Source organism: Mesorhizobium sp. M1088 (genome assembly GCF_040318575.1).
Taxonomy (GTDB): Bacteria; Pseudomonadota; Alphaproteobacteria; order Rhizobiales; family Rhizobiaceae; genus Mesorhizobium.
In genome coordinates this window covers 1-53,874 of sequence record NZ_JAMYMO010000010.1, presented here as the reverse complement: position 1 = coordinate 53,874, position 53,874 = coordinate 1, and the positions used below count along the sequence as shown (strand labels likewise).

At 62.3% G+C, this 53,874-nt stretch carries 61 protein-coding genes and 2 pseudogenes (1 of these 63 only partly in view); 29 read left to right on the top strand and 34 right to left on the bottom strand.

Annotated features, from left to right (window positions below):
• Both NKH49_RS34920 and NKH49_RS15080 read right to left on the bottom strand, forming a co-directional pair.
• Positions 1 to 67, bottom strand: a pseudogene (locus NKH49_RS34920) (AAA family ATPase); its annotated part reaches 30 nt to the left of the window's first position; the annotation flags it as partial.
• A 33-nt stretch (positions 68 to 100) separates the two neighbouring features.
• Complete coding sequence (locus NKH49_RS15080; protein ID WP_352457772.1) at positions 101 to 595, bottom strand: flavin reductase; 495 nt, start codon at positions 593 to 595, stop codon at positions 101 to 103.
• A gap of 180 nt (positions 596 to 775) precedes the next feature.
• On the opposite strand from NKH49_RS15080, the gene NKH49_RS15075 reads away from it, so the two are divergent.
• Both NKH49_RS15075 and NKH49_RS15070 read left to right on the top strand, forming a co-directional pair.
• Positions 776 to 1,849, top strand: a complete 1,074-nt coding sequence (locus tag NKH49_RS15075; RefSeq protein ID WP_352818130.1) for a branched-chain amino acid ABC transporter substrate-binding protein — start codon at positions 776 to 778, stop codon at positions 1,847 to 1,849.
• A 14-nt stretch (positions 1,850 to 1,863) separates the two neighbouring features.
• On the top strand, positions 1,864 to 2,883 hold the full coding sequence (locus NKH49_RS15070) for a P1 family peptidase (RefSeq protein WP_352501680.1): 1,020 nt from the start codon (positions 1,864 to 1,866) through the stop codon (positions 2,881 to 2,883).
• 46 nt (positions 2,884 to 2,929) lie between these two features.
• Here NKH49_RS15070 and NKH49_RS15065 read toward each other — a convergent pair whose 3' ends face one another.
• A complete protein-coding gene (locus NKH49_RS15065; protein ID WP_023674734.1) occupies positions 2,930 to 3,184 on the bottom strand; it encodes a DUF2171 domain-containing protein in 255 nt (84 codons plus the stop codon).
• Between the two features lie 249 nt (positions 3,185 to 3,433).
• On the opposite strand from NKH49_RS15065, the gene NKH49_RS15060 reads away from it, so the two are divergent.
• The 4 genes from NKH49_RS15060 to NKH49_RS15045 are packed head-to-tail and all read left to right on the top strand — an operon-like array spanning position 3,434 to position 6,610.
• Entirely contained in the window at positions 3,434 to 4,159 is a 726-nt protein-coding gene (locus NKH49_RS15060) for a DUF2259 domain-containing protein (protein ID WP_352501595.1), read from the top strand.
• An 11-nt stretch (positions 4,160 to 4,170) separates the two neighbouring features.
• Positions 4,171 to 4,671 (top strand): hypothetical protein, encoded by a 501-nt coding sequence (locus tag NKH49_RS15055; protein ID WP_352818127.1) that lies wholly within the window; start codon positions 4,171 to 4,173, stop codon positions 4,669 to 4,671.
• Positions 4,672 to 4,730: 59 nt separating this feature from the next.
• The gene (gene purB / locus NKH49_RS15050) at positions 4,731 to 6,038 is read left to right on the top strand and encodes an adenylosuccinate lyase (RefSeq protein ID WP_352818124.1); all 1,308 of its coding nucleotides are present in this window, start codon (positions 4,731 to 4,733) and stop codon (positions 6,036 to 6,038) included.
• Entirely contained in the window at positions 6,038 to 6,610 is a 573-nt protein-coding gene (locus NKH49_RS15045) for an alpha/beta hydrolase (protein WP_352818121.1), read from the top strand. Before purB ends, NKH49_RS15045 begins: the two co-directional genes overlap by 1 nt.
• Position 6,611: 1 nt before the next feature.
• Here the strand turns inward: NKH49_RS15045 and NKH49_RS15040 are convergent, their stop codons facing one another.
• Complete coding sequence (locus NKH49_RS15040) at positions 6,612 to 7,424, bottom strand: VOC family protein (RefSeq protein ID WP_352766797.1); 813 nt, start codon at positions 7,422 to 7,424, stop codon at positions 6,612 to 6,614.
• A 274-nt stretch (positions 7,425 to 7,698) separates the two neighbouring features.
• Here NKH49_RS15040 and NKH49_RS15035 point away from each other — a divergent pair, with 274 nt between their 5' ends.
• Positions 7,699 to 8,247 carry an RBBP9/YdeN family alpha/beta hydrolase gene (locus tag NKH49_RS15035; protein WP_352818118.1) on the top strand — a complete coding sequence of 183 codons (549 nt, stop codon included), beginning with the start codon at positions 7,699 to 7,701 and terminating at the stop codon, positions 8,245 to 8,247.
• Here NKH49_RS15035 and NKH49_RS15030 read toward each other — a convergent pair.
• On the bottom strand, positions 8,244 to 9,017 hold the full coding sequence (locus tag NKH49_RS15030; RefSeq protein WP_352449404.1) for an HpcH/HpaI aldolase family protein: 774 nt from the start codon (positions 9,015 to 9,017) through the stop codon (positions 8,244 to 8,246). The two genes, NKH49_RS15035 and NKH49_RS15030, sit on opposite strands and share 4 nt — an antisense overlap.
• A 118-nt stretch (positions 9,018 to 9,135) precedes the next feature.
• Positions 9,136 to 9,456 carry a DUF1476 domain-containing protein gene (locus NKH49_RS15025; RefSeq protein WP_023674726.1) on the bottom strand — a complete coding sequence of 107 codons (321 nt, stop codon included), beginning with the start codon at positions 9,454 to 9,456 and terminating at the stop codon, positions 9,136 to 9,138.
• Between the two features lie 270 nt (positions 9,457 to 9,726).
• Between NKH49_RS15025 and purC the strand changes: the two genes are divergently transcribed.
• From purC to NKH49_RS14995, 6 genes and pseudogenes are all read left to right on the top strand, one after another.
• The gene (gene purC / locus NKH49_RS15020) at positions 9,727 to 10,521 is read left to right on the top strand and encodes a phosphoribosylaminoimidazolesuccinocarboxamide synthase (RefSeq protein ID WP_023674725.1); all 795 of its coding nucleotides are present in this window, start codon (positions 9,727 to 9,729) and stop codon (positions 10,519 to 10,521) included.
• Between the two features lie 40 nt (positions 10,522 to 10,561).
• Positions 10,562 to 10,804 carry a phosphoribosylformylglycinamidine synthase subunit PurS gene (gene purS / locus NKH49_RS15015; RefSeq protein ID WP_352501590.1) on the top strand — a complete coding sequence of 81 codons (243 nt, stop codon included), beginning with the start codon at positions 10,562 to 10,564 and terminating at the stop codon, positions 10,802 to 10,804.
• Between the two features lies 1 nt (position 10,805).
• A complete protein-coding gene (gene purQ, locus NKH49_RS15010) occupies positions 10,806 to 11,474 on the top strand; it encodes a phosphoribosylformylglycinamidine synthase subunit PurQ (protein ID WP_352449402.1) in 669 nt (222 codons plus the stop codon).
• Positions 11,475 to 11,505: 31 nt separating this feature from the next.
• Positions 11,506 to 12,171, top strand: coding sequence for a glutathione S-transferase family protein (locus tag NKH49_RS15005; RefSeq protein WP_352818113.1), 666 nt, complete (start codon positions 11,506 to 11,508; stop codon positions 12,169 to 12,171).
• Positions 12,172 to 12,173: 2 nt separating this feature from the next.
• Positions 12,174 to 12,584 (top strand): hypothetical protein, encoded by a 411-nt coding sequence (locus NKH49_RS15000; RefSeq protein WP_352449400.1) that lies wholly within the window; start codon positions 12,174 to 12,176, stop codon positions 12,582 to 12,584.
• Positions 12,585 to 12,588: 4 nt separating this feature from the next.
• Positions 12,589 to 13,229: pseudogene (locus NKH49_RS14995) on the top strand (Pr6Pr family membrane protein).
• Positions 13,230 to 13,255: 26 nt separating this feature from the next.
• On the opposite strand, the gene NKH49_RS14990 reads toward NKH49_RS14995, so the two are convergent.
• On the bottom strand, positions 13,256 to 13,501 hold the full coding sequence (locus tag NKH49_RS14990) for a DUF1127 domain-containing protein (RefSeq protein ID WP_352818110.1): 246 nt from the start codon (positions 13,499 to 13,501) through the stop codon (positions 13,256 to 13,258).
• A 93-nt stretch (positions 13,502 to 13,594) separates the two neighbouring features.
• Here NKH49_RS14990 and NKH49_RS14985 point away from each other — a divergent pair, with 93 nt between their 5' ends.
• The 4 genes from NKH49_RS14985 (at position 13,595) to NKH49_RS14970 (ending at position 18,467) form a co-directional block, all read left to right on the top strand.
• Positions 13,595 to 15,007, top strand: a complete 1,413-nt coding sequence (locus NKH49_RS14985; RefSeq protein WP_352818107.1) for an aminotransferase-like domain-containing protein — start codon at positions 13,595 to 13,597, stop codon at positions 15,005 to 15,007.
• A gap of 148 nt (positions 15,008 to 15,155) precedes the next feature.
• Positions 15,156 to 17,393: a phosphoribosylformylglycinamidine synthase subunit PurL gene (gene purL / locus NKH49_RS14980; protein ID WP_352818104.1), complete on the top strand. Its 2,238-nt coding sequence runs from the start codon at positions 15,156 to 15,158 to the stop codon at positions 17,391 to 17,393.
• A gap of 85 nt (positions 17,394 to 17,478) precedes the next feature.
• Positions 17,479 to 17,712, top strand: coding sequence for a BolA/IbaG family iron-sulfur metabolism protein (locus NKH49_RS14975; protein ID WP_023674714.1), 234 nt, complete (start codon positions 17,479 to 17,481; stop codon positions 17,710 to 17,712).
• A 20-nt stretch (positions 17,713 to 17,732) separates the two neighbouring features.
• A complete protein-coding gene (locus NKH49_RS14970; protein ID WP_352541435.1) occupies positions 17,733 to 18,467 on the top strand; it encodes a class I SAM-dependent methyltransferase in 735 nt (244 codons plus the stop codon).
• Positions 18,468 to 18,469: 2 nt separating this feature from the next.
• Here the strand turns inward: NKH49_RS14970 and NKH49_RS14965 are convergent, their stop codons facing one another.
• Complete coding sequence (locus tag NKH49_RS14965; RefSeq protein WP_352474643.1) at positions 18,470 to 19,264, bottom strand: phosphodiester glycosidase family protein; 795 nt, start codon at positions 19,262 to 19,264, stop codon at positions 18,470 to 18,472.
• A gap of 163 nt (positions 19,265 to 19,427) precedes the next feature.
• On the opposite strand from NKH49_RS14965, the gene grxD reads away from it, so the two are divergent.
• Entirely contained in the window at positions 19,428 to 19,763 is a 336-nt protein-coding gene (gene grxD / locus NKH49_RS14960; protein ID WP_023674712.1) for a Grx4 family monothiol glutaredoxin, read from the top strand.
• 207 nt (positions 19,764 to 19,970) lie between these two features.
• Entirely contained in the window at positions 19,971 to 21,170 is a 1,200-nt protein-coding gene (locus tag NKH49_RS14955) for a multidrug effflux MFS transporter (protein WP_502893744.1), read from the top strand.
• Positions 21,171 to 21,189: 19 nt separating this feature from the next.
• Here NKH49_RS14955 and NKH49_RS14950 read toward each other — a convergent pair whose 3' ends face one another.
• From NKH49_RS14950 to rpsD, 4 genes are all read right to left on the bottom strand, one after another.
• A complete protein-coding gene (locus NKH49_RS14950; protein ID WP_352501584.1) occupies positions 21,190 to 21,597 on the bottom strand; it encodes a UCP034077 family protein in 408 nt (135 codons plus the stop codon).
• 49 nt (positions 21,598 to 21,646) lie between these two features.
• On the bottom strand, positions 21,647 to 22,474 hold the full coding sequence (locus NKH49_RS14945; protein ID WP_352834868.1) for an inositol monophosphatase family protein: 828 nt from the start codon (positions 22,472 to 22,474) through the stop codon (positions 21,647 to 21,649).
• Positions 22,464 to 23,351, bottom strand: coding sequence for a tRNA 2-thiocytidine(32) synthetase TtcA (gene ttcA / locus NKH49_RS14940; RefSeq protein ID WP_352738028.1), 888 nt, complete (start codon positions 23,349 to 23,351; stop codon positions 22,464 to 22,466). The genes NKH49_RS14945 and ttcA overlap by 11 nt, the downstream gene beginning before the upstream one ends.
• Positions 23,352 to 23,499: 148 nt before the next feature.
• Entirely contained in the window at positions 23,500 to 24,117 is a 618-nt protein-coding gene (rpsD, locus tag NKH49_RS14935; protein ID WP_023717376.1) for a 30S ribosomal protein S4, read from the bottom strand.
• A gap of 379 nt (positions 24,118 to 24,496) precedes the next feature.
• Between rpsD and NKH49_RS14930 the strand changes: the two genes are divergently transcribed.
• On the top strand, positions 24,497 to 24,709 hold the full coding sequence (locus NKH49_RS14930; protein ID WP_023674706.1) for a hypothetical protein: 213 nt from the start codon (positions 24,497 to 24,499) through the stop codon (positions 24,707 to 24,709).
• 90 nt (positions 24,710 to 24,799) lie between these two features.
• Here the strand turns inward: NKH49_RS14930 and NKH49_RS14925 are convergent, their stop codons facing one another.
• The 5 genes from NKH49_RS14925 to NKH49_RS14905 all read right to left on the bottom strand — a co-directional run bounded on the left by NKH49_RS14925 (position 24,800) and on the right by NKH49_RS14905 (position 28,519).
• A complete protein-coding gene (locus tag NKH49_RS14925; RefSeq protein ID WP_023674705.1) occupies positions 24,800 to 24,988 on the bottom strand; it encodes a DUF3008 family protein in 189 nt (62 codons plus the stop codon).
• Positions 24,989 to 25,064: 76 nt separating this feature from the next.
• The gene (gene murI, locus NKH49_RS14920; RefSeq protein ID WP_352926448.1) at positions 25,065 to 25,877 is read right to left on the bottom strand and encodes a glutamate racemase; all 813 of its coding nucleotides are present in this window, start codon (positions 25,875 to 25,877) and stop codon (positions 25,065 to 25,067) included.
• A 157-nt stretch (positions 25,878 to 26,034) separates the two neighbouring features.
• Entirely contained in the window at positions 26,035 to 26,679 is a 645-nt protein-coding gene (locus NKH49_RS14915) for a DUF805 domain-containing protein (protein ID WP_352926445.1), read from the bottom strand.
• Positions 26,680 to 26,786: 107 nt separating this feature from the next.
• Entirely contained in the window at positions 26,787 to 27,539 is a 753-nt protein-coding gene (locus NKH49_RS14910) for a hypothetical protein (RefSeq protein WP_352818098.1), read from the bottom strand.
• Between the two features lie 113 nt (positions 27,540 to 27,652).
• Positions 27,653 to 28,519: an RNA methyltransferase gene (locus NKH49_RS14905; protein ID WP_352926442.1), complete on the bottom strand. Its 867-nt coding sequence runs from the start codon at positions 28,517 to 28,519 to the stop codon at positions 27,653 to 27,655.
• Between the two features lie 206 nt (positions 28,520 to 28,725).
• Here NKH49_RS14905 and NKH49_RS14900 point away from each other — a divergent pair, with 206 nt between their 5' ends.
• From NKH49_RS14900 to NKH49_RS14890, 3 genes are read left to right on the top strand one after another with little or no spacing between them, the layout of a single operon-like run.
• Positions 28,726 to 29,937: an NADP-dependent isocitrate dehydrogenase gene (locus tag NKH49_RS14900; protein WP_292659842.1), complete on the top strand. Its 1,212-nt coding sequence runs from the start codon at positions 28,726 to 28,728 to the stop codon at positions 29,935 to 29,937.
• An 11-nt stretch (positions 29,938 to 29,948) separates the two neighbouring features.
• Positions 29,949 to 30,569 (top strand): glutathione S-transferase family protein, encoded by a 621-nt coding sequence (locus tag NKH49_RS14895; protein ID WP_352614106.1) that lies wholly within the window; start codon positions 29,949 to 29,951, stop codon positions 30,567 to 30,569.
• 15 nt (positions 30,570 to 30,584) lie between these two features.
• A complete protein-coding gene (locus NKH49_RS14890; RefSeq protein ID WP_352926439.1) occupies positions 30,585 to 31,163 on the top strand; it encodes a demethoxyubiquinone hydroxylase family protein in 579 nt (192 codons plus the stop codon).
• A 134-nt stretch (positions 31,164 to 31,297) separates the two neighbouring features.
• On the opposite strand, the gene NKH49_RS14885 is transcribed toward NKH49_RS14890, so the two are convergent.
• The 4 genes from NKH49_RS14885 to recA form a co-directional block, all read right to left on the bottom strand.
• Positions 31,298 to 31,513: a PhzF family phenazine biosynthesis protein gene (locus tag NKH49_RS14885; RefSeq protein ID WP_352926436.1), complete on the bottom strand. Its 216-nt coding sequence runs from the start codon at positions 31,511 to 31,513 to the stop codon at positions 31,298 to 31,300.
• Positions 31,480 to 32,088 carry a PhzF family phenazine biosynthesis protein gene (locus NKH49_RS14880; protein WP_352926433.1) on the bottom strand — a complete coding sequence of 203 codons (609 nt, stop codon included), beginning with the start codon at positions 32,086 to 32,088 and terminating at the stop codon, positions 31,480 to 31,482. Before NKH49_RS14880 ends, NKH49_RS14885 begins: the two co-directional genes overlap by 34 nt.
• Positions 32,089 to 32,152: 64 nt before the next feature.
• Complete coding sequence (gene alaS, locus NKH49_RS14875) at positions 32,153 to 34,819, bottom strand: alanine--tRNA ligase (RefSeq protein ID WP_352926581.1); 2,667 nt, start codon at positions 34,817 to 34,819, stop codon at positions 32,153 to 32,155.
• Positions 34,820 to 35,078: 259 nt separating this feature from the next.
• The gene (gene recA / locus NKH49_RS14870; protein ID WP_352474726.1) at positions 35,079 to 36,176 is read right to left on the bottom strand and encodes a recombinase RecA; all 1,098 of its coding nucleotides are present in this window, start codon (positions 36,174 to 36,176) and stop codon (positions 35,079 to 35,081) included.
• A gap of 277 nt (positions 36,177 to 36,453) precedes the next feature.
• On the opposite strand from recA, the gene NKH49_RS14865 reads away from it, so the two are divergent.
• Positions 36,454 to 37,377, top strand: a complete 924-nt coding sequence (locus NKH49_RS14865) for a PfkB family carbohydrate kinase (RefSeq protein ID WP_352541444.1) — start codon at positions 36,454 to 36,456, stop codon at positions 37,375 to 37,377.
• Positions 37,378 to 37,411: 34 nt separating this feature from the next.
• Here the strand turns inward: NKH49_RS14865 and NKH49_RS14860 are convergent, their stop codons facing one another.
• Positions 37,412 to 37,735: a TfoX/Sxy family protein gene (locus tag NKH49_RS14860; protein ID WP_352926429.1), complete on the bottom strand. Its 324-nt coding sequence runs from the start codon at positions 37,733 to 37,735 to the stop codon at positions 37,412 to 37,414.
• Positions 37,736 to 37,825: 90 nt separating this feature from the next.
• On the opposite strand from NKH49_RS14860, the gene NKH49_RS14855 reads away from it, so the two are divergent.
• Positions 37,826 to 38,323 (top strand): GFA family protein, encoded by a 498-nt coding sequence (locus NKH49_RS14855; protein WP_352541446.1) that lies wholly within the window; start codon positions 37,826 to 37,828, stop codon positions 38,321 to 38,323.
• 143 nt (positions 38,324 to 38,466) lie between these two features.
• Here NKH49_RS14855 and sufA read toward each other — a convergent pair whose 3' ends face one another.
• From sufA to NKH49_RS14815, 8 genes are all read right to left on the bottom strand, one after another.
• A complete protein-coding gene (gene sufA, locus NKH49_RS14850) occupies positions 38,467 to 38,847 on the bottom strand; it encodes a Fe-S cluster assembly scaffold SufA (RefSeq protein WP_006206001.1) in 381 nt (126 codons plus the stop codon).
• Positions 38,848 to 38,957: 110 nt separating this feature from the next.
• Positions 38,958 to 39,350 carry an SUF system Fe-S cluster assembly protein gene (locus NKH49_RS14845; RefSeq protein ID WP_352474719.1) on the bottom strand — a complete coding sequence of 131 codons (393 nt, stop codon included), beginning with the start codon at positions 39,348 to 39,350 and terminating at the stop codon, positions 38,958 to 38,960.
• 5 nt (positions 39,351 to 39,355) lie between these two features.
• Positions 39,356 to 40,597, bottom strand: a complete 1,242-nt coding sequence (locus NKH49_RS14840) for a cysteine desulfurase (protein WP_352926426.1) — start codon at positions 40,595 to 40,597, stop codon at positions 39,356 to 39,358.
• Positions 40,598 to 40,776: 179 nt separating this feature from the next.
• Positions 40,777 to 42,045, bottom strand: a complete 1,269-nt coding sequence (sufD, locus tag NKH49_RS14835) for a Fe-S cluster assembly protein SufD (RefSeq protein ID WP_352926423.1) — start codon at positions 42,043 to 42,045, stop codon at positions 40,777 to 40,779.
• Positions 42,046 to 42,070: 25 nt separating this feature from the next.
• Positions 42,071 to 42,826, bottom strand: a complete 756-nt coding sequence (gene sufC / locus NKH49_RS14830; RefSeq protein WP_352746447.1) for a Fe-S cluster assembly ATPase SufC — start codon at positions 42,824 to 42,826, stop codon at positions 42,071 to 42,073.
• A complete protein-coding gene (locus NKH49_RS14825; protein ID WP_352926420.1) occupies positions 42,826 to 43,092 on the bottom strand; it encodes a hypothetical protein in 267 nt (88 codons plus the stop codon). Before NKH49_RS14825 ends, sufC begins: the two co-directional genes overlap by 1 nt.
• A 19-nt stretch (positions 43,093 to 43,111) precedes the next feature.
• Positions 43,112 to 44,629 carry a Fe-S cluster assembly protein SufB gene (gene sufB, locus NKH49_RS14820; protein WP_023674685.1) on the bottom strand — a complete coding sequence of 506 codons (1,518 nt, stop codon included), beginning with the start codon at positions 44,627 to 44,629 and terminating at the stop codon, positions 43,112 to 43,114.
• A gap of 188 nt (positions 44,630 to 44,817) precedes the next feature.
• The gene (locus NKH49_RS14815) at positions 44,818 to 45,996 is read right to left on the bottom strand and encodes a cysteine desulfurase family protein (RefSeq protein WP_352926417.1); all 1,179 of its coding nucleotides are present in this window, start codon (positions 45,994 to 45,996) and stop codon (positions 44,818 to 44,820) included.
• Between the two features lie 238 nt (positions 45,997 to 46,234).
• On the opposite strand from NKH49_RS14815, the gene NKH49_RS14810 reads away from it, so the two are divergent.
• Positions 46,235 to 46,909, top strand: coding sequence for an alpha/beta hydrolase (locus NKH49_RS14810; protein ID WP_023674683.1), 675 nt, complete (start codon positions 46,235 to 46,237; stop codon positions 46,907 to 46,909).
• A gap of 6 nt (positions 46,910 to 46,915) precedes the next feature.
• Positions 46,916 to 47,566, top strand: coding sequence for an FMN-binding negative transcriptional regulator (locus NKH49_RS14805; protein WP_352926414.1), 651 nt, complete (start codon positions 46,916 to 46,918; stop codon positions 47,564 to 47,566).
• 40 nt (positions 47,567 to 47,606) lie between these two features.
• Here the strand turns inward: NKH49_RS14805 and NKH49_RS14800 are convergent, their stop codons facing one another.
• Positions 47,607 to 47,939: a lipid-A-disaccharide synthase N-terminal domain-containing protein gene (locus NKH49_RS14800; protein ID WP_023674681.1), complete on the bottom strand. Its 333-nt coding sequence runs from the start codon at positions 47,937 to 47,939 to the stop codon at positions 47,607 to 47,609.
• Positions 47,932 to 48,660 (bottom strand): glycosyltransferase family 2 protein, encoded by a 729-nt coding sequence (locus NKH49_RS14795; RefSeq protein ID WP_352766841.1) that lies wholly within the window; start codon positions 48,658 to 48,660, stop codon positions 47,932 to 47,934. The genes NKH49_RS14800 and NKH49_RS14795 overlap by 8 nt, the downstream gene beginning before the upstream one ends.
• Positions 48,661 to 49,047: 387 nt before the next feature.
• Between NKH49_RS14795 and tyrS the strand changes: the two genes are divergently transcribed.
• The gene (gene tyrS, locus NKH49_RS14790; RefSeq protein ID WP_352501564.1) at positions 49,048 to 50,301 is read left to right on the top strand and encodes a tyrosine--tRNA ligase; all 1,254 of its coding nucleotides are present in this window, start codon (positions 49,048 to 49,050) and stop codon (positions 50,299 to 50,301) included.
• Between the two features lie 555 nt (positions 50,302 to 50,856).
• Here the strand turns inward: tyrS and NKH49_RS14785 are convergent.
• Both NKH49_RS14785 and NKH49_RS14780 read right to left on the bottom strand, forming a co-directional pair.
• The gene (locus NKH49_RS14785; protein WP_352501563.1) at positions 50,857 to 51,951 is read right to left on the bottom strand and encodes an alkene reductase; all 1,095 of its coding nucleotides are present in this window, start codon (positions 51,949 to 51,951) and stop codon (positions 50,857 to 50,859) included.
• Positions 51,952 to 52,009: 58 nt separating this feature from the next.
• Entirely contained in the window at positions 52,010 to 52,798 is a 789-nt protein-coding gene (locus NKH49_RS14780; protein ID WP_352926411.1) for an SDR family NAD(P)-dependent oxidoreductase, read from the bottom strand.
• A 110-nt stretch (positions 52,799 to 52,908) separates the two neighbouring features.
• Between NKH49_RS14780 and NKH49_RS14775 the strand changes: the two genes are divergently transcribed.
• Positions 52,909 to 53,472: a TetR/AcrR family transcriptional regulator gene (locus tag NKH49_RS14775; RefSeq protein WP_023674676.1), complete on the top strand. Its 564-nt coding sequence runs from the start codon at positions 52,909 to 52,911 to the stop codon at positions 53,470 to 53,472.
• Positions 53,473 to 53,874: the final 402 nt, after the last annotated feature.

Genomic DNA, 53,874 nt, shown 5'->3' with positions numbered 1-53,874 from the left:
CACATAGTCCGCACCGGTCAACAGATCGATCGTCCGCGGCGCCGGACGCGGTTTTCAACTCGGTCATCCTGTCTTCGCGGACGCGGCCATCTGAAAGCCTCTACAAAGCGTGGTAACCGCGGTTGTGATAGATCAGCGGCCGCAAATTATCGCCGATGCGCAAACCTGTAACCTTGCCAAAAAGCACACGGTGGGTGGCCAGATCCTTGGAGTCGATCAGTTCGCAGTCGAAGACGGCGAGCGCACCCTTCAGCGTCGGCGCACCGGTCGAGATCACATCCCATTCGGCCAATGCGAAACGCTCCTCGACCGGCAGGCCGGTAATGCCGGAAAAGCCGATCGACAGCGGCTCCTGATCCGAAGCCAGCGTGTTCAGGGCAAATTTGCCGTTTTCCACGAACGGCTCGTTCTTGGGATTTTCACGATTGAGGCAAACCAAGATAGTTGGCGGCGTGTCCGACACCGAGCAGGCCGCGATCACCGTCGCGCCGCGCCTGCCGGCAGGGCCATCGGTGGTGACTACATGCACATGGCCAGCAAAATGGGCCATCGCGTCGCGGTAGGCCTGCGGCCCGATGTCATTCTTCTTCAGCACCGATGATTTTCCACTAGTCAGAACCAACCGTTATATATGGGGGGATATTGCAGGCCACAAGCGAAGTGCTTGACCTATATCCCGAATTCGCGTGTTGCGCCAAAGCTGGCCAGCCTTTAGGTCTTGACGGCATTGGCGCCGGCAGAACACGCGATCGGCGCGGAGGAATTCTTCGCTCGCATGCGACGTTGGACAACCACAATAGCGGTGCTGGCCTGGCTCTCGGTCGCCGGTAGTGCGAGCGCCGAGACGCTGCGGGTCGGCGTCGCGGCACCTTTGTCGGGGCCGTCGGCAATCCTCGGCAAACAGATCGAGGCCGGCGCGACAATGGCGGCTGAAGCTGACGGTACCGAGATCAGGACGATCGATGACGCCTGCACGGCCGACGGTGGCGCCGCCGCCGCGCGGGAATTCACCGCGGCCAAGGTCAACGTCGTCGTCGGGTTTTTGTGCACCGACGCAATCGAGGCGGCTCTGCCGATCCTCAAGGATGCCGGCATACCGGTGATCACAGTCGGCGTTCGCACGGAAAGCCTGACCGACCGGCGCGCCAAGACCGGATGGCCGATCTATCGTCTCGGGCCGCGCGGCGACGACGAGCGCAATGCCGTCGCTGCCATCCTCACCCGCCTATGGCAGACCGAGCTGTTCGCCATAGTCGACGACGGCACGATCTATGGCCGCGAAATGGCCGAGACGTTTCGGGCAGCCGCCGAGCAAGCGGCGCTGAAGCCGGTTTTCGTCGACACGTTCCGGCCGCAGCTCGATAACCAGATCGGCCTGATCGGCCGACTTAGGAAAGCCGGCGCAACGCATGTCTTTGCCGGCGGCGACGGCGATGATGTCGCCATTATGGGCCGGGATGCTGGCCAGCTAAATACCGGCATGGTGTTTGCCGGCGGCGAAGCGTTGCGCGCGCCGCTCGGCGACGTGGCTTATGCCGCCGGCACGCTGATGATCGCGCCGCCCGAATGGGCCGATGTCGCCGACCCCAAGGTGCTGCAGAGCTTTGCCGGACAAAACATCGTGCCGGAAGGTTACACGCTGCCCGCCTATGCCGCGGTCGAGATCGCCAAGTCGGCTTCAGCATTGACGCAAAGCTCCGGCGAGAGGCTGGCCAACGTGCTGACCGCGCATGACTTCACCACGGCGATCGGACCGATCCGCTTTGACGAAAAAGGTGACCTGACGCAAAATCCTTATCGAGCCTTCCGTTTCGACGGCGGCCGTTTCGTGCCGGCGGAGAGCCAATGATGTCCAGCACAGGGATGTTCCATGCGGGTCCGCGCAATCTCATCACGGACGTCGCCGGCCTGCGTGTCGGCAATGCGGCGAATGCCAAGCTGAAATCGGGTGTGACCACCGTCATCTGCGACGAACCGGCCGTGGCCGGCGTGCAAATCCTGGGCGGTGCGCCGGGCACCCGCGAAACCGACCTGCTCGAGCCGCACAATTCGATCCACGCCATCCATGCCCTGGTGCTTTCGGGCGGGTCGGCTTTTGGCCTCGACGCCGCGTCGGGGGTGCAGGCGGCATTACGTGAAAGGGGCATCGGCGTCGAGGTCGGCGGCTTTCGCGTGCCGATCGTGCCGGCGGCGATCCTGTTCGACCTGCGCAATGGCGGCGACAAGGATTGGGGCCGGTATCCGCCTTACCGTGACCTTGGCTACGAAGCCGCGCAAGCCGCCGCGATAGACTTTGCGCTCGGCACTGCCGGCGCAGGTAGCGGGGCTTTGAGTTCCGGCCTGAAGGGCGGGCTCGGCTCGGCCTCGACAGTGCTGGACAGCGGCGTCACCATCGGCGCGCTCGCCGCCGTCAACCCGACCGGCTCGGTGACGGTCGCAGGGACCCGCCATTTCTGGGCGGCGCCGTTCGAGATCGGCGACGAGTTCGGCGGGTTAGGCTATCCCCACCCGATGCCTGACGATGCCAGAAAGGTCCTGCTGAAGTTCCGTGACAAGCATGCGGCAGAACAGGCGGAAACCGGCGCCAACACGACCATCGCCGTGATCGCCACCGATGCGGTACTCACGAAGGCCGCCGCCAAACGTCTGGCGATATCGGCGCATGACGGCTTTGTCCGTGCCATTTGGCCGACACACACGCCCGCAGACGGCGATCTGGTCTTCGCGCTGGCAACGGGCAAGAGCGGCATCGAGCTCGCACCCAACGATGCCGTCGATCTCTACGCCGCGGCCGGCGCCACGATGGCACGCGCCATCAGCCGCGGCGTCTTTGCCGCGACGCCGGCCGAGGGCGATCTGTTCCCGGTCTGGTCGTCGCGCTGAACGCGCAACGCTCATTCGGGTGAGCCGTAATCAGACTGGATTATGATCAGGTGGGTTCGGATTTTTCTTCCTCGAACGTGACCGCAACATCCGAGTTTGCCGACAGCCGCACCTTCTGGCCCTCGACCTCGGCGACAAGGCTGAGAGGAATGAAGTGGTGATGGCCCCTGTGAGCGCCCTCGCCACTGTCGCGCTTGGTCAGCTTTATGCGATCTCCGTCAACCTTGTCGACGGTACCGACATGGACGCCGTCGGCGCCGATCACTTCCATACGTTCGCGAATCTTGGCTGCATCAGTCATTGGGGGTCTCCCTTAGAGCGCCGCGCGTCCCTTTGAACGCGCAAAGGACGCTCTAAACATTTTTGAATCAATGCATCGCGCCTTCCGAAAATCGATCCTGATTTTCGGAAGGCACGATGCGGTGAAGTTGCCGACAATAACAAACGACGGCCGGATTGGATGCATCGACTTTGTGTTTCAGTCAGCACGATCTTTTGACGGCATCGTGATAGGAATTTGAGGGCGTCGACCGTCGGAATGGAAAGCCCCATGCGAAATCTTGCCCTGTTTGCAGTCTGCCTGCTTGCCCCGCTTGCAACTTTGGCCGCCGCCTTCGCAGGCGATGTCGCCGAGCTTGAGATCCTCGGCTTCAGCAGTGATGGCGGGGTCTTTGCCTTCGAGGAATACGGCGTCCAGGACGGATCGGGATTTCCCTATGCGACACGCTATTATATCGACACGGCCGACGACAGTTTCCTGAAGGGCTCGCCGATACGTGTCCGGCTCGACGACGAGAATGCCACGGTGGCCGCAGCGCGGCTGCAGGCCCGGCAAAGGGGCGAAGCGATCGTCAGTCAGGCGGAACTCACGGCAAATCGCGGCATCACCGCCGGCTTCAACCCGGTGACCGAGCTTTCTGCCGATCCCTTCCGCATGGTGGTCAATCCGCGCCCGATCTTCTCGCCGGTCGACGATCCGCTCGAGTTCCGGCTCGACCAGATCGGCATGAATGACACCGAACGCTGCCAGAGCCAGGGCGAGATCAACGGCTTTCGCCTGCTGCGCATCGAGGCGAAGGATGGCGGCCAGACGAGGATCATTCACGAGGACAAATCGATCCCGCAAAGCAGAGGCTGTCCGAATGGCTACCAGATCGGCGCGGTTCAGACATTTTCGCTGGATAGCCTCAGCGCCTATGCCGTGCTGATCGCGGTGCGCCAATACGGCTTCGAAGGGCCGGACTATCGCTGGATCGCGGTAACCGGTCGCCTGTGAAGTTCCCCGCCATGCGCTATCGCGCCCTGCATCGTCTCCGCCGCTCCTTGCCGCCGCTGCGCACGGCATTTGCCGGTGCCTTGTTGTGGGCCATGGCGATGGGCGCCAGCGCGCTGCTCAATCTGCTGTTGTACGATTGGGAGACCCCGGCGAAGGTCCGCTTCGTCTCGCTGCTTTATGCTGCCGGCGGCGCGCTGGCCTTCCCGGTTGGGCTGTTTCTGGCGCGGCTCGTCTCGCTCGGACGCCACTGGGAAATCGCCCTCGCCGCCGCCTTCGTCTGCCTTCTCGCCGCGACAATTACCTTCACCGGCGGCCTCTTTGGGCTGCAATACCGCTCCTACTATGTCCAATGGCATGCACCCGCGCTCACCATCACCTGGGTTTTCCAGTTCGTGTTCACGATGTTGACGGCGCTTTACCAGTTCGTCGTCCTCGGCATCCGGCTGTATTTTCCGCTCGGTTTCGTTGCACTCGCTGTCGCCAGTGTCTGGTTTGCGCGCCAGCAACGTTGAGCATTTTGCCTGCCTCTGTTAGGACGCGGGCAAATGCTCTCGCAAGTCAGGACCGACTGATGATCCCTCGCTACTCCCGGCCGGAAATGGTGGCCATCTGGTCGCCCGAAACCCGGTTCCGCATCTGGTTCGAGATCGAGGCCTACGCCTGCGACGCATTGGCCGAGCTCGGCGTCATCCCGAAGGAGGCCGCCGAGACCATCTGGGAGAAAGGCGGGGCGGCAAAATTCGATGTCGAAGCCATCGACGAGATCGAGCGGGTCACCAAGCATGACGTCATCGCCTTTCTCACCCATCTCGCCGAATTCGTCGGGCCGGATGCCCGCTTCATCCACCAGGGCATGACATCCTCCGACGTTCTCGACACCTGTTTTGCCGTGCAGCTCACCCGCGCCAGCGACATCCTGCTGGCCGACATTGACGAGCTGCTTGCGGCGCTCAAGCGCCGCGCCTTCGAGCACAAGGACACTGTCACCATCGGCCGCAGCCACGGCATCCATGCCGAGCCGACCACCTTCGGCGTCAAGCTGGCGCAGGCCTATGCCGAATTCTCGCGTTGCCGCGAGCGGCTGGTGCACGCACGCGAGGACATCGCCACCTGCGCCATCTCGGGTGCGGTCGGCACCTTCGCCAATATCGACCCCTACGTCGAAGAATACGTGGCCAAGAAACTCGGACTGAAGCCCGAGCCGGTGTCGACGCAGGTGATTCCGCGCGACCGCCATGCGATGTTCTTCGCCACGCTCGGCGTCATCGCCTCGTCGATCGAGCGGCTGGCGATCGAGGTGCGCCATCTGCAGCGCACCGAGGTACTCGAAGCAGAAGAGTACTTTTCACCCGGCCAGAAGGGCTCGTCGGCGATGCCGCACAAGCGCAACCCGGTGCTGACCGAGAACCTCACCGGCCTTGCCCGCATGGTGCGCTCCTTCGCATTGCCGGCAATGGAGAATGTGGCGCTCTGGCACGAACGCGACATCTCGCATTCCTCGGTCGAGCGCATGATCGGGCCCGACGCGACGGTGACGCTCGATTTCGCGCTCTCACGCCTGACCAGCGTCGTCGACAAACTGCTAGTCTACCCCGACAACATGCTGAAGAACATGAACAAATTCCGCGGCCTCGTGCATTCGCAGCGCGTGCTGCTGGCGCTGACGCAAGCCGGCGTTTCGCGCGAGGACGCCTACCGGCTGGTGCAGCGCAACGCCATGAAGGTGTGGGAGCAAGGCGCTGATTTTCTTGAGGAACTTCTGGCCGACAAGGACGTTGTCGCAGCCTTGCCCGAGGCCGAGATCCGCGAGAAATTCGACTTGGGCTATCATACCAAGCACGTCGATACGATCTTTAGCCGAGTGTTTGGAGAAGCCTGATGATTTCGTCGGCCGGAGATTTCGATTTCCTTGCCCTGCCCGGGCGCGGCAATTCCGGGCCGGATCATTGGATGTCGCATTGGTGCCGGGTGTTCCCCAATTCGAGCCGCGTGCTGCAGGCCGAGTGGGACCGGCCAAAGCCTGAAGACTGGATCGGCCAGGTGGATGCCGCGGTGGCCGCCGCACCGCGCCGCGTCGTGCTGCTTGCGCATTCGCTGGCGGTGGCGACGGCGGTGAAGTGGGCTGCCGGCGCCAGTCAAAGCCAACTCGACAAGGTCGCGGCGGCATTCCTGGTTGCCGCGACCAATGTCGAGGATGCCGATCCCTCATTCGACGCGGTGCGCCCGTTCGCGCCGATGCCGCTGAAGCGCCTGCCCTTCCCGACATTGGTGGTGGCGAGCCGCAGCGACCCACGCGTCACCTTCGACAAGGCGACCGCCTTCGCCGCAGCCTGGGGTGCCGAACTCGCCGATGCGGGCGATCTCGGCCATATGGGAAACGAGGCCCGCCTCGGCCTGTGGCCGGCGGGCCTGCTCATGCTTGGCCGCTTGCTCGAAAAAGCAGACCTCTAACCTACGCCTTACCGGGAACCGTCCTTATCACCGTGCCCCACGGATCCTCGCGGGTGGTCTCGCTTGCGGCATTGTCCGAGCGCATCTCGACCCAGGCCAAGCCGGAGCGGGCGGGATCGCGGCGACCGGCGCCCGCGCTCTGCCACGCATTTGCGCCAATGTGGTGATGATAGCCGCCGGACGACAGGAACACCGCCGCGCCACCGTACTTTGCCACTGTGTCGAAACCGAACTCCTGATGCCACCATGCTTCGGCTTCTTCCGGCCTGCCGACCCGCAAATGGACGTGGCCGATAATGCTGTTTTCCGGCGCGCCCTGCCAGCCGGTGTCGCCGGCCGGCACCTCGGCAACAACCGACGGAATGTTCAGCCGCTCCGTCGCCATCGCTATCTTGTCACCGTTCCATTTCCAGTCCTGCGGACGGCGGTCGGCATAGATCTCGATGCCGTTGCCTTCCGGATCGGTTAGGTAAAGAGCCTCGCTGACCAGATGATCGGATGCGCCCTCGATGCCGATCTTGCCGGCGATGGCGTGATTGATCCAGCGGCCGAGATCGGCCCGGCTGGGTAGCAGGAAGGCGGTGTGGAAAAGACCGGCGCTGCGCGGGTCATCGGGTTTCGCGGCCGGATCCGCTTCGATGTCGAGCAAAGGGCGATGGACTGCGCCGAGCGTAATCGTGCCGCCGGCGCGGCTCAGTTCCTGCAAACCGACGACTTTGCGATAGTAGGCAGCGAGATTGTCTGCATCGCGCGCCCGCAAGCCGACGCGGGCAACGCTGACCGGGGTCGTCGCGGCAAAAGGCAGTTCGCTCATCAAAGTGCTCCGTTCAGGCGGCGCTCGACAAGCTTCCAACACAGCAATCCGGCGCCATCAATCATTCTACGCCATGTCCGTGCCAAAATCTCGGAACAGCCATTCTTCTTTCCTGGCGACAGATCGTTGATCGCGATCGTTCACACAAGAGCGCAAGAAGCGAACAGGGTGTTCACAATAGCGAGCAGAACCGGGCTCATGAGCGGCCGTTTGCGTGTCGCTGTTTAGTTCATACCCGGTTGCACCCGACAGCGCCTCTCGCTACATGCGCGCCATGAAAGTCAGGGAAGCAGATATTCTCATCGTGCCGGGCTACACCAATTCCGGCCCTGATCATTGGCAGAGCCGCTGGCAGTCGAAACTATCGACAGCGCGCCGCGTCGAACAGGCGGAATGGTCGAAGCCGGTGCGCGAGGATTGGACGGCCGGTGTCGCCAAGGCGGTTAACGAGGCCGAGCGGCCGGTCGTCATCGTCGCCCATTCGCTTGGCGTCGCGGCGGTCATTCAAGCATTGCCTCGGTTCGAGAGGCCGGTCGCCGGCGCTTTCTTCGTGGCGCCGCCCGATGTCGCCAATCCAGAGATAAAGCCGAGGCACCTGATGACCTTCGGCCCCTATCCGCGCGACCCGCTGCCGTTTCCGTCGGTGGTGATCGCCAGCCGCAACGACCCGTTCTGCGCCTTCGGCGTCGCCGAGGACATTGCCGCGGCGTGGGGCTCGCTGTTCATCGACGCCGGGGATGCCGGTCATCTCAACACGAATTCCGGCTTCGGCCCCTGGCCTGAAGGCTCGATGACGTTCGCGAAATTCCTCACGGATCTCTAGGAAGCGATCGAATCCCTGACGCTGTTCAGCAGGGTCTTTGCCCCAAGCGAAATCAGCGAATGCTCGGAACCCATCGCCAGCAGCCGGTAACCCATCGACACCACGCGACCGGCGATGGCCGGTTCCATCACATAGATCGCCGCATGCTTGCCGGCTTTGCGGGTGCGGTCGGCGATCGAGGCGACGGTCCCCATCATGCTCTCCAGCGTCGAACTGACGGTGGTGCCCTTCGACCAGGCGATCGAGAAATCCGACGGGCCAAGGAATATCCCGTCGATGCCCGGCGTGTCGAGGATGCCGTCGAGTGAATCAAGCGCGGCCCGCGTTTCGACCATGGCGAACGCCATGGTGCGCTGGTTGCTGTCGCGCAGCCAGTCGGCATAGTCGCCCTTGCCATGGCGCGGAAAAGCATAGGTCGGGCCCCAGGAGCGCTCGCCGAGTGGCGGGTATTTCATTGCGGCAGCAAACAGCTTTGCGTCCGCCACCGAATTCACCATCGGGGCGATCACCGCCTCGGCGCCGAAGTCGAGCGCACGGCTGGCCATGTCGAAGCGGCCGACCGGGATGCGTACCAAAGCCGGCTTGTTGGCGGCCAGCACCGGCACAAGCCCGCGCAGCACGCTGTCCTCGTGATGGCCACCATGCTGCATATCGAGCGTAACCGCGTCGAATCCTTGCCTGGCCAGTATCTCGACCGTCAAGGCATCCGGCACGCCGGACCATGCGGTGAACAGCGTCTCGTCGGCCGCAAGGCGTGACTTCAGGGACATTGGCGATTTCCTCTTTGCTTGCAGCAATTCAGCCGGAAATGACCGCAAAGGCAAAGAAAAACCGCCCGGTGAGGCCGGGCGGTCGATTGGTCCAGCATTCGAAGAGTATCGATGGGGATCAGGTGTTCTTGATCTGCTCGATCGCCTGCGCCATCAATTCATCCATGGTGCGGCGGATCTGATGGTCCGACTGGTCGATGCCGGCCGCATCGAAATCCTTGCGTATCTTGCGGAAAACGTCGTGATCGCCGGCTTCCTCGATGTCGCTGACGACCACTTCCCTGGCATAAGCGTCGGCATCGGCGCCGGACTTGCCGAGCTTTTCGGCAGCCCACAGGCCGAGCGCTCTGTTGCGGCGTGCCGCAGCCTTGAACCGAAGTTCCTCGTCGAATGCGAATTTGCGCTCAAAGCCCTCTTCGCGGTCTTTCATGCTGCTCATGGCATCCCTCCGTGAAATCCGATTCGTTGTGCCAATATGTGTTGCCGGAGCACAAACCAAAAGGGCGCCGGCCGGTCAATATGCTACATTGCTTGCTGCGCTGCGGCATTTCGGTGCCCGAAAGCGGTTGATTGAAAGGATTTGCCGATTGAGCAAACAGTGCGATTGGGATAGACACCGGCATTGAACCCCACCGTCGCCATCTTATTTTAGGCAGACGGACAGGAACTGGTCGCTTGCCGCCTGCCCGCAAATCCAGAGAAAAATCAGATGAAAAATCGCCGCCGCATTTATGAAGGCAAGGCCAAGATCCTTTATGAGGGACCGGAGCCTGGCACGCTGATCCAGTTCTTCAAGGACGACGCTACCGCTTTCAACAAGAAGAAGCATGAAATCGTCGATGGCAAAGGCGTGCTCAACAACCGCATTTCCGAGCACATCTTCAATCATCTCAACCGGATGGGCATTCCGACCCACTTCATCCGCCGGCTCAACATGCGCGAGCAGTTGATCAAGGAAGTCGAGATCATCCCGCTCGAAGTGGTGGTGCGCAACGTCGCCGCCGGCTCGCTGGCCAAGCGCCTGGGCATCGAGGAAGGCACCGTGCTGCCGCGCTCGATCATCGAATTCTATTACAAGGCCGATGCGCTCGACGATCCGATGGTCTCGGAAGAGCACATCACCGCCTTCGGCTGGGCGAGCCCACAGGAGATCGACGATGTCATGGCGCTGGCCATTCGCGTCAACGACTTCCTTTCCGGCCTGTTCATGGGCGTCGGCATCCAGTTGGTCGATTTCAAAATTGAATGCGGCCGCCTGTTCGAAGGCGATATGATGCGCATCGTCGTTGCCGATGAGATCTCGCCGGATTCCTGCCGGCTGTGGGACGTGGCGACGCAGGACAAGCTCGACAAGGACCGCTTCCGCCGCGACATGGGCGGGCTGGTCGAGGCTTATCAGGAAGTTGCCCGCCGTCTCGGCATCATGAACGAGAACGAGCCACCGCGTCCGGCCGGGCCGGTGCTCGTCGCATCGACCGACGGCGTCAAAGGCAAGCCGCACTGACGGCTTGCCCGCTCAACAGATGAACAGGAACATGTCCAGCGTGATCAAGGCCCGCATTACCGTAACCCTCAAGAACGGCGTGCTAGACCCACAAGGCAAGGCAATCGAGCATGCGCTGTCCGCAATGGGTTTCGGCGGCATCGGCCAGGTGCGGCAAGGCAAGGTTTTTGATATCGAACTTGCCGAGAGCGACAAGTCCAAGGCCGAAGCGGATCTGAATGCCATGTGCGACAAGCTTCTGGCGAATATGGTGATTGAGAATTACGCGGTGGAGATCGCCTGAGGTGAAATCAGCCGTCGTCCTGCTCCCCGGCCTCAATCGCGACCGCGACATGATCGCGGCGCTGACCAAGATTTCCGGCACGCCGCCGGTCACCGTCTGGCAGACCGACACCGAAATTCCCGATGTCGACCTGATCGCCATTCCCGGCGGCTTTTCGTTCGGCGATTATCTGCGCTGCGGCGCGATTGCCGCGCGCATGCCAGTAATGCGGGCGGTGGCCGAAAAGGCGGCCATGGGCGTTACGGTCATCGGCGTCTGCAACGGCTTCCAAATCCTGGTCGAGGCCGGCCTGCTGCCGGGCGCATTGATGCGCAATACCTCGCTGAAATTCGTCTGCCGTCAGGTGAAGCTGCAGATCGCCAACGCCAACACGATGTTTACCCGCCGCTATCAGCCGGGCCAGATCATCCGCGCGCCGGTGGCGCACCATGACGGCAATTATTTTGCCGATGCCGAAACGCTGGCCCGCCTCGAAGGCGAAGGCCAGGTGGTGTTCCGCTATGCCGTAGGCACCAATCCCAACGGCTCGATCAACGACATTGCCGGTATCGTCAACGGCCGCGGCAATGTGCTCGGCCTGATGCCGCATCCCGAGAACCTGATCGAAGCGGCGCATGGCGGCAGCGACGGCCGGGCGCTGTTCGAAAGCGCGCTGGGCATCGCCGCTTGATGCCTTCAATTTTCCTCCTGGAGCGACGGTCATGAAACTCTATTCGCGGCCGTTGTCGCCCTATTCGTCGATCGTGCGGGCGTTGGCCTACATCAAGAACGTGCCGCTCAAGCTCATTGCACCGCCGCCGGGGTTTCCCATCCCCGAGGCATTTCGTGCCATCTCGCCGCTCAACAGGATTCCGGTGCTGATCACCGGTTCCGGCGAAACGATCGTCGAATCGGTAGTCATTGCCGAATATCTGGAGGAGCGTTTCCCCGAGCCGGCGCTGCTGCCCAAGGATACGAAAGACCGGGCGTTGGTGCGCATGTTCGCCCGCATTACCGACCTCGACGTGCTCGCCCCGACCATGAAGCTGTTCGAACTCTATTTCGTGCCGCAGCGCAATGAGGCGGAGATCAAGGCACAGTTCGCCCGATTGCATCACGGGCTTGCGGTAATCGAGGCCCGCATGGCGCATGGCCCGTTCGCGCTCGGCGACGACATCTCCTTTGCCGATGCGTGGTTGACGCCGACCCGGTTCGTCTTCAACAATTTCAGGACAACGATCGGCCGCCCCGATTTGCTTGACGCCTATCCGAAATTCGATGCCTACGAGCAAATCGCCTTGCAGCATCCGGCGCTGTCGCGCGTCTGGGGTGAGATGACAGACGGTCTGAAGATCTTTCTGTCCGAACTCGAGATGGGCGCCGCTTGAACATGACACCGACGACCACGCGCCTCGCCGTCGCTACTGCCGCCGGGCTTGTACTCGCCTCATGCCAGTCAGGCCCGAAGAGCACGCCGGCGCCAGCGGGCAAGAGCGCGTCACTGCTTGCCATGGAACAGGTGGCAATCGCTGCCCACAAATGCTGGATCGCCAGCAAGGACCCTGCCTTCAAATCTTACCAGATGGCCAACGAACTGAATTCGTTTAGCGGCACGCCCCGTTTCCTGCTGGTGCCGGCCAAACATTATGGTGGAAAGCCGTTGCTGGTCGTGCAAGCGCAAGGCAATTCGAGCCGCGTCGACGTGTTCGGCCCATTGATGGCGGAACCGCTCGGCGCGCGCATCGGCTCGGACATTGCCCGCTGGCAGGCGGGCAATCCGGCCTGCGGCGCTGCTGCCTAGCCCAATGGGTCGCGTGCTGCAGATCACCGGTCTGGTCGTCGGCCTGGCCGGGCTCGTCCTGCAGATCTGCATCACCGTCCCGGCATCAATGGAAGCCGGCCGCGGCTTTGGCGGCTCGCTGGTCTTCTATTTCAGCTTCTTCACCATCCTGACCAACATCGGCGCAGTGCTCGTCCATGCCTCGTTGCTGTCGTCGACGGGTTATGCCTGGTTTCCGGCCTTTGCCGCGCCACGGATGCGGGCGGGCGTAGCCGTCGCCATAACGCTGGTCCTCATCGTTTATGCAACGGTCCTGGCGCAGCTTTGGCAGCCGCAAGGGCTGTTCCTGCTCTGCGATGTGCTCCTGCACTATGTGACGCCGGTGTTGTTCGTGCTGTGGTGGCTTGTGGCAGGCGCCGACGGCTCGACGCGGTGGCGCGACATCTCCTGGTGGATGATCTATCCGATCGCCTATCTGGCCTACGCGCTGCTGCGGGCGCCGATTGCCGGTGAAGTGCCTACCCGTTCCTCGATCTCGCTAAGAACGGCGCGACCAGCGTCGCCGTCTCGGCTCTGGCCATCACCGGGCTCTTTCTGATGCTGTGCATTGTGGCGGTGCTTGTGGACCATGGTGTCACGCGGATCAGGGCGGCGGACATCCGCTAAAGTGCGATAGCGCCCCGTCGAACTCCTCAGTCCCAGAACGGCCTCAGACCTTCACGATGGGCATCGCAGCGCGAAATGCCGATATCCTTGAGCTGGGCTTCGGTCATCTCGAGCAGGACCAGCCGACTGCGGCGGCGATCCAGCAGGCTGTCGATCCATCGGACGAATGACGTGACCACTTGCACGAGCCGGCGAACATAGGATCTCCGGCCCGACGAGCGGCTTCCGGTCAATTCAACTGCCGCGTAGCGGATTGTCTCTATTGTACCCATTTTCTTTCTGCCAAGATTGCAATTGTGCCTTTTCGTACGGCCCGCTCCATATGTATTGACTCTCATTTCGGTGCAATGTAAAAAATTGTCACCATGACAACTTGGCTTCCAGACCTGACCGCCCGCACCGGCCCGCTCTATCAGCGGCTTGCCGATTCCATCGAGACGGACATCGACCGCGGCTTGATCCGTGCAGGGGCAAAGCTGCCGCCGCAGCGCGATCTGGCATACGACATCGGCACGACCGTCGGCACGGTCGGCAGGGCCTATCAATTGCTGCGCGAGCGGGGATTGGTCAGCGGCGAGGTCGGCCGCGGAACCTATGTTATCGCTCAACAGTCGGAGAGCGCAAAGCCGGATTTCCTGGGGCCGGTCGAACAAGGCACGCGCTGTATGGATGCGCCCGGCGACAAGCTGCGCTTCGATAGCACCGCCGCACCGGATGTCGGCCAGGGTGCCATCGTCGCCGATGTGTTGACACGCACGGCGCAAGACCATCCGCATGAGATTTCAAGCTATACTCGTGATTTCCCGGACCGCTGGTTCGAAGCGGGCAGGCGCTGGCTGTCGCGCAATTCCTATCGCCCGGCGGCGGATGCAATCGTTCCCACGCTCGGCACCCACGCCGCGGTGATGGCAACCATTGCGGGGCTCACCGCCCCCGGCGACTATGTCGTCTTCGAGCACCTCACCTATTCGCAGATCTCGCGCAGTGCCGGCCTGATCGGTCGCCGGACCGCACTGGTGGCGACTGACGACGAGGGCATCGATCCCCAGGATTTCGAGCGCGTCTGCGCACAAAAGCACCCGAAGATGATGTTTTTGATGCCGACGGCCAAGAACCCGACGCTGACAACGCTGTCGGCATCGCGCCGCGAGGCAATCGCGCATGTCGCCCGTCAATATAACGTCGTCCTGATCGAGGACGATCTCTATGGCGGACTGACCGATGACCCAACGCCTTTAATGGCCGAATATGCTCCCGAACGGACCATCGTTGCCGGCGGCCTGTCGAAATCGGTTGCGGCGGGTGTTCGCGGCGGCTGGCTCGCTTGCCCGCCGGCCTATCGTCACCGCATCCGGGTTGCCCACAAGATGATGACGGGCGGCCTGCCCTTTCTGCTGGCGGAGGTGGGCAGCCGGCTGGTGCTGTCCGGTCAGGCCGCTGAGGTGCGCAAGCGCAGCATTGCCGAGATCGGTGCGCGCATCGCGATCGTGCGCGAGACACTCGACGGCTTCGATTTCAAGGCGCTGGATAACGTGCCGTTCGTCTGGCTCACTTTGCCGGACCCATGGCTTTCCGGCACTTTCAAGCAGGCCTGCCTTGAACATGGCGTGCTCATCGACGACGAGGACGAGTTCAAGGCAGGGCGTTCCGAACAGGCCTTTCACGGCGTGCGGTTTGGCATCTCGCAACCGCGACAGCGGGACGATATCGCGCACGGCGTCGCGGTAATCCGGCGGCTTCTGGACGAAGGCCGCGCCGGCTACGACAGCTTTTCCTGAACCGGCTTGAAACCGGCGGGTCGAGTGGCGATCTTTCGCAACTTGCGGTCAGCTGTTGCTTTCCATCGTTTTAGTCATCCAACGGGGTGTATCGGCTGCAACGCTTGCGATAAGACGGGACTCGATCTCAAGGACACAATTGCCGATCATGACCATTTCCAATTCCGTGCCGATCACTCCTGAACTCATTGCCGCGCACGGGCTGAAGCCCGACGAGTACCAGCGCATCCTCGACCTGGTCGGGCGCGAACCGAGCTTTACCGAACTTGGTATTTTTTCGGCGATGTGGAACGAGCATTGTTCCTACAAATCCTCGAAGAAGTGGCTGCGCACGCTGCCGACCACCGGGCCGCAAGTCATCCAGGGCCCGGGCGAGAATGCCGGCGTGGTCGACATTGGCGACGGCGACTGCGTCGTCTTCAAGATGGAGAGCCATAACCACCCCTCCTATATCGAGCCCTATCAGGGGGCTGCGACCGGCGTCGGCGGCATCCTGCGCGATGTCTTCACAATGGGCGCGCGGCCGATCGCGGCGATGAACGCGCTGCGCTTCGGCGCGCCGGACCATCCCAAAACCAGGCACCTCGTTGCCGGTGTCGTTTCCGGCGTCGGCGGCTATGGCAATTCCTTCGGCGTGCCGACGGTCGGCGGCGAGGTCAATTTTGACGCCCGCTACAATGGCAACATCCTGGTCAATGCCTTTGCGGCGGGGCTTGCCAAGACTGATGCGATCTTCCTGTCGGAAGCCAAGGGTGTTGGCCTGCCGGTGGTCTATCTCGGCGCCAAGACCGGGCGCGACGGTGTCGGCGGCGCCACCATGGCCTCGGCCGAGTTCGACGACAAGATCGACGAGAAGCGGCCCACCGTGCAGGTTGGCGATCCGTTCACCGAAAAATGCCTGCTCGAAGCCTGCCTCGAACTGATGGCGTCCGGCGCCGTTATCGCCATCCAGGACATGGGTGCCGCCGGCCTCACCTGCTCGGCGGTCGAGATGGGCGCCAAGGGCGACCTCGGCATCGAGCTCGATCTCGACAAGGTGCCGGTGCGTGAAGAGCGCATGAGCGCCTATGAGATGATGCTTTCGGAGAGCCAGGAGCGCATGCTGATGGTGCTGCGCCCCGAAAAGGAAAAACAGGCCGAGGCGATCTTCCACAAATGGGGCCTCGACTTTGCCATCGTCGGCAAGACTACCGACGATCTGCGCTTTCGCGTGCTGCACCAGGGCGACGAGGTCGCCAACCTGCCGATCAAGGATCTCGGCGATCAAGCGCCGGAATATGACCGTCCCTGGGTCGAGCCGAAGAAGCCGGCGCCGCTGGCCGGCGATGCACCGCAAGCCGATGTGGCTGACGCACTGCTCAAGCTGCTGAGCGGACCGGACCTTTCCTCGCGCCGCTGGGTCTGGGAGCAGTACGACACGCTGATCCAGGGTAATTCCCTGCAGCTTCCCGGCGGCGACGCCGGTGTCGTGCGCGTCGATGGCCACCCGACCAAGGCGCTCGCCTTCTCCTCCGACGTGACGCCGCGCTATTGCGAGGCCGACCCTTACGAGGGCGGCAAGCAGGCGGTTGCCGAATGCTGGCGCAATCTTACCGCCACCGGCGCTCTGCCGCTCGCGGCCACCGACAACCTCAATTTCGGCAATCCGGAACGGCCGGAGATCATGGGCCAGCTGGTTGGTGCTGTGAAAGGCATCGGCGATGCCTGCCGGGCGCTTGGCTTTCCGATCGTCTCCGGCAACGTCTCCCTCTATAATGAGACCAACGGACAGGGCATCCTGCCGACACCAACCATCGGCGGCGTCGGTCTGATTGCCGACTGGTCGAAAATGGTGCGCATCGGCTTTGCCGCCGAAGGCCAGATGATCGTGCTGGTCGGCGCGCCGACGATATGGGGCTCGCATCTTGGCCAGTCGGTCTATATGCGCGACATCTTTGGCCGCGCCGACGGCCCGCCGCCGCCGGTCGATCTCGGCCACGAGAAGCGGGTCGGCGACCATGTGCGGGCACTGATCGCCTCCGGTGTCGTTACCGCGGCGCATGACGTTTCCGATGGCGGCATCGCGGTAGCGCTGGCCGAGATGGCGATGGCCTCCGGCATCGGCGCGACCATCCCCGGCCTGATCGGCACAGATCCAATCCCCGTCTGGTTCGGCGAGGACCAGGGCCGCTATCTCTTGACGCTGTCGATCGACCCGCAGAGCGAGCAATGGGACGCCATTCGCGAACAACAAAACAAGCTCGGCGTTTTTGCGCCGTGGATCGGCTCGACCGGCGGCAGCGACCTGAAGCTGGGCGAGGCGCGTGCGATACCGGTCAGCGAATTGACCGCCGCCCACGAATCCTGGTTCCCTCGCTTCATGGCAAATGAGGTCGTGGACCCGTGATGTGATCGAGTGGGCCCTTTCCCTGTGGTTCATCCGCCATTTCGACCATATCTATGAGATCACGACCTGAACAAGGAATCCTCATATGGCAATGGACGCCCACGACATCGAACGGCTGATCAAGGAAGGCATTCCCGACGCCAAGGTGACGATTCGCGACCTGGCCGGCGACGGCGACCATTATGCGGCTGAGGTTGTGGCCGAAAGCTTTCGCGGGAAAAGCCGGGTCCAGCAGCACCAGATGGTCTATGACGCGCTGAAGGGCAATATGGGCGGCGTGTTGCACGCGCTTGCCCTGCAGACCAGCGTGCCGGACTAATTCTACGCAAGCGGGAAGTCATGGCCAAAGGCGACAGCGATCCGGTTGCAGTCAGTGCCTATGCTTCCTTCGCCGAGCGCTATGACGCGCTGGCGCCGATCAAGCCGCACAACGCCCTTTATGAACGGCCAGCCTCGCTGGAGTTGCTGGGCGACGTGACGGGTCTGAACATACTGGACGCCGGTTGCGGCTCCGGTATCTGCTCGGAAAAGCTGGCTGGCTCAGGTGCGCGGGTAAGTGCCTTCGACATTACGCCGGAAATGCTGGCTCTGGCACGTCAGCGATGCGCTGGGCTCGATGTCGATATCCGGCTTGGCAACCTCGAAAGGGCTCTCGACTGGCTCGCGGATGGCAGTTTCGACCGAATACTTTGCTCGCTGGCGCTCGACTATGTCGAAAAACTGGAGCCGGTATTCGCTGAGTTTCATCGCGTGGCCTGCCCGGGCGGCTGGCTGGTGTTCTCTATGGGCCATCCAATGCGCGACTGGCAGGACACGCGCACGCGCGGGACGAAAACCTATTTTGAAACGAATCGCTGGGGCATGTATTGGGGAGGTTTTGGGGAGCCCAAGCCCTATGTCGAATCCTATCGCAGGCCGCTCGGCGATATCCTCAACGGGCTTGCCGACACAGGCTGGACGCTCGATCGTTTCGTCGAGCCGGTTCCCGCGCCCGAGATGGAAATGGTCGACTCCAGGCATTTTGCCGAACTGAGTTTGGCGCCGGCATTCATATGCGTACGTGCGCATAAATAAATTCACCTTTTCGCCGACACGGCGATGATCGGCCCGACCGGATAGCTTCCACCCACAATCATCCGCTCGCCGTTCGACAGCGCCGAAACGACCCCGTCGAAGAAAAGCGCGTTGGGACAATTGAGCGCATCTCGAAACAGTCGCGCGAAGCTGCCGAGGCTGACCTCAGAGCGCGAGATCGCCAGCACGACAGTGTTTTCGTCACGCACGCCGATGCCATTGCGGATATAGCGCGATGTGCCGTTTTGCTCGAAGCGGGGATGAAGCCGGCCGTCGATCACCAGCATCGGGCCGGATTGCGTGGCAAACATCACGTCCAGTCTGGTCGCAGCATAGGCGCTTGTCTCCATGACCGCCGCCTTGCCGTCCTTCCGGACCAGGAAGACGCCATTCGGTTTCAGGAAGAAATTCCCTTCGCTGTCGGCGACGTTGATCGGCGCCTTCTCCCGGCCGTCTTCGACGAGAAGGCCGACCGGAGTCAGGTCTTGGTGATACATGCCGGCGTTCATGGCGAGCAGCACCGGCCGGCCATGATCCGCCATCGCCTTGTCGAATTTGTCCAGTGAACCGAAAGCCTTGCCGTCAAGGCCTGCATGGAACACACCGATGTCATAGTGGCGCAGATCGATTTCGCAGACGACATAGGCGACCGCCTCGAAGCTCGCGTCGCGGCACGGCGCCGGTAATTCACCGCCGACGACGAGAGATGGCTGTCTCGGCGACCTGGCCCACCAGATCAAGGACAGTGCGGCGAACAGAACGGCGAGGAGGAACCCGGCGAGATATCGTCTTTTCATCGCGCCTCGGGAAAGATGGTGGCCAACGCTCTTGGCCCAAGATCAGACGTTCCTTTGCGCCATTTGCATGGCAAGGCGGCAAACATCTTGTTTCGCGCAACCCATGGGTTTATTTGAAGGGTAATGTTCGAGCCTGACTCCCACAGGCATGAAAGGGTATTCCATGAGCGGCATCAACGACTACATCGACAATGAAGTGAAGGGCAACGACGTCGTTCTCTTCATGAAGGGCACGCCCGGCTTCCCGCAATGCGGATTTTCCGGCCAGGTCGTGCAGATCCTCGACTATATCGGCGCCGACTATAAGGGCGTCGACGTGCTGACGTCGGCCGAACTGCGGCAAGGCATCAAGGACTATTCCAACTGGCCGACCATCCCGCAGCTCTACGTCAAGGGCGAGTTCGTCGGCGGCTGCGACATCATCCGCGAGATGTTCCAGGCGGGCGAATTGCAGACCTTCCTCGTCGAAAAGGGCGTCAGCGTCAAAGGCGCCGCCTGACTTCTGTTTCTGCGTATGACCTTCCGCCTGCGATTTTCGGGGGTCATGCGCTAAGCGCCGGGGCAGCCCCCACCTTGGCAAAAAGTTCTGCCCGCTATCGGGCAATCAACGAATGGATGCGTCGGCCAGCCGGCGCATTTTCGTTTGAGGATCGGACTGGCCTTGGATCAGCAAGCACAAGCGCAGCAAAAGGCAAGCACCTTGCCCATTCCGCGCTGGGAATTCATTGCGCTGTGCGCGGCGCTGATGGCGCTCAATTCGCTGGCAATCGACATTATTTTGCCGGCGCTGCAGCAGATCGGCGCTTCGCTTGGCATCGAAAATGAAAACCACCGGCAATATGTTGTCACCGCCTATATCCTTGGCTTTGGCGGCGGACAGCTGTTCTTCGGGCCGATCTCGGACCGCTTCGGGCGCCGCGCGCCGCTTGTCGCAGGGCTGGTGATCTACGTCCTGGCGGCCGGCGCTGCGGCAATCGCCCCGTCATTCGCCACGCTTCTGCTATGCCGGGCGGTGCAAGGCATCGGCGCGGCGGCGACGCGCGTCATTGCCGTCTCGATCGTGCGCGATACGTTCGACGGAAGGCGCATGGCCGAAGTCATGTCCTTGATCTTCATGGTGTTCATGGCCATTCCGGTGGTGGCGCCCGGTATCGGCCAGTTCATCATGCTGTTTGCGACCTGGCATGTGATCTTCGTCACCATGGCAGCCGGCGCGCTGATCGTGTCCGCCTGGTCGCTGCTGCGCCTGCCCGAGACACTACACCCCGAATATCGCCGGCCGCTGACGCTGTCCTCCATCATCGGCGGCTTCCGCATCGTTCTCACCAACCGCATCGCGCTCTGCTATGCCTTCGCCAGCACCTTCATCTTCGGCGCCATGTTCGGCTTCATCGCCTCGGCCCAGCAAATCTATGTCAGCGTGTTCAATGTCGGCGAGATGTTCCCCGTCATCTTCGCGGGGGTTGCCGGCGTACTTGCTTTTTCGAACTACCTCAACTCGCGCCTCGTCGGCCGCATCGGCATGCGCCGTCTGTCGCAAAGCGCGCTGCTGCTGTTTCTGGCCATCAGCCTTGCCTGGCTGGTCGTTTCCATCGAAATAAAGATGCCGCTCTGGCTCTTCATTACTTTCTTTGCCTGCGCCATGGTCCCGTTCGGCGCGCTCGGCGCGAACTTCAACGCGCTTGCCATGGAGCCGCTGGGGCACCTGGCCGGCACTGCATCGTCGATCCTTGGGTTCATGCAGACATTTCTTGGCGGCATTCTCGGCACGCTGATCGGCCAAGCCTTCAACGGCACGGTGACGCCGCTGGCCGCCGGGTTCTGCAGCGTGTCGGTGGCGGCGCTGCTGATGATCCTGCTGGCCGAGCGCGGCAGACTGTTCCAGCCGCATAACCCGCCGGTCTAATGCACATTGCCGGGCGCGCCTAGGATGCACCCTCACTGACCGCGGTGAAGCGTGGGAACAGCGTACGTCCTGCGATTGCTCCACCCATGCTGTCCGAAACGGGCAGTGGGAGAGCCTTGTCGAGCGCCTCGAGGACGGAAGCCACGAAGGCCCGATTGAGTGGACCATCGTCCCCTAGATGGGAATAAGTGGCGCGCGGTTTGCCGATAAGCGTGCCGTTTCGGCGAATTGAGAACTGCAGCGTCAGGGTCATGCCCGCGGTTCCGGGCGGCGGCTTCCAACAGGCGAAGATCGCGGAGAACATCTCGTCTATGGTGTCGACGGAGTCGGGACTGCGACATGCGCGTTCCCCAGCGCTTGCTTCATTGACACCGGCAACCAAGGCAAGGGCAAAGGCCGTTGCAACAATTGCGGACCGAGGTTTCATTCGAGGTCTCCGGTTTCGCACAGGATTGGACAACTTTGGCAGCGAAGAGTTATTCCGCCCAGAGCTCGCGGCGCAGCTCCCGCCAGCTCTCCCGGTCCGGCGCGACCAGCAGGCCACCTCCGACATGCGACGGCAGATAGGCGCTGCCGTCGAAGCGCGCGGCATGGCCGCCCGCCTCCGCATGGATCAGCACGCCAGGCAGGTGATCCCAGGGCATCAGCTTGTTGTAGACGACGAAATGGCCGTGGCCGCTGGCCAGCAGGCGGTATTCGTGGGCGGCGCAGCGATAATTGAACTGCGATAGCGACTTGGTCTGGTTGCGCGCCAAACGTGAGCGGTCCGGCTCGGGCACGTAGTGCCATGAGACCGCACCGGTCATTTCCGACATCGGCGCCGGTTTGGCGACATGGACCTTTTCCAGATTGCCATGGGCATGGCGGATATGGCTGCCGGCGCCACTAACGCCGATCAGCCAATCCTTGCCGACGGGATCGTGAATGATGCCGACGACCGTCTCGCCCTTGACCACGACGCCAAGCATGACGCCGAACAGCGGCACGCCGGAGGCGAAGTTGAAGGTGCCGTCGACCGGGTCGATGACGAAGGCGAGTTCGGCATCGCCGAGACCGTCGAGCAGCGTCGGGTCGTCGGAGCAGGCCTCCTCGCCGACGATCATTGCGTGGGGATAACGCTGGCGCAGCCTGGCGGTGATGAGCCGTTCGGCATTGACGTCGGCCTCGGTGACGAGATCGGCGGCCGAGGTCTTGCGACGGACGTCGCCCTCGCTCAGCCGGCGAAAGCGCGGCATGATCTCGGCGACGGCGGCTTCCGACAGAAGGTCTGCAAGCCAGTCGATCGCGCTATCGTCAAATGTCATCGGGACGCCTGGTGGTGAGGGTTTCGTTGAGGGCGGCGAAATCGAACAGCTTCCTGTCGAGCAGATGCGAACGCCGCACATTGGTCATGGCGCGGATCATCGTGTCCTTGCGGCCGGGCATGCGCTTCTCGATGTCGTCGAGCATCGCCTTCATGGCGTTGCGCTGCAGGCCTTCCTGGCTACCGCACAGATCGCACGGAATGATCGGGAATTTCATGGCGCCGGCGAATTTCTCGAGATCCGCTTCCGCACAATAGGCGAGCGGCCGCAGCACCATGACATCGCCTTCGTCATTGAGCAGCTTCGGCGGCATGGCGGCGAGGCGTCCGCCATGGAACAGGTTCATGAAGAAGGTTTCCAGTATGTCCTCGCGGTGATGACCGAGCACCAGCGCCGAGCAGCCCTCCTCGCGGGCAATGCGATAGAGATGGCCGCGCCGTAGCCGCGAGCACAGCGAGCAATAGGTGCTGCCCTCGGCCAGCTTGTCGGTGACCACCGAATAGGTGTCCTGATATTCGATGCGATGCGGAATGGCATGGCTGTCGAGATAGTCGGGCAATATGTGCTTGGGAAAGTTCGGCTGGCCCTGGTCGAGATTGCAGGCCAACAGCTCGACCGGCAGCAGCCCGCGCCATTTGAGATCGAGCAGCACGGCAAGCAGGCCGTAGGAATCCTTGCCGCCCGACAGAGCGATCAGCCAACGGTCGCCGGGCCTCACCATGGCGAAATCGTCGATCGCCTGGCGGGCAAGCCGCAACAGCCGCTTGCGCAGCTTGTTGAACTCGACGGAGGACGGCACATCGGCAAACAGCGGATGAAAGCCGCCTTCGGTGTCGGCGACCGGTTCGAGTGTTTCGGCGTCTGGCAGCATATTCATGGCGCGTCCGCCCCAAGATCCTGTTGCCGCAGTAGCGCATCGGACCGAAAACCGAAATCGATTTCGGAATCACGCCGCGGAAAAGGAACGAAAAAAGAAAGGCCGCCTCGACGGGCGGCCTTCGATTGTATCGCGACGAACGCGCCGATCAGCGCGAATAGAACTCGACGACCAGGTTCGGTTCCATCTGCACGGCAAACGGAACGTCCGCCAGGCCGGGGATGCGCGTGAAGGCCGCGGTCATCTTGTTGTGATCGGCCTCGATATAATCGGGCACGTCGCGCTCGGCCAGGCCCACCGATTCCAGCACGATGACCAGCTGCTTCGACTTCTCGCGCACTTCGATGACATCGCCCGGCTTGCAGCGGTACGAGCCGATGTTGACGCGCTTGCCGTTGACGTTGACGTGGCCGTGATTGACGAACTGGCGCGCCGCAAAGATGGTCGGCACGAACTTGGCGCGGTAGACGACCGCGTCGAGGCGCGATTCGAGCAGGCCGATCAGGTTCTCCGAGGTGTCGCCCTTGCGGCGGTCCGCCTCTTCATAGACCTTGCGGAACTGCTTTTCCGACACGTCGCCATAGTGGCCCTTCAGCTTCTGCTTGGCGCGCAGCTGCAGGCCGAAATCGGAAAGCTTGCCCTTGCGGCGCTGGCCATGCTGGCCGGGGCCGTATTCACGCTTGTTGACCGGGGACTTCGGGCGGCCCCAGATGTTTTCGCCAAGACGGCGGTCGATCTTGTACTTCGCGGATTCGCGCTTGCTCATCGCATTCCCTTTCAAAACAACACACCCGGAACCTCATGGTCCGGGCGAAGGAAACGCGCCCTCCTCTGGCCTCCGTTTTCGAGACCTGACAGGGTTTTCCACGCAACGCGACGGAAAACCCACGGGACACGTCATTTCAAACAAGACATAGGGAAAGTAAACCGGCTTCCCAAACGTCTTGCACACATAAAGAAAACCACCGGGCATTGCGGCCCGGTGTTGGTGGGCTGGTTAAACGGAGATTTAACCGCTGTCAAGCTTCCGGCTGGCGCGAATCGCCGAACCGGATAGTGTTACGGTTGTAGAACGTGCCGGATGTGGCGGGAGGTTGCGCCAGCGGCATCAGGAAGGGACTGAAATCAGAGGAGCTGGAATTCGCATGAAGAAGTTCTTCCTTACGTTGGTAGGCGCCGCGGTGATGGCCGGCACGATGGCGGTCGCGCCCGAGCCGGCGCAGGCCCGGCATTGGCATGGGCACAGGCATCACCAGGTCTGCCGCATCGTGGTCAAGAAGAAGGTGGTGTGGCGCCACGGTCATCGCAAGGTGATCCGCTACAAAGTGCGGCGCTGCGGGTGGGGCTGGAACTGGTAATTTTCGTCCTCGCCCGTTGAGACTTCATGGCCCGCGGCTCAGCCGCGGGCCTTTTATTGACCGGCATCCGCCGTCAGAATGGCCAGTCGATCAGTGTTTCGACTTCTTTTCCGGCAGGCCCTTGCGCTTGGTCTCGGCGAATTCCTCGAGCTGTTTTTCGCTCATGGATTTATACATTCCCTTCGACGCGCCTTTGAGCGCGCCCTTCTTGGTCTCGCCGCGCTTGGCTGACAATGCCGCGCCGGCCGCTTTCTGCTGGGCTTTTGAGGTGGCTGGCATGATGGTTTCTCCCGTTTCCAATGAGAGGAAAACGCATTGTCCGGTGTGATGTTCCCAAAGCGAAAATTGCCTGCGATCAGGATATCGCCAGGCCAAATCCCTGCATCAGCCGGCGCGTCGGAAAATCGGCGCTGTTCGAGGTGAAGAATGCAAGGTCGGCGCCTTCCGGCAGTGCCTCTCTGCGATAGCGGGCCTCGGTATCGGCAAGCAGCGACAGCGCCCGGCGTGCGATCGCCTCGGCCGGGTCGAGCCAGTCGACCGGCCACGGTGCTGTCTTGCGCATGCGGTTGGCCAAAAACGGATAATGGGTGCAGGCAAGCACGACGATGTCGGTGCGCAGCCCGTCATGGTCGACGAAGCACGGCGCGATCTCGGCGCGCACGGCGTCCTCGTCGACAAAGCCATCGCGCATATAGGCTTCGGCCAATCCCGCCAGCTTGTCGCTGCCGACCAGGCGGACATGGCATTTCTGCGCCCATTTGCTGATCAGGTCGCGCGTGTACTGGCGCTTGACGGTGCCGGGCGTAGCCAGCACCGAAACCAGGCCTGAGCGCGTGCGTTCCGCCGCCGGCTTAATGGCCGGCACGGTGCCGACGAAAGGGTGGCCGGGAAACCGCTCGCGCAAGGCATCGATGACCAGTGTCGAGGCGGTGTTGCAGGCGATGACCGAAATGGCCGGCGAAAACCGGTCGAGCAGCCTGGCGAACAACTCCAGGATATGTGTTCTCAGCGCCGGTTCCTCCCAGCCGCCGAAGGGGAACGCCGCGTCGTCGGCGACATAGATGAAGCGGCGGTCAGGCATCAGCACGCGCGCCTCACGCAGCACGGTGAGGCCGCCAATGCCGGAATCGAACATCAGGATCGGACGGGCGCTCGATGGATCGGTCATTGTCATTGAGTCACTAAGGGCTGGGAATCACTAAGGGCTGGGAATCACAAACGAGATCACGAGGGAAGGCCCGGCCCATGCTTTCTGCTTCGGCCAATGATGCTTTATCCCGGCCGCTTCTATGTGGAAGCATCATGGCCTTGATGCGGCGAGCCGGTCACACAAGGCCGCGCTTGCCGAAGCCGCCGGGCCGCGGCCGGCCGTTCGCCGGAGATGCAGGTTGAGATGCAGGGTGGTTCGACGGCACCGGCGCGGCCCGCGTTGCGCAGGCTGGAGCCAGGGCCGTCGCGCCGGCGGCTGACGCTGAATGGAGCGCGGCGGCGCCGCGCAGCGGCCCGGGCGGGTCGAAATCGTCGAAACTCAGGGATGACGCTATATCCGAAGAGCCGCCACCCGCCGGCTTGGCCGCCAAGATGACGGCCCACAGCCCGACAAGAGCTAATCCCAGCAGGTTAAGGCCGGAATGCGAATCTTCGCCGTCGAATTTTACGACAAGAACAGTGCCGGCCTGCAGGATCGCAAACAGCGTCGAGAACACGATATAGGACCAAAGGATCCAACCCGACCCTTGCGCGTCGCGGCTTCGACGCCAGGCGAAATTCGCGCGGAACAGAACGATCACCAGCGAGGTAACGAGAACGGCCGCGGCCAGCCCTTCCCTGGAAGGTCCGGGCTTCGAATTGGCCAAACCCTCGATGCCGATGGTCAGCACGACGCACAGGACAAAGGTCACGATTTCCGCAACCAGCAGGGCCGCGGAATAGAAGAAAAAGCGAAGACGCCCGATATTTGAATTGAACATCCAAGGACCCATCGTTCGCCGGACAATGGATCATATCGAATAACATTCGGTTACTGGTGAGGTGGCGGGATTCGAAGCTTAGGGCCCGTTGACAAAGTCGGCTTTGTTCACTGAAGCCCAAATGCTACCCGCTTCAAAACGTCCTTCACCTGAAGCCTAAAATCGACGGTGTAGAAGGTCGATTGAACGACTGCGCCTTCTTTGATCTCTAGAATGCTGTCTCGACTGAATGTGCATCCCGTTGCGTCCAGAAGGCTTGATACCGCAGCTACGTCACCGACGGTTTTTTCATCTAGGCGATAGAGTGCCGGATATATCGGGGCGCACTTGTTCCCAGCATTCTCAACTAAGCGCCATTCCGTGTCGAAGAAATACGTCGCACGTGCCTTCGCATCAGATCGCGTGCCACCATGCTCATCGCCCCATCTTGAATGCAAACCGTTGGCCCAGTCGTCTATTGAAATCAGGTTCGAGGTATTTGACTCGACTCCGTATACTATCGAGTAGACGTGGCTGCCGGTTAGCGGCGACGTCAACGCAAACCTATATCTGAAGATCAGGTTATGCTCTTTCTCTTCGTGAGATATTGAGATGGTCTGCAAATATGCAGAGCGAGCCTCCAGTGAAAGTGACATGTCCTTGCGGTTGTTGAGCGCTCGTTTCTTTTCCGAACGCTCCCAATCGGGATAGCGTGACCTGATAACTTCCTCCAGTTCTTGTCTAGGCATTCCGACGCGGAGCACGGAATTGGGTAACAATCTTTCAATGGCTTGCTGTGCGGGAAGTGTGCTCGATGGCTTTTCAAATTCCGACGCCGCAGACATTTCAGATAACAGACAGAATAAGACAAACGCGGGCAAGATAGCTCTGGGCACGATCTCTCTCACTTAAGGGCGTCGCCAGCAGAAGAAGCACACCCGCCTTGGCAGTCAATGGCAATTGCTTTTTATGCGCTCCCGTTGGGAACAAACACCTAGTCTTTGTCTGTCGCCTTGCCAGCGCGCCGGGCCGCCGCCGGGAGCCGCCTTGGATCGTCGCCGGGCGATCCGTCGCCGCGCGGCATGGCCGGCGAGAACCTGTCCAGCGATGATATTATGCCGCGCAGCACCTTGAGCTCCGGCTCGGCAAAGCCGGGGCGGGTCAGCACAGCGCGCAAATTGTCGACCATCTTCGGCTTCTTCGCTGCCGGGCGGAAATAGCCGCGCGCCTCCAGTGCACCTTCCAGATACGCCAACAGGCCGTGCAATTCTTCCTTGGTGGCCGGTGGCATTTCGGGGCCGGAGAAGTTGGTCCTGGTCTCGTCTTCCAGGCCGGACTTCATCCATTCATAGGACATCAGCAGGGCCGCCTGGGCGATGTTGAGCGAGGAGAAGGCTGGATCGACGGGGAAAGTGACGATCTCGTCGGCAAGGCCGACCTCGTCATTATAGAGGCCGAAGCGCTCGCGGCCGAACAGGATGCCGGTGCGCTGGCCGGCCCGCTGCCGCGCGCGCAGCGCCCTGCCCGCCTCCACCGGACCGCGCACCGGCTTGAAATTGTCGCGCGCGCGCGCCGTGGTGGCGAAGACGAAGTTCAGATCGGCAACCGCCGAAGCGAGGTCGTCGAACACCGTGACGGCATCGATGACGTGGTCGGCGCGGCTTGCGGCGGCACGCGCCTTCTCGCTCGGCCAGCCGTCGCGCGGATTGACGAGCCGCAGCTCGGTAAGGCCGAAATTGGCCATGGCGCGCGCAACCATGCCGATATTCTCGCCGAGCTGCGGCTCGACCAGGATGATCGCCGGTCCGGACGCTGGAGTTCCGGAGGCAAGAGGGGTGGCGGGATCCTGGGTAGCGGCCATGGTTGTCAGTGAACTGCTGTTTGCGGCATTTCGCAGTCCCCTGCCACATTTGGCGGCGAAAATGAAGCTTTCGCAAGGAATGCCGACACTACGGCGCGGTTCGCCGTTTGCGCGGCCAAAAAGCCTTTGATATACGGGCCGCATCCCAGGGCCGGCAGCCGTGCGGGCAAGGCCGTTCCGTTCCCCAAAAGCGAGGCATTCTTTCCATGGCGAAGATCAAGGTGGCGAACCCGGTCGTCGAACTCGACGGCGACGAGATGACCCGCATCATCTGGCAGTTCATCAAGGACAAGCTGATCCACCCTTATCTCGACCTCAAGCTCGAATATTACGACCTCGGCATCGAGCACCGCGACGCCACCAACGACCAGGTGACCATCGATTCGGCCAATGCCATCAAGAAATACGGCGTCGGCGTGAAATGCGCGACGATCACGCCCGACGAGCAGCGCGTCGAGGAATTCAAGCTGAAGAAGATGTGGAAGTCGCCGAACGGCACCATCCGCAACATCCTCGGCGGCACCATCTTTCGCGAGCCGATCATCATGAAGAACGTGCCGCGGCTGGTGCCCGGCTGGACCAAGCCGATCATCGTCGGCCGCCACGCCTTCGGCGACCAGTACCGCGCCACCGACTTCCGCTTTCCCGGCAAGGGCAAGCTGACGATCAAATTCGTCGGCGAGGACGGCCAGGTAATCGAGCACGACGTCTTCGACGCACCCGGCGCCGGCGTCGCCATGGCCATGTACAATCTCGACGAATCGATCCGCGAATTCGCCCGCGCCTCACTGAACTATGGGCTGCTGCGCAATTACCCCGTCTACCTCTCGACCAAGAACACCATCCTCAAAGCCTATGACGGACGCTTCAAGGACATCTTCCAGGAGGTCTACGAGGCGGAGTTCGAAGCAGAATTCAAAGCTAAGAAGCTCTGGTACGAGCACCGGCTGATCGACGACATGGTGGCCTCGAGCCTGAAATGGTCGGGTGGCTATGTCTGGGCCTGCAAGAATTATGACGGCGACGTGCAGTCCGACACGGTGGCGCAAGGCTTCGGCTCGCTCGGCCTGATGACCTCGGTGCTGATGACGCCGGACGGCAAGACCGTCGAGGCGGAAGCCGCGCACGGCACCGTCACCCGCCACTATCGCCAGCACCAGAAGGGCGAGGAGACCTCGACCAATTCGATCGCCTCAATCTTTGCCTGGACGCGCGGCCTCGCGCACCGCGCCAAGCTCGACGACAATGCCGAACTGAGGCGCTTTGCCGAGACGCTGGAAAGGGTCTGCATCCAGACGGTCGAGTCCGGCTTCATGACCAAGGACCTGTCGCTGCTGATCGGCCCCGACCAGCCATGGCTTTCGACCACCGGCTTCCTCGACAAGATCGACGAGAATTTGCAGAAAGCGATGGCCTGAGCCCAACCGGCATGGGCAAGCCCGTCGTCTACGGCGCGGACTACAGCGTCTATGTGCGCATCGTGCGGCTGGTGCTGGAGGAAAAGGGCGTCGGCTACGAGCTCGTGCCCGTCGACATCTTTGCCGCGGACGGCATTCCCGGCTGGTATTTCGAGCACCAGCCGTTCGGCCGCATCCCGGCCTTCGAGCATGACGGCTTTCGCCTCTACGAGACCGGCGCGATTGCCCGTTATGTCGACGAAGCCTTTGGCGGCCCGGCGCTGCAACCGGTCGAAGCCCGGCCTCGAGCACGCATGAACCAGATCACCGGCCTGCTCGACGCCTATGCCTACAGGACCATGGTCTGGGATGTCGCGGTCGAGCGGCTGGAAACAACGCCGCCCGACGAAGCCGTGATCGCCAACGGGTTGCGGCAGGCAAGAACGGCATTGCAGGCGCTCTCCTCGCTGAAAGCTGAAGGGCCTTGGCTGTTGGGAACGGACCTGACGCTGGCCGACCTGCACGCCGCACCGATCATCGGCTATTTCGTCAAGGTCGCCGAGGGACAAGCCCTGCTGGCCGAGTTTGCCGAGATCCAGAATTGGTGGACCCGCATTGCGGCGCGTGCGAGCGTTGCCGGCAGGCTGACTTAACTCTCGAGCGCATTCATGGCCAACTCTCACCAGGACGCACTGACGGTGGCCAGAATAGTCAGAGTCAACCACGCCGGCGAGTACGGCGCGATCAGAATCTATTCGGCACAGATTCTTGTCGCGAAGCGTTTCTGGCCGGACTGCGTGCCGTCATTGTCGGAGATGCTTGGGCACGAGCGCACCCATTGCGCGTCTTTCCATGCAGCCATGCCACTGCGAAATTCCCGACCGTGTCGCGTGATGCAATTCTGGAGCTGGGGCGGCTGGCTGCTGGGTTTCCTCACTGCCCTGCTCGGCCCGCAAGGCGTCTGGGCCTGCACCGCAGCTGTCGAAGCGGCGGTGCACCGCCATCTCGATGATCAGCTGTTCTTTCTCACCGGACGCGATCACGAGTTGCACGGCATCATCCTGTCCATCCGCGAAGAAGAGCTTGCCCATCTCCGTCACGCCGAAGAGCAGCTGACCTCGCCTGGACCGTTGCTGAACCGCCTGCGCGCAGCGATCTCCGTTACCACCGACTGCCTGATTTGGCTGTCGACCTGGGGGGACTCGAAGCGAATGACGCGTGCCCTGAAGGCATCAAGGCATCTCTGATGAGCGCTATGCCGTTCTAGCGCCGCCTCTTTGGGGCCACTGCCCTGCGCCATCGGGCCGCCGCCCGGCCCTAACGCCATACCGTGATCTGGACACCTGGCTCAGGCGAAGCAGCCACCGAATTGGCAAGCCGCTCAATCGGGAAGGTAGACCTCCGCCTTCATGAAGGTCTTCGCACGGCCTGTGATCAGCACGCGATCTCCGGCCAGTTCGCATAGCAAATGCCCGCCGCGCTGCGAGCATTGGAATGCCGACAGATGCGTCTTGCCGAGTTTTTCAGCCCAATAAGGCACCAGCGTCGCATGAATGGAGCCGGTTACCGGATCCTCGGGAATGCCCGCCCCAGGCACGAAGTAACGGGAGACGAAATCGTGGGCTGCCCAGGCGCGGTAATAACCAGGCCGAGAGGATGAAAACGTCCGATCCTGAGCAGATCGGGAACGAAAGATCGCACGGTTGTCTCGTCGGCAAGCTCGACAAACAGGTTCTCGAAATTGCGGAAGCTCGCAACCGGCCGCTGAGGCAATATCGCTTGCAGCGCCGAGTTCAGCTCTTCCTCGACGGGCTGCGGCGGAAAACAAGGCAGATCGAGCTGATAGCCCCCTTCCCACCGGGAAACCCGCAGCTCGCCGACCCGGGTGGCGAAGGCCATTTCGCCCTGACCATTGTATTCCGTAGCCAGCACATGGGCGGCCGCAAGAGTGGCGTGGCCGCAGAAGTCGACTTCGTGGACCGGCGTGAACCAACGCAAATCCCAACCTTTGCCATTCGCCCGCACAAACGCGGTTTCAGCAAGATTGTTTTCGTTGGCGATGGCCTGCATTACCTGCTCCGACAGCCATTCCTCTAAAAGGAGAACGGCAGGGTTACCCTGGAAGGCCCGTTCGGCAAAGGCATCGACCTGATACATCGTCAGCGTCGGCATATCGGCCCTCAAAGATATTCGCTGGGCGGCGCGCCATTTCGGCCGTGCCGCCCCCGGGGCAGGTTCACGCCGCTTCGAGAGCCGCTTTCACCGCAGCGATCGCGTCTTCGGCCTTCGAGGCGTCCGGGCCGCCGGCCTGAGCCATATCGGGTCGCCCGCCGCCGCCCTGCCCGCCCAATGCCGCGGACGCGACGCGCACCAGATCGATGGCGTTGAAGCGGCCGGTCAGATCATCGGTGACGGCGACGACGACGCTCGCCTTGTTGTCCTCGCCGGCGCCGACAAAGACGACGATGCCGGAGCCGAGCGACTTCTTGCCGGCATCGGCCAACGGCTTAAGATCCTTTGGCGAGACGCCCGATACCGCCTTGCCGAGAAAACCGACACCGGCAATGGTTTCGTTTTCCGCAGGCACACCGGCTGGCGAGCGATCGCCCAGCGCCAGCTTCTTGCGCGCCTCTGTCAGCTCCTTTTCGAGCTTCTTGCGCTCGTCGAGCAGCGCCTCGACGCGGGCCGGCACATCGGCCGGCGAAATCTTCAGCGCGGCGGCGGCCGCCTTCAGCCGCTTGTCCTGTTCGTCGAGATGCTTTCTGGCCGCCTCGCCGGTCAACGCCTCGATGCGGCGCACGCCGGCAGCGACCGCGCTGTCGGACAGGATGCGCACCAGGCCGATATCGCCGGTCGCCCTGACATGCGTGCCGCCGCATAGCTCGACCGAATAAGGCCGGTTGGCCTTGGCGCCATGCAAGCCCGTGCCCATCGAAACGACGCGCACTTCATCGCCATATTTCTCGCCAAACAGCGCCATGGCGCCTTCGGCAATGGCGTCGTCGACAGACATCAGCCGCGTGGTTACAGGGCCGTTCTGAACGACGATCTCGTTTGCCATGCGCTCTACCTCTTCGAGCTCGTCAGGCGAGATCGGCTTGTTGTGGGAGATGTCGAAGCGCAGACGCTCGGGCGCAACCAGCGAGCCCTTCTGCGCCACATGGGTACCCAGCACCTCGCGCAGCGCCTCATGGATCAGATGCGTGGCGGAATGGTTAGCGCGCAGCCTGGAGCGGCGCGCGTGGTCCACCTTCAGCTCGACGGTCGCGCCTGTCTTGACCGTGCCGTTAGCCACCTTGCCGAGATGGACGAAAAGCCCATCGGCCTTCTTCTGGGTATCGGATATCTCGATCGAGAACCCGTCGCCCGAAATGACGCCGGTATCGCCCATCTGGCCACCGGACTCGCCATAGAACGGCGTCTGGTTGACAACCACGGCAACGGCGTCACCCTTGCCGGCGCTGTCGACGGTTTTGCCGTCCTTGACCAGCGCCTGGATGAGGCCTTCGGCCTGCTCGGTCTCATAACCCAGGAATTCGGTGGCGCCGGTCTCCTCACGCACCGCGAACCATATCGTCTCGGTTGCGGCCTCACCGGAACCAGCCCAGCTTTTGCGCGCCTCCGCCTTCTGCCGCTGCATCGCCTCGGTGAAGCCGGCAAGGTTGACCGAGATGTTGCGCTGGCGCAGCGCGTCCTGCGTCAGATCGAGCGGAAAGCCATAGGTGTCGTAGAGCTTGAACGCTGTCTCGCCATCCAGCATGTCGCCGGAGGCCAGCTTTTCCGTCGCCTCCGAAAGCAAGCCCAAGCCTCGCACCAGCGTCTTGCGGAAGCGCGTCTCTTCCAGCTTCAGCGTTTCGGTGATCATCTGTTCGCCGCGCACCAGTTCCGGGTAGGCTTGGCCCATCTCGCGGACCAGTGCCGGCACCAGGCGCCACATCAGCGGATCGCGGGCGCCGAGCAACTGCGCGTGGCGCATGGCGCGGCGCATGATGCGACGAAGCACGTAGCCGCGTCCTTCGTTGGACGGCAGCACGCCGTCGGCGACCAGGAAGCAGGACGAACGCAAATGGTCGGCGATGACACGGAACGATGCGACGGTGCCCGCATCCGGACCTTTGCCAAGCGCCGACGACGCAGCGTCGATCAGGTGGCGGAACAGGTCGGTTTCGAAGACGCTTTCAACCCCTTGCAGGATGGATGCCATGCGCTCGAGGCCCATGCCTGTGTCGATCGACGGACGCGGCAGGTCGACGCGCTCGTCCTTCGTCACCTGTTCGTACTGCATGAACACCAGGTTCCAGAATTCAAGGAAACGGTCGCCATCCTCCTCGGGGCTGCCGGGAGGGCCGCCCCAGATATGCTCGCCGCGGTCGATGAATATCTCCGAACACGGCCCGCAAGGTCCAGTGTCGCCCATTGCCCAGAAATTGTCCGAAGTCGCGATGCGGATGATGCGATCGTCCGAAAGGCCGGCGATCTTCTTCCAGTACGAGGCCGCCTCGTCGTCGGTGTGGTAGACGGTGACCAGCAGCTTGTCCTTCTTCAGCCCGAACTCCCTGGTGATCAGGTTCCAGGCAAGCTCTATGGCCCGCTCCTTGAAATAGTCGCCGAAGGAGAAATTGCCGAGCATCTCGAAGAAGGTCAGGTGGCGCGCGGTGTAGCCGACATTGTCGAGGTCGTTGTGCTTGCCGCCGGCGCGAACACTCTTCTGGGCGGTCGTGGCGCGCGAATAGGGCCGCTTCTCCAGACCGGTGAAAACGTTCTTGAACTGCACCATGCCGGCATTGGTGAACATCAGCGTCGGGTCGTTGCGCGGCACCAGCGGGCTTGACGCGACGACCTCGTGACCTTCCTTGCGAAAATAGTCGAGAAATGCCGACCGGATCTCGTTGACGCCACTCATGAATACTGCCTTTTCGAGAGAACCGCCGGCTGCCGGCGGAAAATAGACATGGCCTTTTAGCGGTCGCACCGCAGCCTGTCCAGAAACACCAAATGGGCTCAAATCCCGGCTTTCACCAGCGCCTTGAAATGCGTCTGCCTCGCCGTCAAACGCGAACCGCCGGCCCTGGGCCGGCGGTTCGAAACGCATCGATTACGCAAACTCAAAATCAAAACATCAAATCGAAACCTGGCTGAGGCTCAGCGAGGCGTCGCTTGCCCTACATCACCCCAGCGTCGTCCTCGAAACCGTCATCGCTGCTTTCGGAGCCGCCGTTCTCAAGGAATTTCTCAGCGATCAGCCCGGCATTCTGCCGTAGCGCCAGCTCGATCTCGCGCGCCGTGTCGGGATTGTCGCGCAGGAACATTTTTGCGTTTTCGCGGCCCTGGCCAAGACGCTGCGAATTGTAGGAGAACCAGGCGCCCGACTTTTCGACCACGCCCGCCTTGACGCCGAGATCGACCAGCTCGCCGGTCTTGGAGACGCCCTCGCCATACATGATGTCGAACTCGACCACCTTGAAGGGCGGCGCCAGCTTGTTCTTGACGACCTTGACGCGGGTCTGGTTGCCGACGACCTCGTCGCGATCCTTGACCGAGCCGATGCGGCGGATGTCGAGGCGGACCGAGGCATAGAATTTCAACGCATTGCCGCCGGTCGTCGTCTCGGGCGAACCGAACATGACGCCGATCTTCATGCGGATCTGGTTGATGAAGATGACCATGGTGTTGGAGCGCGAGATCGAGGCGGTGAGCTTGCGCAGTGCCTGGCTCATCAGGCGGGCCTGCAGGCCGGGCAGCGAATCGCCCATCTCGCCTTCGATTTCCGCCCGCGGCGTCAACGCCGCCACCGAATCGACCACCAGCACGTCGATGGCGCCGGAGCGCACCAGCGTGTCGCAGATCTCCAGCGCCTGCTCGCCGGTATCGGGCTGCGAGATCAAAAGGTTTTCGAGATCGACGCCGAGCTTGCGGGCATAGACCGGGTCGAGCGCGTGCTCGGCATCGACGAAGGCGCAGATGCCGCCCTTCTTCTGGGCTTCGGCCACCGTGTGCAGCGCCAGCGTCGTCTTGCCCGAGCTTTCCGGCCCGTAGATCTCGACGATGCGGCCGCGCGGCAGGCCGCCGACGCCAAGCGCGATGTCCAGCCCAAGCGAGCCGGTCGGCACCGTTTCGATCTCGACGACCTGCTCATTCGCGCCGAGCCGCATGATCGAGCCCTTGCCGAAGGCACGCTCGATTTGCGACAGCGCCGCATCCAGAGCCTTTGATTTATCCACCGCTTTGTCCTCTACAAGCCGCAAAGAATTCTGAGCCATGATACATCACCCCGTGGTCGTCAATGGAGGCCGGACAATCCCGCAATCCTTAAAAGAATGTACCTCATTTGTTCTCATTTGTCAATGAGCACCAAGGGTTTGAAAAACAACGGATATCCATATTTGTTCTATTTTTGTTTCGCAATTATTGCTTCCGATGTGTCTCGCCTCGCATGCGGCGCCGTTGCCGTCACCAACCGAATCGGACCCGCGATTGCAGGGTTCCGCCCGGCGACCTAGTCTCCCCCGGGCAACAGCTAAAGGGCATTTTGACGGCATGATCAAATCCCCGACGATCCTGGCCGTGGGCGGCGCCTATATCGAGCGGCGCGGCCGGGTTGCCGGCGCCTTCGTGCCGGCCGCTTCCAACCCCGGCACGATGCGCGAGCATGTCGGCGGTGCCGTCTTCAACGCCTTGCGCTGTGCGGTGCGACGCGGCGTCTCGGCCTCGCTGCTTTCGGTGCGCGGCGGCGATGCCCTTGGCGACACGGTTTTACGCGCCGTCACCGAGGCCGGCGTTGCCGACCTGTCGGCGGTGTTCCTCGACCGAGCAACGCCAAGCCATACGATGCTGATCGACAGCGACGGCGGGCTGATCGCCGGCCTTGCCGACATGGTGCTCTACGAGCTGGCGCTTCCCAAGCAGATCCGCCGTGCCAAGGTGCGGGAAGCGATCGGTTCGGCCGACGCGGTGCTGTGCGACGCCAACCTGCCGTCGACCGCGCTGGAGCGGCTGGCGGCACTCGCCGCCGGCAAGCCGGTGTTTGCGCTTGCGGTCTCGCCCAACAAAGCGGCGCGGCTGACGCCGGTGCTCGACCGTCTGGCGATGGCCTTCATGAACCGGCGCGAGGCCGGCGTGCTCGCCGGCGTCCAAATCGATCAAGGCATCGTCGACGGCCTGAGACGCGCCGGGCTGAAAAGCGGCGTGATCACCGCCGGCGACGAACCAGTGCTCGGTTTCGACGAATTGAGCGCGTTCTCGATCTCGCCACCGCCGCTGCAAAAGCGGACCGATGCTGCCGGCGCCGGCGACGCATTGGCAGGCGCCACGATCGCTGCCCTGCTGCGCGGCCTGACGCTGCGCGCGGCACTGCGCGAAGGCATTGCCGCAGCGATGCTCGCCGACGAGCGCGCCGCCTTCACCAGCGCTGGCTTTGCCGAGGCGCTGGCGCTCGTGCCCGAGGCGCGGGACCTGGCATGAAGTGCGGCCCGGAATTGCCGAAGCATGACGCAGCCTATTTGCCGGCGCGCCGTGCTGCCTCGTAGGCGCGGCGCGACCAGATCGCCATCTCGTCGGGATCGTCGAACGCGCTGTCGGGAACGCTCCAATAGGGCATCGACACGAGCTTGCCGTGGCGCGAGCCGGTATAGGTCCATTGCAGGCAGCCGGCCGCTTCGAAATCCGGGGCGCTTTCGGCGTCGGCCTTCAGCATCAATTCGCCACCGATGACGATGGCGACGATGACGCCGTCGAAATAGATGCCCTTGCCGCCGAACAGCTTGCGGATGCTGACCGGGCCGAGGCCTTCGAAAAGCTCTTCTATGCGCTCGTTGTCCATGCGGCGATCATGTCACCCGGATTTCCCCTTGTCATCGCCGCAACCGGCGCCATCCTGACAAAGTGCAAATCACTTTCGTCGGAGTTTCTCATGCCGCTTCTGCTCAAAGGGTCCTGCCGGTGCAATGCCGTGCGTTTCGAGGTGGAAAGCCACACGCCGGTGCCGTTCATGCTGTGCTACTGCTCGATCTGCCGCAAGCAGCAGGGCGGCGGCGGTTTTGCCATCAATCTCGGCGCCGATTACCAGACGCTGAAAATCCAGGGCAAGCGCCATCTCGGCGTCTACCGCGCCGAGATCGAGGACGACGAGCACCCGCAACGCGAGATCTCGACCGGCGAGCGGAACTTCTGCACGAAATGCGGGACGGCACTCTGGCTCTACGATCCGACCTGGCCGGAGCTGGTGCATCCGTTTGCCTCGGCGATCGACACCGACCTGCCAAAGCCGCCGGAGAAGGTGCATCTGATGCTGAAATACAAGGCGAACTGGGTCGAGCCGGATATCGGCAAGGGCGACAAGGTTTTCGATGTCTACCCGGAGGAGTCGATCGCAGACTGGCACAAGCGAACGGGGATGTGGGTGGATTAGCGTTCTTCTCCCCGTCGCTATATGGGGAGAAGATGCCGGCAGGCAGATGTGGGGCGGCGCAAACATTGCGAACGCCGGCTCGGCCCCTCATCCGGCCCTTCGGGCCACCTTCTCCCCGTATAGTGACGGGGAGAACGAAAACCTCAGGCCGAAGCGCGCGCCTCGGCCAGTGCCTTCAGATCAGCCGGCTTCAATTCGACCGATTCGCCGCAGCCGCAGGCCGAGCTCTGGTTCGGGTTGCGGAAGGTGAAGCCGGTTCGCAGTGTCGTCTGCTCGAAATCCATCTCGGTGCCGAACAGGAAAAGTGCCGCCTCCGGCGCGACATAGACATGGGCGCCATCGCGCTCGATATGGTCGTCCTTGGTGTTCGGCTCGGTCACCAGATCGACCGTATATTCCATGCCGGCGCAGCCGCCCTTCTTGATGCCAAGGCGAATGCCATGCGCATTCTCACGGGTCGCGACGATCTCGCGCACCCGGTCGGCAGCCTTTTCGGTCATCGTGATGACGGCGAAGCGTCCCATGTCTTTCCTTCTCCATTCTTTGCAGGTTCAAGGCCTGCCGAATGATTCCTCACCTAAAATGGTGAAGTTTTGTACCCGGCGCAAGTGCGCCAGCTCTGTCTGGTCGGATGCTAATACCAGCCCACCGCCACCTGTGCCTCTTCCGACATGCGGTCGGGCGACCAGGGGGGATCGAAGGTCATGTTGACCTCGACGCCGGAAACGCCTTCGACGGCGCCGACGGCATTTTCGACCCAACCCGGCATTTCGCCGGCCACCGGGCAGCCGGGCGCGGTCAGCGTCATGTCGATCTTGACCGAGCGGTCGTCCTCGATGTCGATCTTGTAGACCAGGCCGAGCTCGTAGATGTCGGCCGGGATTTCCGGGTCGTAGACCGTCTTCAGCGCCGAGACGATGTCGTCGGTCAGCCGCGCCAATTCGTCGGCGGGGATTGTCGATCCGGAAACCGCCGCATTGGTCGTCGCTTCCGAATTGGTCTCGGCGGTGTGGCTGGCATCATCCATGATCGTCACCCGAAGAATTTTCGCGCTTTTTCCAGCGCATCGGCCAAAGCATCGACTTCGGCCCTGGTATTATACATGCCGAACGACGCCCTGCATGTGGATGTTACGCCGAAGCGTTTCAACAGCGGCTGCGCGCAATGCGTGCCGGCGCGGACCGCCACTCCCTGCCGGTCGATGACCATCGACACGTCATGGGCATGGATACCCTGCAGCTCGAACGAGATGATGGCGCCCTTGCCGGGCGCATCGCCGAAGATGCGCAGCGAGTTGATGGCGCGCAGTTTTTGATGCGCATAGTCCTTCAAATCGGCCTCGTGCGCGGCGATGCGTTCGCGGCCGATCTTTTCCATGTATTCGAGCGCGGCACCAAGCCCGATTGCCTGCACGATCGGCGGCGTGCCGGCCTCGAAACGGTGCGGCGGATCGTTGTAGGTGACGATGTCTTGCGTCACCTCCTCGATCATCTCGCCGCCGCCCATGAACGGGCGCATGCGCTCCAGAATATCCTTCTTGCCATAGAGCACGCCGATGCCCGACGGGCCATAGACCTTGTGGCCGGTGAAGACGAAGAAATCGCAGTCGAGATCCTGCACGTCGATCGGCATATGCACGGCGCTCTGGCTGCCGTCGACCAGCACCGGAATGCCGCGCGCGTGCGCGATGCGCACGATCTCCTTCATCGGCGTCACCGTGCCCAGCGCGTTCGACATATGGGTTATGGCGACCAGTTTTGTCCGATCGGTCAGCCGCTTTTCGAATTCCTCGATGTGAAAAACGCCGAGATCGTCGACCGGTACCCAGACCAGCTTCGCGCCCTGCCGCTCGCGGATGAAATGCCACGGCACGATGTTGGAATGATGCTCCATGATCGACAGCACGATCTCGTCGCCTTCGCCGATATTCGGCATGCCGAAACCATAGGCGACCGTGTTGATCGCCGCCGTGGTATTCGAGGTGAAGACGATGTTGTCGGTGCTCGGCGCATTGAGGAAACGGCGCACCGTCTCGCGAGCCTTCTCATAGGCGTCGGTCGCGGCATTCGACAGGAAATGCAGGCCACGATGGACGTTGGCATATTCCTGGGAATAGGCGTGCTGGATAGCGTCGAGCACCGCCTGTGGCTTCTGCGCCGAGGCGCCATTGTCGAGATAGACCAGCGGTTTGCCGTAGACTTGCCGCGACAGGATCGGGAAGTCGCGGCGGATCGCCTCGACGTCATAGGGGATGTTTTCGACTTTCTGGTCCATTACAAGCTCTCTCGAGGCACCGCCTCATTCTGTCCAGCACCCCTCATCCGACCGAGCTTCGCTCGGCCACCTTCTCCCACAAGGGGAGAAGGAAGAGCGCCTCTCCTTCTCCCCTTGTGGGAGAAGGTGGCGCCGAAGGCGACGGATGAGGGGTGTTGGCACCAACCCCTCAGTCACCTCTACCCGTGCGTCAAAAACCAATCGTCGAGCCGTGCTTCCAGCGCCTCGACGATGGCCTCGTCGTCCAGTTCCTCGATCACTTCGGCGACGAAGGCCTTGACCAGCAAGCCGCGCGCGGTCTTCTCGTCGACGCCGCGCGCCATTAGGTAGAACAGATGGCTGTGGTCGATCTCGGTGACGGTCGCGCCATGGCCGCAGACGACGTCGTCGGCGAAGATTTCGAGCTCCGGCTTGGTCGAGAACTCGCCGTCGTCCGACAGAAGCAGCGTGTTGCAGGCCATCTTGGCGTTGGTCTTCTGCGCATATTGGTGGACGTTGATGCGGCCCTGGAAGACGCCGCGCGCCTTGCCGGTCACCACATTGCGGATGACTTCGGTCGAGGCTGTGTGCGGTACGGCGTGGTCGAGCACCATAGTGACATCGGTATGGGTATCGCCGGCGAGCAGATTGATGCCGCGCAAGGTGAATTCGGCGCCCTCGCCGGTCGTCTTCACAACGACCTCCTGGCGCACCAGCTTGCCGCCGGCATTCATGACGAACAGCGTCAGTTTCGAATTCTTGCCGAGATGCGCCTTGAACTGGGCAAGGTGCGTCGCCGTATCCGGATGCTCCTGCACGATGAGCCATGTCACTTCGGCGCCCTCGCCAAGCACAAGCTGGCTGACCGAACTGACCAGCGCCGCCCCCTCGCCTGCCTGGCGCTCGACGACGACAGCCTTGGCGCCGGCGCCGACACGGACGGCCAGGCGTACATGCGTCTGTCCACCGGCCTGCAAATTCTGCAATTCGATCGGCTTTTCCAGTTGGGCACCGTCGGCGATGTCGACGAAATAGCCGTCGGCGACAAAGGCAGTGTTGAGCGCGCCGATGGCGTCGTCGCTGCCATAGGAATCCAGCCCCGGGGCGATGCTGCCGTCGGTCAGCTTCTCCGACAGGCGCTGCACGGCAACGCCTTCGATACCGGGCAGTTTCGTACTCGAAACGCCGTTCAGCACCGGCAAAACCGAGGAGCCTTCGACGATCGGCGCAATGGCTTTCGCGACCGCTGCCGGATCGAAGTCCGGCACCGAGGTCAGCAGCCGGCGCAGGTCCGTATAGTGCCAGGATTCGATGCGCCGCGTCGGCAGGCCGCTCTTGATCGCCTCGATGGCGTCGTCGCGCTTCAGCATCACCGCGCCGTCGCCAGGCAGCAGCGACAGCCGCTCGCCAAAGGCGTCGATCAGCGCCGTTTCGGCCAATGTTCGCTGGGGTGTCGTGTGCATATTCATCAGTTTCGTCCCGCCTTCCGGCATCTCACGCGGCTTGCCCGATCACGCCGGCATAGCCATTGGCCTCGAGATCGAGCGCCAGCGACTTGTCGCCCGACTTGATCACCTGGCCCCTGTAGAGCACGTGCACCGTATCCGGCACGATGTATTGGAGCAGGCGCTGGTAGTGGGTTATGACGACAATGGCCCTATCCGGCGAGCGCAGCGTGTTGACGCCGTCCGCGACGATCTTCAGCGCATCGATATCGAGTCCGGAATCGGTCTCGTCGAGGACACACAGCTTCGGCTCGAGCAGCTTCATCTGCAGGATCTCGGCGCGCTTCTTCTCGCCGCCGGAAAAGCCGACATTGAGCGGCCGCTTCAGCATCGCCATGTCCATGTTGAGCGAGGCGGCCGCTTCCTTCACGCGCTTGAGGAATTCCGGGATTTTCAGCGGCTCCTCGCCGCGCGCCTTGCGCTGCTCATTCATCGCAACTTTCAGGAATTCCATCGTCGCCACGCCCGGTATCTCCATCGGATACTGGAAAGCGAGAAAGATGCCGGCGGTAGCGCGCTCGGCCGGATCCATGTCGAGGATCGACTGGCCGTTGTAGAGGATGTCGCCCTCGGTGACCTCATAATCCTCGCGCCCGGCAAGGATATAGGACAGCGTCGATTTTCCCGAGCCGTTCGGCCCCATGATGGCCGCGACTTCACCGGCCCTGACCGTCAGGTTCAGGCCGCGAATGATCTCGGTGCCGTCATCGACGATACGGGCATGGAGGTTTCTGATTTCAAGCATTATTTTCCACTTTCTTGTTCGCGGTGCCCGGCCTGCGACGGAACTTTTCTAAAAGCTCGAAAAGCGCGTACAAACTTGCTGGTGACCAACATCCAGCTAAAAAACCCAGCCGCGCTTAAGCCTGCAATCGAACCACCAATAGTTTTTGTCGAACTCAAGCCAAACACTGCGCCTATCAACGCCATCACAGCACCACCAACAGCCAATGTCAGCAAGAGCATCAGAACGGCAAATATCAAGCCTTCTATCCGCTTGAACAAATCCATGATCGCCGTTCCAGTTAACTCACCCAACACTCCCCTCAAGACTAATCCCGATCAGCTTCTGCGCTTCGACCGCGAATTCCATCGGCAGTTGCTGGATGACGTCCTTGACGAAGCCGTTGACGATCAGCGCAATCGCCTCTTCTTCCGGGATGCCACGCTGCATGACGTAGAACTTCTGGTCCTCGGAAATTTTCGAGGTCGTAGCCTCATGCTCGAACTGCGCCGTCGAGTTCTTGGCTTCCATGTAGGGCACGGTGTGTGCGCCGCACTGATCGCCGATCAGCAGCGAGTCGCAATTGGTGAAGTTGCGGGCGTTGGTCGCCTTGCGGTGCGCCGAGACCTGGCCGCGATAGGTATTCTGCGAGAAGCCGGCGGCGATGCCCTTGGAGATGATGCGGCTGGACGTGTTCTTGCCGAGATGGATCATCTTGGTGCCGCTGTCGACCTGCTGGTAGCCGTTCGACACGGCGATCGAATAGAACTCGCCGCTGGAATCGTCGCCGCGCAGGATGCAGCTCGGATATTTCCAGGTGATGGCCGAACCGGTCTCGACCTGCGTCCACGAAATCTTCGAGCGATGGCCGCGGCAGTCGCCGCGCTTGGTGACGAAATTGTAGATGCCGCCCTTGCCTTCGGCGTCGCCGGGATACCAGTTCTGCACCGTCGAATATTTGATCTCGGCATCGTCGAGCGCGATCAGCTCGACCACCGCGGCATGAAGCTGATTCTCGTCGCGCTGCGGCGCCGTGCAGCCTTCGAGATAGGAGACGTAAGCCCCCTCCTCGGCGATGATCAGCGTGCGCTCGAACTGGCCGGTGTTCTTCTCGTTCATGCGGAAATAGGTCGACAGTTCCATCGGGCAGCGCACGCCCTTGGGCACGAAGACGAACGAACCGTCGGTGAACACGGCCGAATTCAGCGTTGCGTAGAAATTGTCGGAGGTCGGCACGACCGAGCCGAGATACTTCTTCACCAGCTCCGGATGCTCGCGGATGGCTTCCGAGATCGAGCAGAAGATGACGCCGGCCTGCGCCAGCTCCTTCTTGAAAGTGGTGACGACGGAGACGGAATCGAACACCGCATCGACGGCGACGCGGCCCGACTTGTAGACGTTGTCGCTGGCTTCCTCGAGCTCCGACGCATCGGTCTTCTGCACGCCGGCGAGGATTTCCTGTTCCCTGAGCGGAATGCCGAGCTTCTCATAGACCTTCAGCAGTTCGGGATCGACCTCGCTGAGCGAAGTCGGCCCCGGCGTGCTCTTGGGCGCGGCGTAATAATGGAGGTCCTGGAAATCGATTTTGGGATAGTGGACGCGCGCCCATTTCGGCTCGTCCAGCGTCAGCCAGCGGCGATAGGCTTCCAGGCGCCATTCCAGCATCCAGGACGGCTCGTCCTTCTTCGCCGAAATGAAGCGGATAATGTCTTCGCTCAGGCCCTTGGGGGCCTTGTCCATCGCGATTTCGGTCTGGAATCCGTATTTATACTGGTCGACATCGATCTTTCGAACTCGATCGATCGTCTCCTGCACAGCAGGCATCAGCGTTCTCCATCCACGCCGGGGTCAAGGCCCGGCAGTTTTCAAACTATGGCACCGCAAACGAGCACCCATCAGGCACCCGAGGCGGCGTACGTTTCATATAGTGCGTTCATGCCGGAAATTCACCCGGCCAAATTCGAACGCACGGCTCTACCAGGCCGCAAGGCCCAAACGTTCCGTTGCCGCGCTCAGGCGGCCTTTTCGCTGTTTGCCTTTTCCTTACCGGCTTGGCGCGCGACGATCGTCGCCAGCGCCGAACGAAACAGCTCAATGTCTTCAGCGCTGGTCGCGTGGCCGATGGACACGCGCAACGCGCCGAGGCCGTCACCGTAACCCATGGCTTTCAGCACGTGACTCGGCCCGACTTTGCCCGACGAACAGGCCGATCCGGCCGACAGCGCCACACCGGCCAGGTCGAAGGCAATCTGCGCCGTCTCGGCCTTGATGCCGGCAATAGCGAAGAATGTCGTATTGGCAAGCCTTGGCGCGCCGGTCCCGAAGATTTCGGCGTCCGAAACAAGCGTTTTCACGATCGCCTCGATTTCGTCGCGACGCTGCCGCACCGTTTCGATCGTTTGCAAGCCGGCAGACGCCTCTCGCGCCGCCGCGCCAAACCCGGCAATCGCCGCCAGGTTTTCGGTGCCGCCGCGATGGCCTTTTTCCTGGCCACCGCCGCTGACCAGCGGCTTTGGCATCATCAGGTCCGACGCCGCGACAATGGCGCCGACGCCCTTTGAGCCGCCGATCTTGTGCGACGAGAGAATCAGATAGTCTGCGTAACCCGCTGACATATCGAGCGGAATGCGGCCGGCCGCCTGCACGGCATCGACAACCAGGATGCCACCCGCCGCCTTGACGATTTCGGCAATGCGGCCAACCGGCTGGATGACGCCGGTCTCGTTGTTGGCGGCGTGTATCGCCACCAGCGGCAAGCCTTCGGCCTTGTCATGCTGGGCGAGAGCCTCGGCCAAAACGTCGAGCCTGACGACGCCATCGGCGTCGACGCCGATCCGCATTACCTGCCCCGTGGGGAAACGACCGCCGTTCAGCAGGCAAGGATGATCGGCCTCGGACACATAGAGCTGGCTCATACGGACAGCGCCGCGCCCCATTTGCCAGTCCGGCGTCAGCAGCGTCGAGGCCGCTTCCGTCGCGCCGGAGGTGAATACGACATGCTCGGCCCTGGCGTTGACCAGTCGCGCCACGTCGCGCCTGGCGTCCTCGATCAGCCGCCGTGCAGCGCGGCCCTCGGCATGAACCGAGGACGGGTTGGCGGCAACGTCGAGCGCAGCCACCACCGCCGCGCGCGCCGAGGCAAGCAGCGGCGCGCTGGCGTTGTAGTCGAGGTAGGCGCGTGCTCCGGCCATTTCCGTCCAACTGGTCCCTTCAAAAGCCGTTCCGCGAAGATAGCGCGTTATTTCCTTGAAATTGCAAGGCAAGACGTCCTATTTACGCGGCTTGCGGCGCGGGTGGCCGAGCCACAATTTTTGGCCGCCCAGTTTTGAACAATTCTAAACTAGCTTCTAGAAAGACGCTCGCCCTGCGTCAAGGCCAGAGGAAAAGTTGTTCCGGGCGCCGCGCAATTTATGCCAAGTGGAGTATTTCATGCCTGAGGTCATTTTCACCGGTCCGGCCGGCCGTCTGGAGGGTCGCTATCAGCCCTCGAAGGAAAAGAGCGCGCCGATTGCCATCGTCCTGCACCCGCACCCCCAGTTCGGCGGGACGATGAACAACAAGATCGTCTATGACCTCTTCTACATGTTCCAGAAGCGCAATTTCACCACGCTGCGCTTCAATTTCCGCGGCATCGGCCGCAGCCAGGGCGAGTTCGACCACGGCACCGGCGAATTGTCCGACGCCGCCGCGGCGCTCGACTGGGTGCAGTCGCTGCATCCGGATTCCAAGAGCTGCTGGGTTGCCGGCTATTCGTTCGGCTCGTGGATCGGCATGCAGCTTCTGATGCGCCGGCCGGAGATCGAGGGCTTCATCTCGGTCGCGCCGCAGCCCAATACCTATGATTTCTCGTTCCTGGCGCCATGCCCGTCGTCCGGCCTGATCATCCACGGCGACGCCGACAAGGTCGCGCCGCCCAAGGACGTGCAGGGCCTGGTCGACAAGCTGCACACGCAAAAGGGCATTACCATCACCCAGAAGACCCTGCCCGGCGCCAACCATTTCTTTGCCAACCATGCGGAGCTTCTGATCGAGGAATGCGCGGACTATCTGGATCGCCGGCTGGCCGGGGAACTGTCCGACCCACGGCCGAAGCGGCTGAGATAATCGGCGATGTACCAACCGCCTCACTTCCAGGAAACACGGCCGGACGTCCTGCACGGGCTGATCCGGGCGCATCCGCTTGGCCTGCTAGTGTCGAACGGCGTCGAGGGGCCGGTCGCCAACGCGATTCCCTTTCTTCTAGACGCGGATGTGCCGCCGAACGGCAGGCTTCGCGCCCATTTGGCCAAAGCCAATCCGCAATGGCGGCTTTTGGCCGACAATCCCCTGGCGCGGGTGCTGGTCGTCTTCCAGGGCGCCGATGCATATGTGACGCCGTCCTGGTACGAGACCAAGCGTGAAACCGGCAAGGTGGTACCGACCTGGAACTACGCCATCGTCCAGGTGCGCGGCATCGTCACGGTGATCGAAAACCAGGATTGGCTGGCCGAGCAGATTTCCGATCTGACGATGTCGCAGGAGGGCAGCCGCTCGGCGCCGTGGGCGGTGACCGACGCGCCGGCACCCTTCATCCACTCGCAGATCAAAGGCATCGTCGGCCTGGAGATCGAAATCACCGAAATCAGCGGCAAATGGAAAGTCAGCCAGAACCGCCCGGCCGCTGACCGCGTCGGTGTCGCCGAGGGGCTCGAGAGCGAGACTGCCGATTCGGCCGACATGGTCCGGCTGGTAAGGTCTTACGGCGGGCTGGACGGCAAGTAATCTGGATTGCTTGCTCGACCGGTTCAGGCCGGTCGCGGACTCAATCGACCTTGGTCATCGCCGCCTTGCGCTCGTTGGCGATCAGCCAGAGATTGCGGATGTAGATCAACAGGCCCATGGCCTGGCCGGCGATGAACACCGGATCCTGACGCTGGATGGCGTAGATCAGCAGCAGGCCGCCGCCGAACAGCGAAAAGAACCAGAAGGCGATCGGCACGACGCTGCGCTTGGCCTTTTCCGACGCCACCCACTGCACCAGAAAGCGCATGGTGAAGAAGAACTGGGCGACGAAGCCGAGCAGAACCCAGGCATCGAATTGCTTGACGAAAACATCGTGAAGCCAGGTCGCCAATTCCTGAAGCACGTTACCCATGCCTGATTTCCTCTACTTTGGGCATTCTGCGGCGCCTGCGGCGCAGCCACCAGACGCCGGCAAGATCGAGCACGCCCTGCAGGCCGCGATCGAAGATGCCGTAATTCGATTTGCCGTGACGGCGGGAGCGGTCGACGACATCGCAATGGACGACGCGGTAGCCCTCCTGGATGACCAGCGCCGGAACAAAGCGGTGGGTGCCGTCGAAGAACGGCAATTTCCGCAAAATGTCGGTGTAGATCGCCTTGAGGCCGCAGCCGGTATCCCGCGTCTCGTCGTGCAGGATGGCTTTTCTCAGCCCGTTGGCGAAACGCGACGCCAGTTGCTTGATCTTGCTGTCGCGGCGCTTCAGACGCTGTCCCTGCGCGGCCCCGACTTCGGGACCAGCCTGCCGCAGCGCGTCGATCAACACTGGGATATAACAGGGGTCGTTCTGGCCGTCGCCGTCGATGGTGGCGACGATATCGCCGCGCGCCGCCCAGGCGCCTGAGCGCACCGAGAGCGACTGGCCGGCGGATTTTTCATGCCTGAGATGGCGCAGCGGAAACCGGCGAAGCGCTGCCTCTGCGGCAAGCACCGAAGGTGTATCGTCTGTCGAGCCGTCGTCGACGACAATGACCTCGAAGTCCCGCCCGGCCATGGCAGTGCCGATCTCGTCGAGCAGAAGCGGCAGGTTCGCCGCCTCGTTCCGGCAAGGAATGACGATGGATATCTCCGGCATCTCGACTCTGTCACAGGATATGGCATTCGATCGATGCCGCGCGGTCCAGTGGAAGAGCCCCGCTGGCGCGGCGCCTCATTACGCCAGCCGAAACAATGACGCAAGCAGGCCGCACGCTTGGGGTTCTCCCTTCTCCCCTTGTGGGAGAAGGTGGCCGCGCGAAGCGCGGTCGGATGAGGGGTGTTCCAGCTTGGCAACGACGGCACTCCGTCCAACACCCCTCAACCGTCTTGGCGCTGCGCGCCAATCCACCTTCTCCCACAAGGGGAGAAGGCAAGAGGGTGTCGCAAAACCGGATTCCACTTTTGCTGATCGCGCTTGAGTGCTAAACGCCCGCCTTCATGCATAGCCGAGCCGCGTTCGGCCGGAAGCTTTTCGGGAAAGAAAATGTCCGCCTTCAAATCCGATTTCCTGCGCACGATGAGCGAGCGCGGTTTCATCCACCAGACCTCGGACGATGCCGGCCTCGACCAGCTTTTCGCCACGGAAACGGTGAGCGCCTATATCGGCTTCGACGCCACCGCCAGGAGCCTGCATGCCGGGTCGCTGATCCAGATCATGATGCTTTACTGGCTGCAGCAGACCGGCCACCGGCCGATCGCGCTGATGGGCGGCGGCACCTCGATGATCGGCGATCCGTCGTTCAAGGACGAGGCGCGCAAGCTTTTGACGCCGCAGGACATCGAGGACAATCTCGCCGGCATCCGCCGCAACTTCACGCCCTACCTCAAATTTGGCGGCGGCCCCAACGACGCCGTCATGATCAACAATGCCGACTGGCTGATGGACATCAACTACGTCAATTTCCTGCGCGATGTCGGCCGGCATTTTTCGGTCAACCGCATGCTGGCCTTTGATTCGGTCAAGCTCCGGCTGGATCGCGAGCAGTCGCTGTCGTTCCTCGAATTCAACTACATGATCCTGCAGGCCTACGACTTCGTCGAGCTCTACAAGCGCCTCGGCTGCCGGCTGCAGATGGGCGGCTCCGACCAGTGGGGCAACATCGTCAACGGCATCGATCTCGGCCATCGCATGGAAGGCGCGCAGCTCTATGCGCTGACCACGCCGCTGCTCACCACCTCGTCCGGCGCCAAGATGGGCAAGTCGGCCTCGGGCGCGGTCTGGCTCGATGCGGAGATGCTGAGCCCATACGAGTTCTGGCAATACTGGCGCAACACCGAGGATGCCGATGTCGGCCGTTTCCTGAGGCTCTACACGACCCTGCCACTCGCCGAGGTCGGACGCCTCGAACGGCTCGGCGGCTCGGAGATCAACGAAGCCAAGAAGATCCTCGCCACCGAAATCACCGCCATGCTGCATGGCCGCGAGGCGGCGGAGGAGGCCAGCGAAACGGCGCGTAAGACGTTCGAAGAAGGGGCGCTCGCCGAAACACTGCCAACCGTCGAGGTGGGCAGGACCGATCTTGAAGCCGGCGTCGGCATATTGTCGCTGTTCGTCACCGCCGGGCTGGCCGGGTCCAACGGCGAGGCACGGCGGCATATCCAGGGCGGCGCCGTGCGCCTCAACGACCAGCTCGTGGCCGACGATCGCAGGATGGTGACGCTGCAGGACCTTGGCCCGGAAAACGTCGCGAAACTGTCGCTCGGCAAGAAGAAACACGTTCTGGTGCGGCCGGTCTGACCAGGGCCCGGTACTTCCTGTTAGATCTTTTCCGAAACCGGTTTCATCTTGCGGCGCTGACCTTCGGTTCGGAATCACCGCCGAGGCTAATCAGCTAGCTCCCGAGAATGGCCGAGGTGCCATTCGTCTCATCGATCGGATCGAGCAGGTAGCGCAAATAGCGGACGTTCTGCGGCGCTTCGATGAACGTCTTGTTCGGGGCACGGAAGCGGACTTGCGGCTTGGAGGCTTGGAGGCTTGGAGGCTTGGAGGCTTGGAATGTGAGAAGCGGACGTTCAGGCGCCCCCATGCATCGACGCGATCTGACCCATTCACGACAGTCGAAATCACGGTGAACGGGTCCGCTTGCGCCGGTAAAGCGAACGTACGACGTGCTACGAATCTCGCCTGGCTGGTCCTGGGCGGACCAGAGGAGCTAACGTCTATGCTATAGCCCTCCATGGCCCTCCTGAATCCCTGGGTTTGGACACCAGTTCGAGCGGAGCGCCAGAGAGATGCCCTGAGGCGCTGCTGTCACGTGGGATGGCTGCCTCGCAGGCGCCGCCCTCCGATAGCTCATGGGCGGCTTGAGGCGGCGATCGCGGGATAGTCGGTATAGCCAGCGGAGCCGCCGCCATAGAGCGTCGCCGAGTTGAACTCCGTCAGCGGCGTGCGCGTCTTCAGCCGTTCCACAAGGTCGGGATTGGCGATGAACGGGCGCCCGAAGGCGAAGAGGTCCGCCTTGCCCTCGGCGAGCCGCGACGCCGCGAGGTTGAGGTCATAGCCGTTATTGGCGATATAGGTATTGTTGAAGCGCCGGCGGAGCGATCCGAAGTCGAACGGCGCGACATCGCGCGATCCGCCCGTGGCGCCCTCGACGACATGGATATAGACGATGCCCAAAGCATCGAGTTGATCGACGATATAGTCGAACTGCGCCTGGGGGGCGCTGCTCGAGACGCCGTTGGCGGGCGAGACGGGCGAAATCCGGATGCCGGTGCGCTCTGCGCCGATCTCCTCGACCACCGCAGTCGCAACCTCCAGCATCAGCCGGGCGCGGTTCTCGACCGATCCGCCATAAGCATCCGTGCGGACATTGGCACCGTCCTTGGCGAACTGGTCCAGCAGATAGCCGTTGGCGCCATGAATCTCGACGCCATCGAAGCCGGCCTCAATGGCGTTCGCGGCTGCTTGCCGGAAATCGTTGACGATCCCCGCAAGCTCGTCGAGCGCCAGCGCGCGGGGCTCCGAAACCTCGACAAAGCCGTTGTTCACGAACGTCTTGGTCGCGGCCCGGATTGCCGAGGGCGCGACGGGCGCGGCGCCGTTCTCCTGCAGATCGACGTGCGAGACGCGGCCGACGTGCCAGAGCTGCAGGAAAATCCGCGCGTCCTTGGCGTGCACCGCGGTCGTGACCTTTCGCCAGCCGTCGATCTGAGCCTGAGAATAGATGCCGGGCGTGTCCTGGTAACCTTGTCCCTGCCGCGAGATCTGCGTGGCCTCGGAGATCAGCAGGCCGGCGGAGGCCCGCTGGCCGTAATACTCGGCGGCAAGATCGCCCGGAACGAAGCCCGGGCCAGCGCGATTGCGCGTGAGGGGCGCCATGACGATACGATTGGAGAGCGTCAGCGAGCCGAGAGAATAAGGCTCAAAAAGTGCTTTGTTGGTCATAGGTCACCTTGTTTGTCCCCGCCGCGACGAGGTCGTTATCAAATGGTTTCGTTGGTGCTCAGGCGACCTTGCGGTACCGCTCGGCGGGATGTTCGTTCCGATAATTCGGAAGCATGGCCTGGCGCGCGGCCTGAAGCGCATCCCACTGCCCGGCATCGGGAAGCGGCGGGATGGTCACCGGTTCGCGGCGGTCGAAGCCGACCAGCGCCGCATCAACCAGATCGTCCACCTCCATCACGTTGGAGAGCGTGTTGATGTCGGCGCCGACGTGGTCCCAGATCTCCGTACGCGTCGTGGCGGGCAGCACGGCCTGGACGTAGACACCCTTCGGTGCGAGCTCGAGGCTGAGCCCCTGCGACAGAAACAGCACGAAGGCTTTGGTTGCGCCGTAGACCGTCATGCCGAACTCCGGCGCCAGGCTGACCACGGAGCCGATGTTGACGATCGACCCTTCGCCAGCTTTCGCAAGACGCGGGGCGATGGCGCTGGCAAGTCGCAGAAGCGCGGTCGTGTTGAGCGCAACGAGCCGGGCGACGTCATTGGTACTCTGCTCGATGAAGCTTCCGCCGATGGCTGTTCCGGCATTGTTGACGAGAATCCCGATGCGGACGTCATCGCGCAGCCTCGTCTCTACCGTTGCAAGCTCGGCAGGCTGCGTAAGATCAGCCTGGATGATGTCGATCGCAACGCCAGTTTCCTGACGGAGCCGGGCTCCCAGTGCCTCCATTCGTGCCACGTCACGGGCAACGAGCACGAGGTCGTGTCCGCGGCGGGCGAACCGTTCGGCATAGGAAGCTCCGATGCCCGTGGAGGCGCCGGTGATGAGGACTGATGGAATGGTGGTCATGGCATTGCTCTTTTCTCTGATGGAACCTATATTCATGACGATCATCATGATTGCGGCTAAATATGATGGGCATCATGTAAATGTCAACGGGGCCGACGGAGAATTTTGAAATGAAGGTCAGTCGAGAGCAGATGGCGGAGAACCGTCACCGGATATTGGATGCGGCCAGCCGGCTGTTTCGCGAGAAGGGGTTCGACGCGGTCAGCGTGGCGGAAGTGATGAAGGCCGCCGGGCTCACCCATGGCGGCTTCTATGGCCATTTCAGTTCGAAGGACGACCTGATCGCGCAGACCCTTGCCCACGTCCTCGCCGCGGACTCAGGCGGAGGGGGCGATCTTCGCGCTTATGTAGGTTCCTATCTTTCGCCCCGGCATCGCGACAACTGCGCCGGCGGTTGCCCGACGGCGGGCCTTGCCGCAGCCATCCGCCATCAGACCCCGGCTGCACGCTCGGCCATGACGGAAGGCCTACGATCGCAGATCGACCGTATCGGCAAGGCGCTCCCGGAGTTGGATCCGGCAGACAGACGCCGCGCGGCGATCGGAAGCTGGGCAGCGATGGTGGGGGCAGTAATCCTCGCCCGGGCGATCGACGATCCCGCGCTCTCGGATGAAGTGCTTGAGCAGACGCGTGCCTGGGTCGATGCCGGGATCAGCCAAGTGTCTGCCAGCTAGGTGGTCTGCGGCAGGAGTGCTCTTGTCGAGAGCAATGCGGCGGCTATCGGCGTTGGTTGGGTGGCTATCTTGCAGAATATCGCACCGCAGCGTGCAATCAGCGGGATTCGCGGACCAAGAGGGTTTCGAACTTCCCTGTTCAGGCAACCATGCTGTCGCCCAATTTCCGCTAAACTGGCGAATGAAGCCGTTCAACGGCAGAACATCGAATGACCGCTCCTGGCGCAACTACGCCCTCAAGCGCGGTCGCCGGTGACGTCCGCTGTAAGGCGGTGGCACAACTAACTTTAACGGCCGACATTGCTGAAGGGTTTCGGGTGCCGTCAGGCGTACGAAAGTCTCTGATGCAGGAACCCGCGGGCCGCAGGCGGTGAGCTATGGGGATTTGTGTTTCGGGGTGTG

Coding starts and splice junctions, on each gene's coding strand:
- NKH49_RS15075 (WP_352818130.1), top strand. CDS start 776: ATGCGACGTTGGACAACCACAATAGCGGTGCTGGCCTGGCTCTCGGTC.
- NKH49_RS15070 (WP_352501680.1), top strand. CDS start 1,864: ATGTTCCATGCGGGTCCGCGCAATCTCATCACGGACGTCGCCGGCCTG.
- NKH49_RS15065 (WP_023674734.1), bottom strand. CDS start 3,184: ATGACTGATGCAGCCAAGATTCGCGAACGTATGGAAGTGATCGGCGCC.
- NKH49_RS15060 (WP_352501595.1), top strand. CDS start 3,434: ATGCGAAATCTTGCCCTGTTTGCAGTCTGCCTGCTTGCCCCGCTTGCA.
- NKH49_RS15055 (WP_352818127.1), top strand. CDS start 4,171: ATGCGCTATCGCGCCCTGCATCGTCTCCGCCGCTCCTTGCCGCCGCTG.
- purB (WP_352818124.1), top strand. CDS start 4,731: ATGATCCCTCGCTACTCCCGGCCGGAAATGGTGGCCATCTGGTCGCCC.
- NKH49_RS15045 (WP_352818121.1), top strand. CDS start 6,038: ATGATTTCGTCGGCCGGAGATTTCGATTTCCTTGCCCTGCCCGGGCGC.
- NKH49_RS15040 (WP_352766797.1), bottom strand. CDS start 7,424: ATGAGCGAACTGCCTTTTGCCGCGACGACCCCGGTCAGCGTTGCCCGC.
- NKH49_RS15035 (WP_352818118.1), top strand. CDS start 7,699: ATGAAAGTCAGGGAAGCAGATATTCTCATCGTGCCGGGCTACACCAAT.
- NKH49_RS15030 (WP_352449404.1), bottom strand. CDS start 9,017: ATGTCCCTGAAGTCACGCCTTGCGGCCGACGAGACGCTGTTCACCGCA.
- NKH49_RS15025 (WP_023674726.1), bottom strand. CDS start 9,456: ATGAGCAGCATGAAAGACCGCGAAGAGGGCTTTGAGCGCAAATTCGCA.
- purC (WP_023674725.1), top strand. CDS start 9,727: ATGAAAAATCGCCGCCGCATTTATGAAGGCAAGGCCAAGATCCTTTAT.
- NKH49_RS15005 (WP_352818113.1), top strand. CDS start 11,506: ATGAAACTCTATTCGCGGCCGTTGTCGCCCTATTCGTCGATCGTGCGG.
- NKH49_RS15000 (WP_352449400.1), top strand. CDS start 12,174: ATGACACCGACGACCACGCGCCTCGCCGTCGCTACTGCCGCCGGGCTT.
- NKH49_RS14990 (WP_352818110.1), bottom strand. CDS start 13,501: ATGGGTACAATAGAGACAATCCGCTACGCGGCAGTTGAATTGACCGGA.
- NKH49_RS14985 (WP_352818107.1), top strand. CDS start 13,595: ATGACAACTTGGCTTCCAGACCTGACCGCCCGCACCGGCCCGCTCTAT.
- purL (WP_352818104.1), top strand. CDS start 15,156: ATGACCATTTCCAATTCCGTGCCGATCACTCCTGAACTCATTGCCGCG.
- NKH49_RS14975 (WP_023674714.1), top strand. CDS start 17,479: ATGGCAATGGACGCCCACGACATCGAACGGCTGATCAAGGAAGGCATT.
- NKH49_RS14970 (WP_352541435.1), top strand. CDS start 17,733: ATGGCCAAAGGCGACAGCGATCCGGTTGCAGTCAGTGCCTATGCTTCC.
- NKH49_RS14965 (WP_352474643.1), bottom strand. CDS start 19,264: ATGAAAAGACGATATCTCGCCGGGTTCCTCCTCGCCGTTCTGTTCGCC.
- grxD (WP_023674712.1), top strand. CDS start 19,428: ATGAGCGGCATCAACGACTACATCGACAATGAAGTGAAGGGCAACGAC.
- NKH49_RS14950 (WP_352501584.1), bottom strand. CDS start 21,597: ATGAAACCTCGGTCCGCAATTGTTGCAACGGCCTTTGCCCTTGCCTTG.
- NKH49_RS14945 (WP_352834868.1), bottom strand. CDS start 22,474: ATGACATTTGACGATAGCGCGATCGACTGGCTTGCAGACCTTCTGTCG.
- ttcA (WP_352738028.1), bottom strand. CDS start 23,351: ATGAATATGCTGCCAGACGCCGAAACACTCGAACCGGTCGCCGACACC.
- rpsD (WP_023717376.1), bottom strand. CDS start 24,117: ATGAGCAAGCGCGAATCCGCGAAGTACAAGATCGACCGCCGTCTTGGC.
- NKH49_RS14930 (WP_023674706.1), top strand. CDS start 24,497: ATGAAGAAGTTCTTCCTTACGTTGGTAGGCGCCGCGGTGATGGCCGGC.
- NKH49_RS14925 (WP_023674705.1), bottom strand. CDS start 24,988: ATGCCAGCCACCTCAAAAGCCCAGCAGAAAGCGGCCGGCGCGGCATTG.
- murI (WP_352926448.1), bottom strand. CDS start 25,877: ATGACCGATCCATCGAGCGCCCGTCCGATCCTGATGTTCGATTCCGGC.
- NKH49_RS14915 (WP_352926445.1), bottom strand. CDS start 26,679: ATGTTCAATTCAAATATCGGGCGTCTTCGCTTTTTCTTCTATTCCGCG.
- NKH49_RS14905 (WP_352926442.1), bottom strand. CDS start 28,519: ATGGCCGCTACCCAGGATCCCGCCACCCCTCTTGCCTCCGGAACTCCA.
- NKH49_RS14900 (WP_292659842.1), top strand. CDS start 28,726: ATGGCGAAGATCAAGGTGGCGAACCCGGTCGTCGAACTCGACGGCGAC.
- NKH49_RS14895 (WP_352614106.1), top strand. CDS start 29,949: ATGGGCAAGCCCGTCGTCTACGGCGCGGACTACAGCGTCTATGTGCGC.
- NKH49_RS14890 (WP_352926439.1), top strand. CDS start 30,585: ATGGCCAACTCTCACCAGGACGCACTGACGGTGGCCAGAATAGTCAGA.
- NKH49_RS14880 (WP_352926433.1), bottom strand. CDS start 32,088: ATGCCGACGCTGACGATGTATCAGGTCGATGCCTTTGCCGAACGGGCC.
- alaS (WP_352926581.1), bottom strand. CDS start 34,819: ATGAGTGGCGTCAACGAGATCCGGTCGGCATTTCTCGACTATTTTCGC.
- recA (WP_352474726.1), bottom strand. CDS start 36,176: ATGGCTCAGAATTCTTTGCGGCTTGTAGAGGACAAAGCGGTGGATAAA.
- NKH49_RS14865 (WP_352541444.1), top strand. CDS start 36,454: ATGATCAAATCCCCGACGATCCTGGCCGTGGGCGGCGCCTATATCGAG.
- NKH49_RS14860 (WP_352926429.1), bottom strand. CDS start 37,735: ATGGACAACGAGCGCATAGAAGAGCTTTTCGAAGGCCTCGGCCCGGTC.
- NKH49_RS14855 (WP_352541446.1), top strand. CDS start 37,826: ATGCCGCTTCTGCTCAAAGGGTCCTGCCGGTGCAATGCCGTGCGTTTC.
- sufA (WP_006206001.1), bottom strand. CDS start 38,847: ATGGGACGCTTCGCCGTCATCACGATGACCGAAAAGGCTGCCGACCGG.
- NKH49_RS14845 (WP_352474719.1), bottom strand. CDS start 39,350: ATGGATGATGCCAGCCACACCGCCGAGACCAATTCGGAAGCGACGACC.
- NKH49_RS14840 (WP_352926426.1), bottom strand. CDS start 40,597: ATGGACCAGAAAGTCGAAAACATCCCCTATGACGTCGAGGCGATCCGC.
- sufD (WP_352926423.1), bottom strand. CDS start 42,045: ATGAATATGCACACGACACCCCAGCGAACATTGGCCGAAACGGCGCTG.
- sufC (WP_352746447.1), bottom strand. CDS start 42,826: ATGCTTGAAATCAGAAACCTCCATGCCCGTATCGTCGATGACGGCACC.
- NKH49_RS14825 (WP_352926420.1), bottom strand. CDS start 43,092: ATGGATTTGTTCAAGCGGATAGAAGGCTTGATATTTGCCGTTCTGATG.
- sufB (WP_023674685.1), bottom strand. CDS start 44,629: ATGCCTGCTGTGCAGGAGACGATCGATCGAGTTCGAAAGATCGATGTC.
- NKH49_RS14815 (WP_352926417.1), bottom strand. CDS start 45,996: ATGGCCGGAGCACGCGCCTACCTCGACTACAACGCCAGCGCGCCGCTG.
- NKH49_RS14810 (WP_023674683.1), top strand. CDS start 46,235: ATGCCTGAGGTCATTTTCACCGGTCCGGCCGGCCGTCTGGAGGGTCGC.
- NKH49_RS14805 (WP_352926414.1), top strand. CDS start 46,916: ATGTACCAACCGCCTCACTTCCAGGAAACACGGCCGGACGTCCTGCAC.
- NKH49_RS14800 (WP_023674681.1), bottom strand. CDS start 47,939: ATGGGTAACGTGCTTCAGGAATTGGCGACCTGGCTTCACGATGTTTTC.
- NKH49_RS14795 (WP_352766841.1), bottom strand. CDS start 48,660: ATGCCGGAGATATCCATCGTCATTCCTTGCCGGAACGAGGCGGCGAAC.
- tyrS (WP_352501564.1), top strand. CDS start 49,048: ATGTCCGCCTTCAAATCCGATTTCCTGCGCACGATGAGCGAGCGCGGT.
- NKH49_RS14785 (WP_352501563.1), bottom strand. CDS start 51,951: ATGACCAACAAAGCACTTTTTGAGCCTTATTCTCTCGGCTCGCTGACG.
- NKH49_RS14780 (WP_352926411.1), bottom strand. CDS start 52,798: ATGACCACCATTCCATCAGTCCTCATCACCGGCGCCTCCACGGGCATC.
- NKH49_RS14775 (WP_023674676.1), top strand. CDS start 52,909: ATGAAGGTCAGTCGAGAGCAGATGGCGGAGAACCGTCACCGGATATTG.